The following is a 57,671-nucleotide window of genomic DNA, read 5'->3' as shown; positions in this document are numbered from 1 at the left end:
CCAGCGTCTTGCCGATGGTTTCGCTCAGTTCGATACCCGGTGTCCAGTCGATCAGGCGACGGGCATTGTCGATGCTTGGCTTGCGGTGGCTGACGTCCTGATAACCCTTGCCGTAGAACGATTGGCTTTCCACTTCACGGAAACCGGCGAACGGCGGGAAATTGCCGCGCAGCGGGTGGGCTTCGAATTGGCGCAGCAACTCTTCGCCCAACTGACGGATGCTCGCTTCGTTGTCCGGGTTGCCGATATTGATGATCTGGCCGTTGCAGGCGTCGCCACGGTTTTCGATGATCCGTGCCAGTGCTTCGATGCCATCAACCACGTCGGTGAAACAGCGCTTTTGCGCGCCGCCGTCGACCAGACGAATCGGCGTGCCTTCCACCAGGTGCAGGATCAACTGGGTAATGGCTCGCGAGCTGCCGATACGCGCCGAGTCCAGACGGTCCAGGCGCGGCCCCATCCAGTTGAACGGACGGAACAGGGTGAATTTCAGGCCTTTCTGGCCGTAGGCCCAGATGACCCGATCCAGCAACTGCTTGGATACCGAGTAGATCCAGCGCTGTTTGTTGATCGGCCCGACCACCAGATTGGAGGTGTCTTCGTCGAAGCTCGGGTCCTGGCACATGCCGTAGACTTCCGAGGTCGACGGGAAAATCACGCGCTTGTTGTACTTGACGCAGTAGCGGACGATTTTCAGGTTTTCTTCGAAATCGAGCTCGAAGACTCGCAGCGGATTGCGCGTGTATTCGATGGGCGTGGCGATGGCCACCAGAGGCAGGATCACGTCGCACTTCTTGATGTGATACTCGATCCACTCGGTGTGGATGCTGATATCGCCTTCGATGAAGTGGAAGTTCGGATTGCTGCGCAGGCGTTCGATGGCATCGGAACCGATGTCCATGCCATAGACTTCGTAGCGGTCGTCCTGCAGCAGGCGCTCGGACAAGTGATTGCCGATGAAACCGTTGACGCCGAGGATCAGAACCCGGGTACGACGCACAGGCTTGACGCTGTCGTTGCTGACCAAGCGTGAGCCGGCCACCAGGCCGAATTCACGGGCCAGTTGCGGGCCGCTCAAGTACAGGCCATCGTCGCCACGCTGGCCGGCACTGATCACCAGCGAGCCTTCGCCGCAGGCAATGCGCAACGGGTCGCAGCTGATCACGGTGCCAGGTGCCAGACCGTTATTGTCGGCGTGGGCCTTGGCGCTCCAGACGATCAACTTGTGCTCTCCGGCCAGATAAAACGCGCCGGGGTAGGGCTGGGTCACGGCCCGTACCAGGTTGTGCAGGGTGGTGGCGGGCAGATGCCAATCCATACGCCCATCGGCCGGGGCGCGGCGACCGAAATAGCTGGCCCGGGATTCGTCCTGAGCGGTGCCGTTGAGCTGACCGCGACCCAGCACGGGCAGGGTTTCCGACAGCAGATCGGCAGCGGCCTGACGCAATTTTCCGTGCAGGCTCAGGGCGTCGTCGCTGATATCGATGCTGACCCGCTGCTGAGCCAGAATGTCGCCGGCATCGGCACGCTTGACCATTTTGTGCAGGGTGACGCCGGTTTCGCTTTCGCCATTGACCAGCACCCAGTTGGCCGGAGCCCGGCCGCGATAGCGTGGCAGCAGCGAGCCGTGCAGGTTGAAACCGCCATTTTTCGCCTGAGCCAATAGCGTGTCGCTGAGCAGATGGCGATAGTAGAACGAGAAGATGAAATCAGGTGCCAGCTTGCCGACGCGCTCGATCCACAGCGGGTGGTTGACGTCTTCCGGAGCATGCACAGGGATATCGTGGCGGGCACAGAGCTGGGCGACAGAGGCGAAGAAAGTTTTCTCCTTCGGGTCATCGGCATGGGTGAATACCGCGCTGATCTCATAACCGGCATCCAGCAGGGACTGGATACCGACGCAACCGATATCGTGATAGGCGAAGACAACAGCTTTCAGGCTCATGGCGCAACCTTGCTCAAAGAAGAATGGTGAGTCGACGAATCAATGGTGGTGGTCGAAGGCGTAGCCGGTGCGGCGCGCACGACTTTTTCGATGAAGAAGCGCGGGCGGGCGCGGACATCGCTGTACATGCGGCCCAGGTATTCGCCCAGCAGGCCCATGCCGATGAACTGCCCGCCGGTGAAGACGAACAGCACGGCGAACAGCACGAAGCTGCCGTTACCGGCCCAGGGCGCGCCGAAGATCAGGCGCAGTACGATCAGGGCCAGAGCAAACAGGCCGCCGAGCAGCGCCATGCTGAAACCAATGATGCTCAGCAGGCGAAGTGGGGTGGTGGTCATGCAGGTGACCAGATCGAACATCAGATTGATCAGGCGCATCGGGCTGTATTTCGAATCACCGTGCTCGCGCTCGGCGTGCTCGACCAATACTTCGGTGGTGTGGCGGGCGAAACTGTTGGCCAGAATCGGGATGAAGGTGCTGCGTTCACGACAGGCCAGCATCGCGTCGACGATGGTCCGGCGATAGGCGCGCAGCATGCAGCCGTAGTCGCTCATGGCGACCCCGGTGGAGCGTTGCACGGCCAGGTTGATCAGGCGCGACGGCCAGCGACGCCAGGCCGAATCCTGGCGGTTGTTGCGCACCGTACCGACTACGTCATAGCCCTGTGCGGCAAACTTGACCAGGCGCGGGATTTCTTCGGGCGGGTTCTGCAGGTCGGCATCCAGGGTGATCACGACGTCGCCTGTACACTGCTCGAAACCGGCCATGATCGCCGCGTGCTGGCCGTAGTTGCGATTGAGGATCACGGCGACGAACGGGCTGCCTTCACGGGCGGCGGCGTCTTGCAGGATGTCGGCGGAATCATCGCGGCTGCCGTCGTCGACCAGTACGATTTCGTAAGCATGGTCCAATTGCGCGCAGGCCGCAGCGGTGCGACGCAACAGCTCCGGCAGGCTCTCATGCTCGTTGTAGACCGGTATGACTATGGATACACGGTTGATCGGGTAAGGTCTCACAGGCGTTATTCCACAATCGATTCAATGACACTGACGACTCGCTCGACATCGTCGAGGGACATCTCGGGGAACAGCGGGATCGAGCAGATACGCGATGAGTTCCATTCCGTATTGGGCAGGTGTACGTCCGGATAGCGCTGGCGATACCAGGTGTGCAGGTGAGTAGCGATAAAGTGAATGCCGCTGCCAATGTCCTGTTCTTGCAGGGCCTTCATGAAGGCGTCGCGGTCCAGGCCACAGCGCTCGGGGTCGATGCGCAGGATGAACAGGTGCCAGGCGTGGTGCTGGTCGTAGTGCGGCTGAGCCAGGGGTAGTACGGGTGAACTGGCCAAACGCTTGAGGTAATGCTCGGCGAGCAACTGGCGCTTGGCATTGATGGCTTCCAGGCGCTCCAGCTGCACCAGAGCAATGGCGGCGTTCATGTCGGCCAGGTTGTACTTGAAACCCGGCTCGATCACCTGGGCCTGAGGCTTGCGGCCGTGGGTCATGCGGTCATAGGCATCCACGCCCAGCCCGTGGAACTTGAGCATGCGCACGCGATTGGCCAGTTGCTCGTCGTCGCTGACGAACATCGCGCCTTCGGCACAGGTCATGTTCTTGATGGCATGGAAGGAGAAGATCGCCGTGCCGTGGGCACCTACCGGGCGGCCCTTGTAGCGGGTCCCTGCGGCGTGGGCTGCGTCCTCGATGACCCGGATGCCATGGCGTTCGGCCAGGGCGTAAAGCGGATCGAGATCGAACGCCGCACCGGCGTAATGCACCGGAATGATTGCCTTGGTGCGGGGAGTGATTGCCTGTTCGATGGCGTCGATATCGCTCATCAGGGTATGCCGGTCGACATCGACGAATACCGGGGTGGCGCCGAGGAGGCAGATCATGTTGGCCGTGGAGACCCAGGTCTGGGACGGGGTGATCACCTCATCGCCCGGGCCGATGCCCAAGGCCAGCAAGGTGACGTGCATCGCGCCAGTGGCCGAGGACAAGGCAATCGCGTGGGCAGCGCCGGTACGCTCGGCAAATTGCTGCTCCAGCTTCTGGCATTCCGGTCCGGTGGTGATCCAGCCGGAGCGCAATACCCGGCTCACCGCTGCGATTTCTTCATCGCCTATGTCCGGGCGAGAAAAGGGAAGGAAACGCTGACTCATAGTTGTCCTCTGCCAGGCAATAGTCTGCGGGCAGGCCGCAATCAGGCCCGCCCGCTTTATAGGCGATGAGTGACGCCGTTAAATAAATGGCGTGCAATATCCTCGGAATAACCGATTAAAATTAAACAACACTACTGCTCAGCTGCGTATATACAGATGTTCCTGCAGGGCTTGCTCCTGAAGGGGTTTGATGTTTTCAGCTTACGAGATTAATTATGAAAATTACGTTGATGGTCCGTGAGTTTTTCATGGGGAGTCTATTTTTATTGGTGTTGAGCATTCGTGCTGTAATGCTTTATGACTTGTAACTGTCATGTTTTGTAATGAAGTTGAAATTTATCAAGGGGCCGCTAGTTGTGCTTTATAAACCTGATCATTTCCACTGACTAGTGCAATTCAGGTTTTAAACAGCCAGCGTTCAGGAAACGAGCGCGTGGGGTAGGTGACATTGAGGAGTGACCGCTCGATGGAGCCGCGCTTGCTCACGTCGCCCGGTTCGCGAGCAAGCCTCGCTCCAACGGGCATGGGGGATCAAGAAATCCATGGGTAGTCAGATGTTTTGTTATAATGTAACAATTCAGTCCCGATCGTTTTTCATCCCGCCAAAATGGACGCCTCACCATGATCCGCAAGAACCCCTCAGGCCACCTCCCGGTTATCGCTGAGTCGGCCTATGTCGACAAGACGGCAATTGTCTGCGGCAAGGTCATCATCCATGACAATGTGTTCGTCGGTCCTTACGCGGTTATCCGCGCCGATGAGGTCAATGCCGACGGCGACATGGACCCGATCGTCATCGGTGCCAACTCCAATATTCAGGATGGCGTGGTGATTCACTCCAAGTCCGGAGCCGCCGTGACCATCGGCGAGTTCACCTCCATTGCTCATCGCTCCATCGTGCATGGCCCCTGCACCGTGGGAGACCGGGTGTTTATCGGCTTCAACAGCGTGCTGTTCAACTGTCGTGTCGGTCAGGGCAGCGTGGTGCGACATAACTCGGTGGTTGATGGTCGCGATCTGCCGGACAACTTCTACGTGCCCTCGACCACGCGCATCGGTCCCAATACCGATCTGTCCGAGTTTCCCCCGGTGAGCGTGTCGGCCTCGGAGTTCTCCGAAGATGTGGCCCACACCAATATCGATCTGGTGCGCGGCTACAAAGCCCTGCAGAACGAGTTCTGAGCATGGGCCAGACCTTGAAGACACGGCTGCATTCCATCGATGCCCTGCGCGGGTTGATCATTCTGTTCATGCTGCTGGACCATGTGCGCGAGACCTTTTTCCTGCATCGCCAGGTCACTGACCCGATGGACGTGGCTGTTACCGAGCCAGCACTGTTTTTCAGTCGCACTCTGGCGCATCTGTGTGCGCCTTTGTTCGTCTTTCTGACCGGCTTGAGTGCCTTTCTGTATGGGGAAAAGAACGGCGGCGGGGCGGCGGTATCAGTGTTCCTGTTCAAGCGTGGGCTGTTCTTGATCGTGCTGGAAATCACCCTGGTCAATTTCGCCTGGACCTTTCAGTTCCCGCCCACGGTGGTCTACCTGCAAGTGATCTGGGCCATCGGTCTGAGCATGTTGGCTCTCGCGGCGTTGCGCCTGTTGCCGCGGCCTGTGCTGGTGGCCTTGGGTTTGCTGATCATTGCCGGGCATAACCTGCTCGATGCCGTGCATTTTCCGGTTGAGTCCTTGCTGCACGGGCCTTGGGCGGTGCTGCACGATCGCGGCTGGCTGGAGCCGTGGGCGGGTCTGCGCCTGCGCACTTCGTATCCGGTTTTGCCCTGGATCGGCGTCATTGCTCTGGGCTATGCGGCCGGGCCTTGGTTTGCTGCAGGTTTCGATCAGGGCTGGCGGCAGGCGCGGCTGATCGGATGCGGCGTTGTTGCGCTGGCGCTGTTCATCGGCCTGCGCCTGAACAACGGTTATGGCGAAAAGCCCTGGCAGAGCGGCGTCGATGACCTGCACAGCCTCATGAGCTTTTTCAACATCACCAAGTACCCACCCTCGCTGCTGTTCATCTGCCTGACCCTGGGGATTGGCCTGTTGTTGCTGGCTGCATTGGAGCGCTTGCAGTCACGCAAGTGGATTGCACCGCTGGTGGTATTCGGCGCGGCACCCATGTTCTTCTACCTGCTGCACCTGTATGTGCTCAAGGTGCTGTATCTGGCGGCGCTGGGCAGTTGGGGCACCAATCAGGGCAGCTATTTCGGCTTCGACTCGGTGGTATCTGTGTGGCTGTGCGCGGCACTCCTGGCGCTCGTGTTGTTTCCGGCGGTGCGCTGGTTTGCCGGGGTCAAGGCACGGCGTCGGGATCTGGCGTGGCTGAAGTATCTGTAAGGCTTTGCAGGAACATCGCCAGTGCCACTTCTTCAAGGCGCAGGCCCTTGCGCTGACGAGTACGTGGCAACCTGGCGAGTTCACCTTGCAGAAAACCTTCGAGCACGGCGGGGTGGATATAGCATTTGCGGCAGATCGCCGGGGTATTGCCCAGCTGTCGGGCCACCGCCTTGACCATCTCGACGATATGTTTCTTGGCATCGGCCTCCGGCTCCCAATCCAGCTTGCGCAGGGTCGCCAGGGCCAGTGCGCTGCCGGCCCAGGTGCGATAGTCCTTGGCGGTGAAGTCGGCACCGGTCAGTTCGTGCAGGTAGGCGTTGATATCCGCCGAGCTGACGCTGTGGCGCTCGCCCTGATCATCCAGGTACTGGAACAGATTCTGCCCGGGCAACTCCATGCAACGCTTGATCACCCGCGCCAGGCGGCGGTCGGTGATGCTGATCTGATGCTCCACGCCGCTCTTGCCGCGAAACTGGAAGAGGATATCGGCGCCGTGGACCTCGACGTGTTTATTGCGCAGGGTGGTCAGACCGTAGGAGCGATTGTCCCGGGCGTACTGGCTGTTGCCGATGCGGATCAAGGTGGCGTCGAGCAATGACACCACCGTGGCCATGACCTTGTTGCGGCCCATCCCCGGCTCGGCCAATTGCGCCTCGATCTGCTTGCGAACCTTGGGCAAGGCGAGGCCGAACTCGATCATGCGCGAGTACTTGTCCTGATCACGAATCTCGCGCCAGCGCGGATGGTAGCGGTATTGCTTGCGGCCGCGGGCGTCGCGGCCGGTGGCCTGCAGATGACCGCGCGGGTCCGGGCAGATCCATACATCGGTGTAGGCGGGTGGGATCACCAGATTGTTAATCCGCTGAATCTCATCGGCATCACGAATTCGCTCGCCCTGGGTATCGAAATAAACAAACTTGCCGCGCAAAATCCTGCGGCTGAACCCGGCCTGGGTGTCTTCGACGTAGTGCAGGTCAGGGGGCAGTTCAAGGGCTTCGATCGAGTCAGGCATGGCAGGCAATCCGTAGTTCATTACTGGATTGACCGCGCCATCCGGCAAGGGTGCCGAGGATTTTCACGGCAGAAACCGGTTTACCTTGGGTGATGACATGGAGTGATAATGCCGCACTTTTTCTCACCAGAAGCCAGAGCATGATCACCTTCAAACAGCTGGAAGCCATCTACTGGATTGTCGAGTTGGGCAGTTTTGAGGCCGCGTCCCTGAAGCTGAACATGTCGCAGTCGGCCATCTCCAAGCGGGTTCAGGAGTTGGAAGAGGCGTTCGATGTACCGATTTTCGACCGCAGCAAACGCAGCGCGCGATTGACCGAGAAGGGCACCGAGCTGTTCGAGTACGCCAGCGAAATGCTCAGGCAGCGCGATTATCTGTTGGAACGTATCAGCTCCAAAGAGGTGCTGGTGCGGCGCTTTCGCCTGGGTGTAACCGAGTTGACCGCCCTGACCTGGCTGCCGGCGCTGGTCGAGCAGATTCGCATTGCTTATCCCCGGGTCGTGCTGGAACCTTCGGTGGAGCTGAGCTCGGAGTTGTTCAAGAAGCTGGAAAACGACCAACTGGACCTGATCATTGTTCCCGATGTGTTCGACGACGCGCGCTTTGTCGCCACGCCGTTGCGCACCGTGGAAAACGCCTGGATGTGTGCGCCCGGCCTGTTCGGCGAGCCCGGCCCCATCGATTTGCAGGCGCTGTCGGCGTTCACCGTGCTGACCCAGGGCGGCAGCTCCGGCACGGGCCTGCTTTACGACCGCTGGCTTGCGCGCCACGACCTGCGTTTCAACGCCAGCCTGAGTTGCAACTATCTGGTGGCGCAGATTGGCCTGACCATTTCCGGCCTCGGCATCAGCTATCTGCCCCGGCAATGCATGGCGCCCTTTGTCGAACAGGGCCGCCTGCGAATGATCGAGACCCGCCCGGCGCTGCCGTCGATTCCCTATGCGGCAGTGCATCGTGTCGATCGCCAGCAGGGCCTGAGTGTGGCCGTGGCGCGGCTGGCAGAGCAGTGTTGTGATTTCAGTCGGCTGATTCTGCAGCAGCAGGTCATGCAATAGCGCGCCCTTGCCGTAGCGACTCCTGCCTGCTCTGTCGCTTTCAGGCGCTATAAATGAAAAACATGATAAAAATCGATGTTTTGATATAAATAAATATCGCTAAAAGTATTGCCTTGCGTTTTCTAAGATCGAGACCTTCTTTGGTTCACGGAGGTCATCATGTCACTGCCCGGCTCACGCATTCTCACCTCGCCAGCTCTGGCGTCCCCGGCCCTGATCGAGGCATTTCAGACGGTCGTCACGCCGCACATCAGCGACAATCTCGGTCGGCATATCGGCGCCCGCGGCCTGACCCGCTACAACCACACCGGTAAGCTGGTCGGCACCGCCCTGACCGTCAAGACACGGCCCGGCGACAACCTGTTCATCTACAAGGCCCTGACCCTGCTCGAGCCTGGCCATGTGCTGGTGATCGATGCCCAGGGCGACACCATCAACGCCGTGGTCGGCGAGTTGATCAAGCTGTATGCCCAGCAGCGTGGTTGTGTCGGTTTTATCGTCGACGGCGCGATCCGCGATGTCGCCAGTTTTGCCGACACCCCCTGTTATGCCCGCGGCGTGGTGCATTGCGGGCCCTACAAAAGCGGTCCGGGAGAAATCAACGTGCCGGTTTCAATCGGCGGCATGTTGATCAATCCGGGGGACATCATTGTCGGTGACGAAGACGGTTTTGTGGCCTTTGCCCAGGAAGACGCCGAGCAGATCCTGGCCAAGGCGCGTGAGCACGAAGCCCATGAAGAAGAGGTGAAAGCCGAAATCGCTTCGGGTGCCGTCGATCAGTCGTGGCTGGACAGAGTCCTGGAAAAAGCCGGTCTGGCGAACTGAGGCATGAGCATGAGCGAACAGTTTCTGTCCCGCCGGTTGTTGGCGATTCAACCGTCGCCGAGCATTGCCGCCAATGCCTTGGTAACGCAGTTGCGCGCCGAAGGCCGCGATATTGTCAATTTCACCGTCGGTGAGCCTGACCTGGATACGCCGACGCATATCCTCGATGCCGCCCGGGACGCCATGTATGGCGGCCAAACCCATTACACCGGCACCCCAGGCACGCCAGCGCTGCTCGATGCCATCGTCGTCAAGCTGCTGCGCGACAACGGCCTGGCGTATACCAGAGAGCAGGTGATTGCCGGCTGCGGCGGCAAGCATGTGATCTATCATGCCCTGGCCGCGACTCTCAATCCGGGCGATGAAGTGATAGTGCACACGCCGTACTGGGTGTCATACCCGGACATTGCCCGGCTCAATGATGCGACACCGGTCATCATCGCGGGCAATCAGGACAACGGCTTCAAGCTCAGCCCTGACGAGCTGGAACACGCCATTACCCCGCTCACCAAGTGGGTCATCCTCAACACGCCGAACAATCCCACCGGAGCGGTCTACAGCCATGCCCGGTTGCAGGCGCTGGCCGAGGTGCTGCGCAGGCATCCCCATGTGCTGATCATGTCCGACGAAATTTACGAGCACTTCGTCTACGACACGCAGCGCCATGTGTCCTTTGCCGAAGCGGCGCCGGATCTGATGGCGCGCACGCTGCTGATCAATGGCGCTTCCAAGGGCTATGCCATGACCGGCTGGCGCCTGGGTTTTGCCGCAGGTCCCCAGTGGCTGATCAGCGCCATTGGCAAGCTGCTGTCCCAGACCACCACCTGCCCCAGTTCCGTGAGCCAGGCGGCGGCGGTCGCTGCATTTGCCGGCGATCAGGCGCCGATTGCCCGGATGCGCGAGATCTACAGTCAACGCCGCGCGCGCATGCTCGAGCTGCTGGCCGATATCCCTGGCATCGGTTGCACGCCACCCGAGGGGGCTTTTTATGTGTTCGCCAGCATCGGCGATCTGCTGGGCAAGGCCACGCCCCAAGGCGCGCGCCTGAACAGTGAGGCGGATTTCGTCGAATACCTGTTGCGCGAAGCCGGAGTCGCCGTTGTGGGGGGCAGCGCCTATGGCATGTCACCCTATATTCGCCTGTCCTTCGCCAGCGCCATGGAGGTGATCGAAGAGGGTGCCGCACGCCTTGCCAGGGCCTGCGCAGCCTTGCGCTGATCGACCGAAGAGTCGACAGCGGCTTGTCAAAACAACACTGCCCGAAACATTCATGACACTTTCAGAGGCACTCCATGCACAAGCCACGTCTATCCCTGATGTTGCAGATTCTTATCGGCCTGTTGGCCGGCATTCTGGTCGGGGCGTTGTTGAACCATTATCCCGAGGCCCGGCCCTGGCTGATCAACAACCTGTTGCAGCCGGCGGGGGACATCTTCATCAAACTGATGAAGATGATCGTCGTGCCGATTGTCTTCGCCTGCATGGTCGTCGGTATCGCCGGCAACGATGACAGCAAATCCCTGGGGCGTATCGGCGTGCGCACGCTGTTGTACTTTTTTGCGGTCACCACCACTGCCATCGTCATTGGCCTGGTATTGGGCAACCTGCTGCAACCCGGAGCCGGGACCGATCTGGCCAGCCTCAAGGCAACCACCGTCAACGTCACGCCGCTGGCGTCGGCCAATCATGGTCTCGGCCAGATAGTGCTCACTATCATCCCGGACAACATTGTCGACGCCATGGCCAAGGGTAGCCTGCTACCGGTGCTGTTCTTCGCTGTCATGTTCGGTCTCGGGGCTGCGGGTTTGAGCGAGGAGCGTCGCAAGCCGCTGATCGATACGTTGCGCGGGGTTTCGGAGGGGATGTTCCGCATGACGTCGATGATCATGGCGTACTCGCCCATTGGTATCTTCGGCATGATTGCAGTGACGGTCGCCAATTTCGGCTTCGCTTCGCTGCTGCCGCTGATCAAGTTGATCGTGGTGTGCTACCTGTCGATTGCCATCTTCGCGATAGTGGTGCTGGGCAGCATTGCTCGCCTGGTCGGGGTGTCGTTGTTCGGTCTGATCCGGCACATCAAAGATGAATTGATTCTGGCCTTTTCCAGCGCCAGCTCCGCAGCGGTGATGCCACAGCTGATGGCCAAGCTGGAAAGTTTTGGCGTGCCACGCTCGCTGGTCAGTTTCGTGGTGCCGGTGGGGTACTCGTTCAATCTGGACGGCGCCTCGCTGTTTCTCGGCATCGGCACGTTGTTCGTAGCGCAGCTTTACGGGATTGACTTGAGCCTGACGCAGCAAGCGCTGCTGGTGGTAACGATGGTCCTGACATCCAAGGGGGCTGCGGGTGTGCCGGGCTTCATGTTCGTCATCCTTTCGGCAACCCTGGCCAGCGCCGGGCTGCCGCTGGAGGGTATCGCCTTCATTGCGGGTGTCTACCGCCTGATGGATATGCCGACCACGGCGCTCAATGTGCTGGGCAATGCCTTGGCGCCATTGGTCATCGCCCGTTGGGAGCAGCGTACGACGGAGCGCCAGGCGCGTCTCAACGGCACGCCCCTGGCGTGATTGCCATCTAGTACTGCTGTTGAAATGAAAAAGCCCGGGGCGTATGGCGCGTCCCGGGCTTTTTACTTAACGGCCGCGCTTATTTACGATCCAGCCACACCGTCTGGGCATTGCAGAACTCGCGCACGCCGAAGTGCGACAGCTCACGACCGAAGCCGCTTTTCTTCACGCCTCCGAAGGTGACGCGGGGGTCGCTGGCGAAATAGCCATTGATAAATACGCCACCGGCTTCCATCTGCGCCGCCAGCTCTTCGGCCAGGGCGACATTGCGCGTGTAGATGGTCGAGGCCAGGCCGAACTCGCTGTCGTTGGCCAGTTCCAGGGCGTGGCGGGCGTCCCGGGCGGTGATGATCGAGGCTACCGGGCCGAACAGCTCCTGACGGAACGAAGTCATCTGGTCAGTGACATCGCCCAGCACCGTGACATCGTAGAAGTTGCCGCTGCCTGGCGTCTTGCCGCCGCCCAGCAGCAGGGTTGCGCCTTGCTCCAGGGTGCTTTGCACTTGCAGGTCGAGTTCATCGCGCAGATCGAAGCGGGCCATGGGGCCGATATAGGTCTCGCGCTGCAACGGATCGCCTACCGCCAGCTTGCGGGTCGCTTCGACGAATTTGCGGGTAAAGGTCTCGACCACGCCCTGTTCGACGATGATCCGTTTGGACGACGCGCAGACCTGGCCAGTGTTCTGATAGCGGCCGATAACCGCCGCGTTGACCGCCTCATCAATATCGGCATCGTCGAGCACGATAAACGGATCGGAGCCACCCAGCTCCAGCACGCATTTCTTCAGTGCGGCACCGGCCTGGGCACCAATGGCTGACCCGGCGCGTACGCTACCGGTGACGGTGACAGCAGCAATACGGTCATCCTTGATGGCAGTGGAAACACCCTCGGGCGTGACGTTGATGACTTCGAAAACCCCTTCAGGGAAACCGGCATCCTGAAAGGCCTTGAGCAGCAGATAGGCACTGCCCATAACGTTCGGCGCGTGCTTGAGCACATAGGTATTGCCGCCAATCAGCGCCGGAACCGCGCCGCGCAGCACCTGCCAGATCGGGAAGTTCCACGGCATGATCGCCAGTATCGCGCCGAGCGGGCGGTACTCGATGCGTGCCTTGTTGTCGGGAACTTCAGTGGTTTCGGCGCTGAGCATCGCCGGGCCGTGGGCGGCATACCACTCGCACAGGTTGGCGCATTTTTCGATTTCGCCTTCGGCCTGGGCAATCGGCTTGCCCATTTCCACGGTGATCATCTGCGCCATCGGCCCGGCGGCTGCACGCAGGGCCTTGGCCAGAGCGATAAGGGCCTGGGCCCGTTGCTCGACCGGGGTGCGTTTCCAGGTTGCAAAACCCCTGGCGGCACGACCGAGGGCGGCATCCAGTTCGACGACGGACTCGAAGGGATAATGCGCGACCTGTTCACCCGTGGCCGGATTGATCGAAATCGCGTGAGTGTGAGGCGTGATCGTGGTCATGGCAGCGTTTCTTGGAAGATGAAGTGGGGCCAGACTAGCGTTCACCGCTGCGCGATTAAAACTGAATAATTATGATGGATTCATTCTCTTTTTGAGAATGAACGCCGAATTTGCCTCTACACAAATGCCAAGGACTGATTGGTCGCTCACATTTTCCAGTGAGATCGGTGCCTGATGGCGGGTTGCTACGACGACCACTCGTGCCATGGGCTATTAATTTATTTGAATCATTGCGCCGCTCAGCACTCATTGACTGTGAGTGCGAGAGCTCCCCCGGCGGTCTGTACGTCGCTGTCTCCTGCCGGGGTTATTTATTTATGAGTCCAGAGCGGTGCCTCTGGATAGAGCAGTTCACCGAGGTGCCGTCATGGCGAAGTCAGAGCAAGTGCGCTTCTTATCTGCCGATGTCGCTGAGGCGGCTTCGAATGCGTTGGAGCGAATTCAGTGCGCAGGCGCTACTTTGGCGGTGGTCGAAGCCGGGGTTTACTCTGCCGCTTTGGTCCAGGCCCTGCGGCTGTCGGGCAATTGCGGGGGGGCTGAACTGGATCGTTTGCTGCTGATATTCGAAGCGGCGGTCGACGCCCGGCTCAGGGCGGTGAAACAGAGTCGCCGCGAAACAGAGTGCGAGTGCCGATAGATATGGGCGATGACAGTTCGGGCCTTTTTACAATAATTGCGTCTGGACTTGTAATCTGAGCGCCGACTGTTGAATATCCCCGTCTTTCACCAACGGCAACGAGAAAATCGCAATGAGTACAGGACTGACTGAGGAAGAGATGCGCCAGGCGCTGTTCGGCTCCTCGACCCCACCGGCCCCCAAACCGCCGGCCCCTGAGCCTGAAATAGTTATCGTCCCGCCGGCCAAACCCAAAGCCGCCAGCAAACCCCGCGCGAAACCGCTGTCTCCCAAGTTGCGCGTGACGATGAATGTGACAAAAGAGTTCGAAGGCGCGCTGGAAGTGTTTGTGTACGACGCCAACACCCTCAGCACGCTGACCGCCGAGCTGGACGCCAAGAACGAGGCGAAAAAGAAGAAGTACAAATACTTCGAAGTGGTCTCGATCAAGCCGATTGGTTAAAGCTTTATCGTTCGGTAAAGCAGCAACCCGTAGGACCGGCTTGAGCCGGGAGGGTGCTATCGCGGCTCAAGCCGCGCCTACGGGTTGACGCGTGATCCTGCTTTTATAGCTGAAACTGCCGCAACGACACATTCAGATCATTGGCCAGCCCTGCCAGTGACTGGCTGGCGCTACTGGTCTGGTCGGCCCGCACGGCGGTCTGGGCCGAAAGATCGCGGATCCGCACCAGATTGCGATCCACCTCACGGGCTACCTCGGCCTGCTGCTCGGAGGCCGCGGCAATCAGGGTGTTGCGGTCGGTGATGCTCAATACCGAGTCGGCGATCAATGCCAGTGCATCATTGGCAGCTTCGGCCTGAGTCTGGGTCAGCAGCGCCTGCTGGGAGCTGACGGCCAGGGCCGAAACGGTATTCTGAGTGCCTTCCTGGATCGACTCGATCATGTCCTCGATTTCCTTGGTCGACTCGCTGGTGCGGTGCGCCAGAGCCCTGACTTCGTCGGCGACCACGGCAAAACCGCGTCCGGCTTCACCAGCCCTGGCGGCCTCGATGGCTGCGTTGAGTGCCAGCAGGTTGGTCTGCTCGGAAATCGAGCGAATGACTTCCAGTACCCGGGTGATCTCGCGGATTTTCAGCGACAGCAACTGCGCCTGATCAGATGCGCGGGTGACGTTCTGCGCCAGTTCCAGCACCGACCCCACCGTCTGTTTCAGCTCGGCCTGGCCGCGACGTGCGGTGCTCGAGGACTCCTGGGACTCAGCCGACGTCGACACCGCGTTGCGCGCCACTTCTTCGACCGCCTGGCTCATCTCGGTGACCGCCGTGGCCGCCATCTCTATTTCGCCATTCTGCACCGTCAGGTCGGCGGTGCTGTCGCGCATCACCGCGCCCATTTCCTCGGCGGCGCTGGACAGCTGCTTGGAGGCATCGCTGACCTGGGTCAGGGTCGATTGCAGATTGGCGCGCATCTGCTCCATCGATTGCAGCAGGCGCGCGGGCTCGTCGGTTCCCCGGGTATCCAGAGTACCGGCACGCAGGTCACCGGCAGCGATGGCCCGGGATACGCTCAACGCCTCGGCGATGGGGCCGGCCAGGCTGCGGGTCAACTGCCAGGCTAGCAGCAGGGTAAAGGCGGTCAACAGGACGATCACCGCGTAGGTCACCTGACGGGTGCTGTCGTAAACGCGGCTGGCCGTGCCCGACGCCTGGTCCTTGGCGTCGTCATTGGTTTTTTCCAGTTTCTTCAACTGACTGTTTATGCCCATGGCCAGATTGGTCATGTTTCCGGCAATTTGACTCCGGGCTTCGTCACGCTGATTGGTTTTCAACAGTTGGTGGACGTTATCGGCGGCCGCGCCATATTGCCTGTACAGGTTGGTCAGCTCGCTAATGATGTCCTTTTCCGTCGATGTGTTGATCAGCGGGGCATACAGCTTGATCGCATCGTCAAATGCCCCTGCTCGAGCACGGTATTCGTCGTAACTGGTTTGCAGGGCGGCATCGTCGGCGGCCGCAAGCATCTTCATGATCGCCACGCGGGTATTGGCGAAACTCAAGGCAATGTCATCGCCCAGGGCAATACCCGGCAGGGCGCTGTTTTCGATGATCAAGCCTTCGTTGCGCACGCTTTCAAGTTTGGCCAGGCTGAAGATGCCCAGACCAATGACACACAGAATCATGACGGCAAACGAAGCGACAGTGCGTTTGGCAATAGAGAGCTTTCTCAGATACATGTATCAATGTCCGCAGGCAAGTAGAGGTGAGGGGAGGCAGTAAAGTTAGGCATCGATATCCCTGTCTGATTCATCAAGTTACGTTCGCTCACGTCAAGCAGTGCCGCAGTTCCAATGACAGCGGGCAGAGGTTAACCAGGGTTATTTTTTTAAATTAGTTAATTGCAGTAATGGCGATGTGGAATCAATCTATTCTCACGCGTTCCTCGCCAAACGTATAGTGTCCTGAGAAGCCTTTCGAATGTCCCAGGATACTCTGCGTCTTGACGGATAGGCATTGTATGTAAGTTGGTGCTTGGCAGAGGGGGACGACCCTGTTATTGAATCCATGGAAGTTTATATGCCAACGATCATCAACTCCTGTTTGCAATCAATATGTGAAGCGTTGATGGAGAACGGTATCGATATCTATCGGCTGCCCGGCTATGGACGGGATTGGGACTTGAACGGGACGGGTGATCAGCGCGTTGATCTGAAGGTCATTCATAGTCTGCTTGCTGCGGCTGCCGACCAGGGCAATCGCCAGGACATTGGCCTGCTGGCCTACGACCATGCCCATCCCGGCAATTTGAATACCCATGGCTATGCCATCATGTCCAGTGCCACCCTCGGTGAGGCCCTCGATCGCTTCGCCCGTTATCATCCATTGACCACCGACGGCTCGCGTATTTTTATTCGGCGCTCCCGCGGCGTGGTCAAAGTCATGGCCTATGAAATAAGTGTCAATCCCGCCGAGTCACGGTATTTGATTGATGCCGGCATGGCCATGTTGCTGGGCCTGATTCACTGGTTGGTGCCGGGCAAGAAACTGCTGCCAATGGGCGCTGAATTCAGTTACGCGAAACCGGCCGACCTGACTCGGTTGAACGAGTTATTTGGCACGAACCTGAGCTTTTCATCACCCTATAATTCCTTGTTGTTTAGCGCGGAAGTGGACAAGTGTGGGGTATTCACTGCGAATGCGCTGCTCAGTACCATTCACTGCCAATACTGTGATTCTCTGCTCCAGGAGTTGGAAGACAAGAGCATCATCATGGATGTTAGAAGAGTCCTGGCCGAAGGCCTGATGAAGGGCGAACTCTTGACCCTGGCCGAGGTTGCCGCAGTTTTGCATGTCAGTGCGCGCAGTGTGCAGAATCATCTGTTAATGGCATCGACCAACTTCTCGATGTTGCAGGAGAACTGTCGACGCGAACTGGCAAACTATTTATTGTCGCATACCCAAAAGAGTTTCAAATATATCTCAGCCACCCTGGGCTATCGCGATCCCAGCAGTTTTCACAAGGCTTGTCAGCGTTGGTTCGGCAAGACGCCGGGGGCTTTTCGCGAGTCGGCAGCGGCGGAATCGTAATCGCTGGTCGCAGGCGGCGATAAACAGGGCGATTAAAATCAGCACCGCCGCTCAATCATGGGCGCTTCGGGCCGATAACCGGGGTGAGGAAATAACTATAAAACTGTCCTTGCCCGGGAATCGCTGATCATGAAGTGGAAAATTCGCAATAAAGTGCTGTTGCTCTCGATTATTCCTACCCTGTTATTGGCGCTGATCATTCAGTCGTTGGCCTCTTTCGAACAGCAGGCGCTGGGCGAGAAGAGCCTTGAGGATACCCGCCAGACGCTGATGAAAATCCGCAAGGATGAGCTGGTGCATTACCTGGATATCGCCTACAGCACGATCAAGCCGCTGTATGAGGGCGCAGATGCCATGACCCCGGCGGTCCAGGAGGAAGCCAAGCGTCGCTTGCGCGACCTGCGATACGGTCAGGACGGTTACTACTTCGGCTATAAGGACAACGGTGACCGGGTATTTCTGGCTGGCAAGGACGAAGGGAAAAACTTCTGGGACCTCAAGGACCCCAACGGCGTTTATCTGATTCGCGATCTGATCGCTGTGGTCAAAAAGGGCGGGGGCTTCGTCTCCTACGTCTATCCGCGCCCTGGCAACGACAGCACTGCCTACCCCAAGCTGTCGCGCAGTATTTACCTGGATAAATGGAACTGGACCATAGGTGCCGGCTTTTATATCGACGATATGGACACCGCGCTGGCCGAACAGGCTGCTCATCAGCAGGACGCCATGCAGGCGCTGCGCATGAAGCAGTGGGGCACCATGCTGGTCCTCCTGTTGTTGCTTGGTTTCGTCGCCGCTTACGTCGCGCGCTCCATCGTCAAACCGATCAACCTGCTGACCCGCAATCTGCAATCGCTGGCTTCGGAAAACGGTGACCTTTCCCATCAGTTGCCCGTGGATGGCAACGAAGAGACTGCGCTGTTGGCGACGGCCTTCAATGGTTTTGTCGGCAAGATCCGCGACATGGTAGTGGACCTGGCCAGTTGCGCCCAACGCTTGCAGGCGCGTAACGACCAGCTGAAACAGAGTGCGCAGCAGGCGGCCGATGCCCTGGTCCGTCAGACCGAGGATGCCGATCAGGTTACCCACGCCATGGCGCAGATGGCCCTGGCCACCCATAACGTCGCCGAGTCGGCGCAGAGCGCGGCCCAGGTCACCCGCAATACCGATAGCCAGGCCCAGGCCATGCACAGCAACGTCGACCAGACCATTCAGGCCATTGGCGGTCTGGCGCGGGACATCGACAAGGCGGCGCAGGATATCCAGACCCTGGGCAGCGATGTCGAATCCATCGGCTCGATTCTCGATGTAATCCGCGGCATCGCCGAGCAGACCAACCTGTTAGCCCTCAACGCTGCCATCGAAGCCGCCCGTGCCGGCGAGCAGGGTAGGGGCTTTGCCGTGGTTGCCGACGAAGTTCGTTCCCTGGCTCAGCGCACCCAGCAGAGCACACAGGAAATCCAGGCCAAGATCAGCCAGCTGCAAACAGGCGCCAGGACCGCTGTTGCCACCATGCAGGGCAGCCTCTCTGGCAGTGAGTTGGCGGTGGCCAAGGCCAACGGCACCGGCGAGATGCTGGCCGGGGTGAGTGATGCGGTGTCGCAGATCAACGGCATGAACAACCAGATCGCCACTGCTGCCGAGCAACAGTCGAGTATCGGGGCAGAGGTCAATCAGAGCCTGGCGCAAATCAGTCGGCATATCAGCGAAACCCAGGCCATTACCTCGCGCAATAACCAGCTATGTTTCGAACTGGATCAACTGTCCCAGGAGCTGACGCTGTTGCTCAAGGGGTTCAAGGTCTGAGCGCAGGCAATGCACATCCTCCATAGGACCAGCTTTAGCCGGGAGGGCACTCTCCCGCCTGAGTCCGTTCCATCAGCAGGCGGATCAGCATATTCACCGGTTCGCTGAGCGTGCCGGGCGCCCGGTGCACCAGGCCGACGTCACGGTGGAAGGTATGGCTGCCCAGATCCAGCACCCGCACGCTCTCGGGCCAGCCCCGTTGCGCGGTGGTCTCGGGCACCAGGGCTACGCCTACGCCATTGGCGACGAGCTGGACCAGTGCTTCCAGTTCATCGAGTTCGCAGACCTCGCGCAGGCTGAAATGCATGCGCCGCAGAAAGCGATCGACCTGACGGCCACCGAACGAAGAGCGGTCGTAGCGCACCAGAGGCTGAGTGGACAGCAGTTGTGCCCAGTCATCGCCCGGCAGGTCTGCCGGTACGATCAGGCGATAAGGCTCCTGGGCCAGGGTGGTCCAGCGCAGGTCGCTCTGCAGGGCAAAGGGCGGGCGGATGATCGCCGCCAGATCGATATCCCCGGCGTCCGCCAGATTCAGCAGCTCCATCGAAACGCCCGGCATGATCCGGCTGCGACAGCCCGGCCACTCACGATGGAAACGGGCCAGGGCGTCGGGCAGCAAGGCCCGTTGCACCGAGGCGATGGCGCCGATACTGACCAGTACATTGGCGGTCTCACCGCTGTCGGTGGAACCTAGATTGTCGTACAGGCGAATCAACTCCTGGGCCTGCAAGAGCGTGTGATGACCCTTGCGATTGAGCTGTGCCGCGCGGCCCTTGCGCTCGAACAACGGATACCCCAGTTCAGCTTCCAGGCGCTGCATCTGGGCACTGACGGCCGCTTGGGTCAGGCCGATGCGGTTGCCGGCGGCGGCAAAAGTACCTTCACGGGCGACGGCTACCAGGGTTTTCAATTCGCGGATCATTCATAGATTTCCTTTGTGTATCCGAGAAAAATATATTGATTTTATTGTTTGGTCACGCGCCTTAGCATGGGCCTGTACTTCATACCTAAAACAGATCCTGGAGCACCCTGATGAGCCTTTCGCCCTTTCACCTGGCAATTCCCGTCTACGACCTGGCCGCTGCGCGTTCCTTCTATGGCCAAACCTTCGGCCTGGAAGAGGGCCGTTCCAGCGAGCAGTGGGTTGACTTCAATTTCTACGGCCATCAGTTGGTCATCCATGAGCACCCGCGTACCTCGTCCCAGGAACACGCCCACAGCAATGCAGTGGACGGCCACGATGTGCCGGTGCCGCATTTCGGCATCGTATTGCAATGGGAACAGTGGGAGGCCCTGGCCGAGCGCCTGCGCTCGTTCGACACCAAATTCGTGATCGAACCTTACATTCGCTTCAAGGGCCAGGTCGGCGAACAGGCCACCATGTTCCTCTTCGACCCGTGCGGCAATGCCCTGGAGTTCAAGGCATTCAAGGATATCGGGCAGCTTTTCGCCAAGTAAGCACTGGCAGAGCGCAATACCTCTGTGGGACCGGCTTAGCCGGGAAGGCGTAGGTGAGATCGATATATCTCTATCGTTTGTTACATCGTCTTCCCGGCTAAAGCCGGTCCCACAAGCCTGCGGCCAAGCTCCCGAAACCATTCCCCAGGGAACTTGTCCGCCCACTTTCCCGTCTCACACCCCAGGAGCCGCTGCCGCCTCGCGCCAGCGGATAGACCGCATCGATTCAAAACGTGCTGCTTCTTTCTCAAAGGCATTGCCCTGAAGGGGGGTAAATCGCGATCATCGGCGCAATCTGCCTGAAGGGGACTTCCATGCGCGTTATCTCATCCGTTGTGCATCTCACCGCGCTGTCGTTGGGCCTGGTGTTTGCCACTTCAGTCCTGGCCAGTGAAGAAACGCAGCTGATTGACTCGATCAATGCCTACCGTGGGCAGTTGCATCAGTGCGGCGGGCAGGTATCCCACGAGCTGCCGCCCCTGACCAGCGACCCGCGCCTGGTGCTCTCGGCCGGTAATATCGGCGACCTGCAACAGGCCCTGGCCCGCGCCACCTATCCCATGGTCAATGTCCAGGCCATCAGCCTTTCCGGCCCACGTGATGCCCAGGCGGCAATGAAGGCCGTGGAAGAGACTTTTTGCCAGGTCGTACTGGACCCTCAATTCGTCGATATCGGTGTCAGCCGCGAAGACCGCGAGTGGCGCATCGTTCTGGCTCGGCCAATGCTGACGGCGCGCCTGGGCGATGGTCAGGGTGAAGGGCAGAAGATGCTGGCCATGATCAATGGCGCCCGGGCAACGCCGCACAATTGCGGGCCCGAGTCATTCTCTGCCGCAGCACCGATGACCTGGAACGCCATCCTGGCGAGCGCGGCCGAGGCGCACAGTCGTGATATGGCCAACCATAACTACTTCGACCACACTGACAGCGACGGCCATACCCCCGGTGATCGTGCCGAACTGGCGGGTTACGGCGGCACTCAGGTAGACGAAAATATCGCTGCCGGCCAGGACTCCACCCGCAAAGTGGTGGAAGGCTGGCTGAGCAGTCCGGAACAGTGCGCCAACCTGATGAATCCGCAGATCAATGAACTGGGCGCGGCTTACGCGACCGATCCGAAGAGTGATGCGGGGATTTATTGGACGGTGATGTTTGGGGCTAAATAACCCCTGTCAATCAAGGTCAATGCATCAGGTTGCATGGGCCTTGATTAAGTGTTTCTTTATTAAAACACAGCCTGCTGTTTTATTGTCTCAATAATGATTATTCCAACTCGTTGTTTCAGCGGCTTATCAAGTTAAATACCGCTCATCGACTCTTCCGCGCTGGCGCTCTATTGACTGCCACACTGCGTTACAACCAACCCATGTAAAAACTATCTGACCGGTTCGGCATTCAGTGGCGGTAGCTATTGAGCCGCTATACAACAGGCAAGAGCGTTGCAGGACCGGCTTCAGCCGGGAGAGCGTCCACCATCATCAAGATAATCCTGCGGATACACGGGGCCCCTCCGGGCTAAAGCCGGTCCTGCGGATCTCAGCACTGGAGACGTATATTAACGTGAACCCTCATCATGTCCCGGGGGCCGGTCCCCTTCATCTCGTTCGCACCCTCTGGCATTACCGGCAATTGATCAGTGTGATGATCGTCCGTGAAATAAGCGGGCGTTATCGAGGCTCAATCATGGGCCTGGCCTGGTCGTTCTTTAATCCGGTCTTGATGCTGGCCGTTTATACCTTTGTCTTTTCCGAAGTGTTCCAGTCGCGTTGGCCGGGACAGGATAACGGCAAGGGTGGTTTTGCCATTCTGTTGTTCACCGGGATGATAGTGCACGGCCTGTTTGCCGAGTGTGCCAATCGTGCTCCCTCCTTGATTGTCAGTAATGGCAACTACGTCAAGAAAGTGGTCTTCCCTCTGGAAGTACTGACGGTGGTGACGGTAGGGGCAGCGCTCTTTCACAGCTTTATCAGCCTGATGGTGTTGCTGGCGGCGCAGTTGATTCTGACCCAGCAACTGCATTGGTCGGCGGTCTTCCTGCCTTTGGTGTTGCTGCCGTTGCTGATCGCCACCCTGGGCTTCAGCTGGCTGCTGGCGGCCCTGGGTGTCTACCTGCGGGACATCGGCCAGGTCATTACGGTACTGACCACCGTTCTGTTGTTTCTCTCGCCAGTGCTCTATCCGGTGGCGGCGCTGCCGCAGGCCTATCAATCGTGGCTCAAGCTCAACCCGCTGACCTACATCATCGAAGAAAGCCGCAACGTTCTGTTGTTCGGCCAGCCGCCGCAATGGGGCAGCCTTGGTCTGGCGTTGCTGGTTGCCTTGCTGATTGCGACGGCGGGTTTTTGGTTCTTCCAAAAAACACGCAAGGGGTTCGCCGATGTCATCTGAAGACATTGCCATCAGCGTGCGCGACATCTCCAAGTGCTTCTACAGCTACGACAAACCCTTCGATCGCCTCAAACATTCGCTGATCCCCCGTCTGCAACGTCGCCTTGGCATGGAACAGACGAGCTATGGCCGGGAGTTCTGGGCGTTGCGTAATATCGATTTCGAGGTCATGCGCGGCGAGACCGTGGGGATTGTCGGGCGCAACGGTTCGGGGAAGTCGACCCTGCTGCAGATCATCTGCGGCACTCTGATGCCGAGCGGTGGAACGGTGCAGACGCAGGGGCGGGTAGCGGCGCTGCTGGAGCTGGGCTCGGGGTTTAACCCCGAGTTCACCGGGCGCGAGAATGTCTACCTGAACGCCTCGGTGCTGGGCTTGAGCCGTGAGGAGGTCGATGAGCGTTTTGACGCGATTGCCGGTTTTGCCGATATCGGCGATTTCATCGAGCAGCCGGTCAAGGCCTACTCCAGCGGTATGGTGGTACGTCTGGCCTTTGCCGTGCAGGCGCAGATAGACCCGCAAATCCTGATCGTCGACGAAGCGCTATCCGTAGGCGATGCGCGCTTCCAGGCCAAGTGCTTCGAGCGGCTGCGCCAGTTGAAGGAGAACGGCACCAGCATCCTGCTGGTCACCCATGCCAGTGAGCAAGTGGTGACCCATTGCAATCGCGCCATCCTGTTGGAACAGAGCCGGGTGGCCATGGTCGGGCCGTCACGCGCGGTGATCAATCGCTATCTGGATCTGCTGTTTGGCCGGGAAAAGCCTGCGGATATATCTGCTTGCCCGCAGGCACCCGGCAAGCCTGAGCCAGACGCAGCGCAAGACGGCAAAGCCTGGCTGAGTTTCGACAACGAGGCCTTTGCCACCCGGGCCGGTTTCAACCCCCATGAATATCGCTGGGGCGATGGCGCTGCCAACCTGCTGGATTTCCGCCTGACCTGCGGCGGCCGCGAGTTCAGCGCCGCTATCGATTCCGGCGCCGACGTCATGCTGTACCTGGCCATCCGCTTTAACCGCACGATCATCAACCCGATCCTGGGATTCACCCTCAAGACCAAAGAGGGCGTCACGGTCTACGGCACCAACTCCGTGCTGCTCGAAAGCCAAGTCACTCAGGCATTGGGTACGGCGGGCAGTACTGCCAGAGCCAGCCTGCGCTTCGTCAACCGCCTGGCCAGTGGTGATTACTTCATTTCCGTCGGCATTGCCTCCCGACATGGCAACGACATCGTGCCCCATGACCGGCGTTACGACGCCATTCATTTTGTCGTGCCCACCACACCGCAGTTACTCGGCCTCATAGATCTGGCCGTCACCATGGAAATCGATCAGGTGCTTAATGACGCGCATGCTTGAAGGGATGCCTTATGACTTTGACCCGCAATTGGGACTGTGGCTGCGACCCGGCTACCAGGGCCTTGCCTACAGCGATGGCGATGAAAGTGAAGAGCGCATCGCGCGGATCATCGAGCAGGCCAGAGACTTGTCGGTGCTCTCCAGCGAGCTGAGCCGACACTGCACCGACTGGGCATCGCTGTATCACCTGGGCACGGCAAGAGGCAATATCCTGCGGCCATTCGAGCACTGCCTGTCGGGGCGGGTCCTGGAGATCGGCGCAGGCTGCGGCGCCATCAGCCGCTACCTCGGCGAGTGCGGCGGTCAGGTGTTGAGCCTGGAAGGCAGTGTGCGACGGGCGCGGATTGCTGCCAGCCGCACCCGTGACCTGGACAATGTCACGGTGCTGGCCGAGCGCTTCGACGCTTTTGACACTGAGCAGCGCTTCGACGTCATCACCCTGATCGGCGTGCTGGAATACGCCAGCATGTTCAGTCGGGACAGCGACGCAGCCCTGAGCATGCTCAAGCGGGTTCACCAACTGCTTGAGCCCGACGGCAAACTCTTTATCGCCATCGAGAACCAGTTGGGCCTGAAGTATTTCGCCGGGGCGCCTGAGGATCACCTCTGTGTGCCCATGTATGGCATCGAAGGCCGCTACATCAAGGGTCAACCGCAAACCTTCGGCCGCCGCCGACTGGTCGAGCTGATCACCGCAGCGGGCTTTGAACAGACGCAGTTTCTGTATCCGGCCCCGGATTACAAGCTGCCCCATTCCATCACCACCGAGCGTGGCTTTGCCGTACGCTCGTTCGATGCGGCGGCACTGGCCTGGCAGAACGTCAAGAAAGACCCGCAGCTGCCGGGCGCCACCGGCTTCAATCTGGAACGGGCCTGGCCGGTGGTGATCGACAATGGCCTGGGCATGGAACTGGCCAACTCATTCCTGATCGCCGCTTCGCGTAACGCCGAGCCGGTCGTGGCGCCGGACATTCTGGCGTTTCACTACAACACCAGTCGTCAGCCCGCGTTCTGCAAGGCCTCTCGGTTCGTCGAGACGGCAACCGGCATCGAGGTGCAGCACCAGGCTTTGCGTGCCGAGGTGAAGCCCGACAATGAAGGGGGAGTGCGCCATCAACTGAGCGAGGTCGACATCTATGTCAGCGGCAAGCCCCTGAGTCAGCGTTTTATCAATATCGCCACGACTCCCGACTGGGGTATTCAGGATTTCTCCCTGTTTATCCGCCAGTACCTGCATACCTTGCGCAGCCTGCTCGCGGAACGCGGTCATGCGTGCGAACTGCGCGATGTCAATGAGTGGCTACCGGGTATCTTCATTGATGCCGTGCCCCATAACATCATCATGGGCGGCGATGGCTCTGCGACCCTGATCGATATCGAATGGGAAGCCAGCGCAGGCGTGGAGCTGGGCCATCTGCTGTTGCGTTCGTTGCTGTTGTTGATCGCCAATGCCACACCGTTCCATCCCAGCGTCATCCCCCCCACGCGCAGGCAGTTCATCGTGGAAAGCCTGCGCGCGGCCGAACTGCCGGTGACGGACGCAGATTTGGGCCGCTATATTGCCCGCGAAGCGCTGTTTCAGGCCTTTGTCACGGACCGCGAAGCCGTTGAGTTTCTGGACTGGAAGCCCGACCAGCCAATCAACCAGAAAGTCGTGCCCGTCCTGCCACCATTGCGGGCCAAAGTGTATTACAGCAACGGCGACGGCGAATTCAGGGAGGACGCCAGTCTTGCTCTGGCGTTGGAACCGGGGGCGCAACGGCTGGAGTTTGCCTTCTCTACGGTACAGCCCGGTGCCAGGCGCTTGCGTCTCGATCCGGTGGATCGGCGTGTCTCCTTCTCCCTGGCCAATATCCGTCTGTACAGCGCGGCAGGGGAGGTTTGGCGATGGGACCGGCAGCTCGACAGCCTGACCGCCACTTCCGGACTGATGAAAGTCGAGAAATCCGGGGCTGCGGTGTTCTTCATGAGCCTTGATGACGATCCCCACCTGGTGCTGCCCCTGGATCTGGCGACGCAGGTGGATGTGCAAGGGCTGACCCTGGCACTGGACCTGGTGGTCTACACCGATGAAGTCATGGCGCGCCTGATCAGCCTGGAACTCAATGCCGTCAGCGAATACCAGCAGACCCTGCAGGATGCTTTGCAGCCCCTGGCTCGTCAGCTTCAGGCGATGACCGAGCAGATGAGTGAGCTGGATAAGGTCACCCATACTCTGGCCGATAGTGTCATTGAGTCTGAGCACGAAACCATTGAGACCGTCGAGCGCCTGCTCACCGACCATAATCAGGTAACCCGTGACCGTCAGGCATTGATCGTCGAACTGGAAGAGACACTGAGCAAGTTACGGCGGGAAAAAGAACTGGCCATCGCCGAGCGCGATCAAGCACTGAGTATTCAGGGGGCGGAAAAAGATACCCATATTCACCACCTGAATCTGCGGATCAGGGCGTTGGAGTCCTCATATAGTCGGCGCCTGGGCGCGCCGGTCCGCGCATCGATCGTCACCGCACGGCGGCTCAAGCGCGCCTCGGTTCTGTTGCCGGGCGTGATTCGCCGCGGCGGCGGGTTGCAGGCGACTGTACGCAAGTCGATAGCGATCTTGCGCCAAGAGGGGATCGAGGGTTTGCGTGCCCGTTGGCGCTGGTTCAGTCGTAGCGTATCGCAAGTCTCTGCAGAGGCGAGCAAGCCCGCGACAGTGCCCGATCGTAATGATTACGCCGCGTGGATCGAGCGCTATGACACTCTTGATGATTCGGCTCGTCGCAAGATCAGCGAAGAAATAGGCAGCTGGAGCAAGCCGCCGCTGATCTCCATCATCATGCCGGTCTACGACCCGCCCCTTGACCTGCTGCGTCAAGCCATCGCCAGCGTCCGTGCCCAGTTGTATCCGAACTGGCAGCTTTGCATCGCTGACGACGCTTCCACCAACCCGCAAGTGCGAACGCTATTGGAAGACTTGCAGGCCCAGGAGCCACGAATCAGCCTGGTTTTTCGCAAACAGAACGGTCATATCAGTGCCGCCAGCAACTCGGCCATTGCCATCGCCGAGGGCCACTACCTGGCCCTGATGGACAACGACGACCTGATTCCCGAACACGCCTTGTATTGGGTGGCGCGGACCATTATCGAGCATCCGCAGGCCGGATTGATCTACTCGGACGAAGACAAAATCGATACCCAGGGGCGGCGTAGCGCGGCGTATTTCAAGCCGGACTGGAACGAGTTTTTGTTTCGGTCGCAGAATGTATTTTCTCATTTTGGAATCTATCGAAGCGACCTGATCAATCAGGCAGGCGGCTTTCGTAGCGGCTTTGAAGGCGCCCAGGACTACGATCTGGTCATGCGCTGCATCGAGCGCCTTGCGCCCGGGCAAATCGTCCATATCCCTCGTGTGCTCTACCACTGGCGAGTGCATCCCGGTAGCACGGCCATGGCCACCGGTGAAAAACCTTACGCTGTGCATGCCGGTGTTAAAGCCCTGGATGAGCATCTGCAGCGTTTGGGGGTCGCGGCTCGGACCGAATTATTGCCGATTGGCATGTATCGGGTGCGTTATGAGCTTCCCGGGCATCGTCCCCTGGTAAGCCTGATCATCCCTACCCGTAATGCCCATGTATTGGTCAGACAGTGCATCGACAGTATTCGAGATCTGACGACCTACCAACGCTACGAGCTGATTCTGATCGATAACGGTTCAGATGAGCCTGAGTCGCTGGAGTACTTCGCCCGACTTGAGCAGGAGTCGAACGTCACGGTGCTTCGCGACGACGGACCCTTTAATTATTCAGCGTTGAACAATCGCGCTGTGAAGCTGGCAAGGGGCGAAGTGGTGGGGTTGATCAATAACGATATTGAAGTCATCACACCTGAGTGGCTGGAGGAAATGGTCTCCATCGCCTTGCAGCCAGGCGTCGGCGCGGTGGGCGCACGGCTGTGGTTTGCCGATGATCGCCTGCAGCACGGCGGGGTGATATTGGGGGTCGGGGGGATTGCCAATCACTCCCATAAGTTTTTGCCCAGGGGTGAACATGGTTACTTCGGTCGTGCCGGCCTGATTCAGTCGCTGTCCGCTGTGACTGCCGCCTGCCTGGTCATTCGCAAATCCATCTATGAAGAAGTTGGCGGCCTCGATGAGGTGCACTTGAAGATCGCTTTCAATGACGTCGACTTCTGCCTGCGCGTGCAGGAAGCCGGTTACACCAACGTCTGGACCCCCTTTGCCGAACTCTATCACCATGAGTCCGCTACCCGAGGCTTGGAAGATACCCCGGAGAAACAGGCTCGCTTCACTCAGGAGGTCGAATATATGCAGCGGCGTTGGCCCGATATTGAAAATGACGGTGCCTATAACCCGAACCTGACGCTGGAACATCATGATTTTGGCCTGGCGTGGCCGCCGCGTACTTCAGTTGCCCAAAAAAAGGAGGGCACGCATGAGCAGAACAAACGTTGAGTCAAGTGGAGATAGCCCACCCTATCAAGGGGCCTATTGCATTGATCGTTATTCAATATTTCAGAGTGCGCTGCGATTGAGCGGGTGGATATACAGTCCCACTCTGCAAATCGCCAGGCTGGTATTGCGGGTTCCTGATGGCGGAGACTATGCAATTGTATTCGGCGATAAAAGTCCGGATCTGGTTCCGGTCTTTGGCCCATTGGCCGATCACTCACGCTTCGATCGCAGCCTGGTATTTGCGGACAGTCGGGCCGCAATGATTGCCGCCAGCTTGCTGATTTTTTTCAAGGACGGCACATCTGCGTCTATCTCGCGTTTGGGCAGTCCCAGAGACAGCCTGATGGGTGTGTTCAGTCAGCAATTGCGTGACAGAGAAAATTCTGACCCCGGCCAACCTCCGTACTTGTTGGAAATCGGCTCGCGGGCGCGTTCCGGGATCGTACGTAAAGGCTTAGTGCCAGAAGGTTGGTGTTATAGCGGTTTCGATGTACTGAATGGGCCGAATGTCGATGTTGTAGGGGATGCCCATCAATTGAGCAGGTCCTACCCTGCTAATCACTTCGATGGTGTAATGGCCTTTTCTGTCCTGGAACATTTGCTCATGCCGTGGAAGGTCATGATCGAACTCAATCGCGTCATGAAACTGGGCGCCATTGGGCTGTTCACTACGCATCAATGTTGGCCGTTGCATGATCAACCCTGGGATTTCTGGCGATTTTCGGAGGACTCGTGGAAAGCGTTGCTGAACGAGCCTCTGGGTTTTGAAATATTGGAAACCCGTATGGATGAGCCTGCTTATATTGTCGCGGCCCGCTGCCACCCCGTGACCGCATTTGCCGAACAACCGGAAAGCTTTCTGGCGTCATCCGTTATTTTTCGCAAAACCGGCAACACCTCGCTGGAGTGGCCGGTTGAGCTGGAAGATATCATCAGCACTCAATATCCGGATATGACGACAACCTTGGAATAGATGTTTTTATCAATACAACGGTCATCAGTATTTCAGTAGGGGGTACAGTTTTAACGACTAAACCGCTCCGCAAGACTATGCAGATACTGCGCCATCTCCTCCAGTTCCCGACTGATCTTCGAGCCTTGCTCGGCCTGCCCGGCGCTCTGATCGCAGAGTTGGGCGATACGGGTGATCTGTTGGCTGATATTTTCCGCGACGTGGCTTTGTTCTTCCGACGCCGAGGCCATTTGCTGGCTCATGCCGGTGATCAGGGTGATCGCCTTGCTGATGCCGTCCAGGGCCTGTTGTACGGCCTCGACGCTGGCCACGCTTTCCTGGGAAATCTGCCCACCCTTGCTGGCGGTGGCCACGGCCCGTTCGGCGCCTTCGCGCAGTTGCGTGATGATCTGTTGGATCTGCCCGGTTGAGGCCTGGGTGCGGGAGGCCAGGGAGCGGACCTCGTCGGCGACCACGGCAAAGCCGCGGCCTTGCTCCCCGGCGCGGGCGGCCTCGATGGCGGCGTTGAGGGCCAGCAGGTTGGTCTGTTCGGCAATCGACGTAATCACATCGACCACACTGCCGATGGACTGGGTAGCGCTGGCCAGTTCATTGACGGCCTCGGCGATCTCGGTGACGGAGTTGGCCATATGCCGGATGGCCAGCAGACTGTCGTCAGCCAGACCACGGCCTTCCTGAGCCAGGCGGTCGGCGTCTTCGGCGGCATGGGCAGTGTTCTGCACGTTGTGGGCGACTTCCTGAATAGTCGCGGCCATCTGGTTGATGGCGGTGGCGGACTGGTCGGTTTCATTGCGCTGCTGATCGAGGGAACGAGCTTGCTGGGCAGACAGGCTGGCGGATTGCCCGGCGCGCTGCTTGACGCTTTCTCCGGCGTCGACCAGGCGAGTCAGAGCCGTTTGCAGGCGCGCTTCTTCGCTGTAAATGGCCAGGTCCAATTGCCCTTGCGGCCCGCGCTTGTCGCTGTAGGTCAGGGCCACCAGCGGGCTGCTGAAGGCCTTGGGGTGTTCGGCCAGGGTTTGTTTCAGGCTATTGCGCTGACGCAGCTCGATATAGGTGCCGAGAATGATCACTACCAGAAGCGTCAGGCCGACCGAACCGGTGTCGCCCAGCATCAGGGTTCCCGCTGTAAGCACAATGGCGCTGATAATGATGGGCAGTTGTCGCAGCAGGTGATGGCTGACTGAACTCAGTGCCGAGACCGCAGGTTTACCCGCACGCAGCCGGGCGTAGAGGGCATCAGCACGCCTGACCTGATCACGAGTCGGCAGGGAGCGTACCGATTCATAGCCGACCAACTGGCTGTTCTCATAGACCGCAGTGACATACGCGCTGACCCAATAGAAGTCGCCCTGCTTGGAGCGATTCTTGACCACACCCATCCAGGGTTTGCCCTGCTTGATGGTCTCCCACATATGGGCGAACACTGACGACGGCATGTCCGGGTGGCGCACCAGATTATGTGGCTGGCCGATCAATTCTTCCCGGGTAAAGCCACTGAGCGCTACGAAAGCATCATTGCAATAGGTGATGCGACTATTAAGATCCGTCGTGGAAATCAACCGCTCGGATTCGGGAAACGTTCTTTCTGTTTGTGTGATCGGCATATTCAAGCGCATTGATCAAACCTCTCCCTGAGAGAACGACTTTATAAATCCCGCAGTGTCTGAAAGGTGTAGCACAGATTTCCCCGAGGTAACTCATGACTACAAAACCGCCGTGAATATTTCTGTGCCGCAGGTCCCTCATCCATAAACGACGCCGCTGGATGATTATTCAAATAGTTCTGCGCGCCGCGCGTTGAGAATACCGGAGTTACACGTTATCAGCTTTGATCATCGGCTCGATCCTATACATGGGTATGGGCGTTGGGCAGGCATCCCTACGTGAGAATGCTGATGCAGGTATGATGCGCACTTTGCACCTGTCGTGACGAACAATGATCGTTGGAACACGTTCAGTCTGACAAGCGCCGCGCCACCCAGATAGTCACGAATGAGTCCGTACCCAATGTTCACCCTGAGTCATTTCACCAGTCCGCCCCCCGAGTCGATCAAGAACCAGATCATGCAGTTGGTGATCGACAACGTTACCGATATCAGTGCCGTCGCCATTGCGCCGAGCAATCCGTTATACCGCTTGTATCAATATGGGCTCGGGCTTGAGGTCAACCTGTATCAGGAGGCCATGGACGGATCGAAAGGGATTGCAGTGGAGTTGATCGTAGCGCTGGATGAGCAGGAACCAGCGACGGTAGTGGGTTTTCTGCTGTATCTGCCTGCCCAGGATGATCCCCAGGCCTGCGCAGTGGCCTACATGGCGGTCCAGACATCGCGCCGCCGCCAGGGTATCGCCCGGGCGATGGTGACGGACATGCTCACACGGTATCCCCATGCAGAACTGGCATGCTTCGTCGCCAAGGTGCCGTATTTTGCCGCGATGGGTTTTCAGGTGTTGGGCGCGCGGGGGCCGCAGGTGGTGATGAATACTCGCGATCATGCCACTGACGGGCTCGTCGCTGTGCTGGATACCGCGCCTATCTATCGCACCCTGGAAGTGCGGCAGATTCACACCTACTTGCTTCAGCAACTGGGCAAGCGAGCGATGATTGACGCTGAGAAACAGCGTGACCGCAATCTGGATATCCTGACCCGTCAGGCCAGAGTGTTTGTCGAAGGGCTCTCTGGCTGACTGCGCAGGCAAATTGTGGGAGCGAATTCATTCGCGAATAAATTCGCTCCCACAAAAGCAAATTATGCCTCTATTGCTTAGAACTTGAACGCCTGACGACCGATCAGCAGCCAGTGGCCTTTCTGTTTCTGCCAGACCTGGAAGTTTTCGATCTCAGTCGGTACCACTTTGCCGCTGTTTACCGCTTCGGCGGAGAAGTGGTTGCGCACCAGGGCGGTGTCACCGTTCATGAAAATCTTCTGGTTGAGCATTTGCAGGGTATTGAAGCCGCTGCGACCGGTCTCGATGTCGGCAACGAATTCTTCCTTGTTCTGGACCTTGCCGCTGGAGTGACCGTAACTGACGTTGTCTGACGTCAGGGTCTTCAGCTTGGCGACGTCCTTGTGCAGCATGGCCTGGGTCATGCTGTCGACGGCGGCAGCAACGTCTTTTTCATCAGAAGCGGGGGAAGCGGCGGCGTAGCCAGCGAACAGGCAGAGAAAACCGGCGGCCAGGGTGAGCTTTTTCATGGGTGATCCTTTTATTTTTGTGGTTGGGACGAATTGACAAGAGATGGTATGTCCGTCGTCGTACAACTTAAACTATTTTTTTGATCAAGCAAGAGCGGAATGTGCGGTTTGAAAGCAAAGGCGAGCGTCATCAGCCCTCAGAGTGGGGCCGGTGTAGCGAGAGCGAATGCTGTGGAAGCGAATTCATTCGCGAAAAGGTCGGCACTTCAAACCAATCTTCGGAGGCTGGAAAACCGCTTTCGCGAATGAATTCGCTCCCACAATCGCAGCCACCGGGCTAATGACTGTCCTTTCAGCCCAACTGATTGCGATACGGCAAGTCCGGCCCGGTACGCGTACAGGTCACGGCTGCGGCGCTGATGGCGAAGCGGGCCATTTCATCGAGCTGATCTCGGCTCAGGGAGGTGAGGCCCTGGGGCGTATCCAACTGGTGTTCGGTGAGATAGGTGATCAGCGCCGCCTGAAAGGTGTCGCCCGCGCCGACGGTATCCGCTACTTCGACCTTCTGCGCCGGAATATTCCAGTTGCCGTGCTGACGACTGAACAAGCTCGCGCCTTCGCCGCCGCGGGTGAGGATCACCAGTTGGCAGCGTTGGTTCAGCCAACTGGCCGCCACGGCTTGCGGCGCCTGCTCGGGATAGAGCAGGTGCAGGTCTTCGTCGCTGACCTTGATCAGGTGCGCATGGGCGGCAAAGGCGCTGATCTGCTCGCGCCATTGCTGGATATCCGGCGCCGGGTTGAGGCGTACGTTGGGGTCGAGGCTGATCAGGCGCTGGCTGCTCTCACGGGCGACCAGAGCCAGCAGGGTATCGGCTATGGGTTGCACGACCAGGGAGAATGAGCCGACATGAATGCCGCGCACGCTGTCATCCAGTTTGGGCAGATGATGCAGGCGAAGTTGCCGGTCGGCGCAACCTTCACCACGGAAACTGTAGACCGGCGAGCCATCGGCGCCCACGGCCACCATGGCCAGGGTGGTCGGTGCGTCAAAATCCAGCAGGAAATCATCGCGCACGCCTTCCTTGTCGAGGACGTTACGCAGGCGCCGGCCCAGGTAGTCAGTCGACAGCCCGGCAAAAAAGGCCGAATCGACGCCAAGCCTGCGCAGGCCGACCGCAACGTTAAACGGCGAGCCGCCGGCAATGGCCTTGAAGTCCAGGGCGTTGGCCGGACCGCCGTTGTCCGGCAGGGTGAAAAAGTCAAACAGGGCTTCGCCACACACGAGAAACATAAAGGCTCCCTTGGGAATTAGAGATCGCGCAACTGGTTGCGATAGCGTTCGTAGACCTCTTGATAGGCCGCTACATGCCCGGCAATGGGCCGGGTTTCGCTGGCCGCGTCAAGTCGCACGCAACGTTCACACAGGGCTTGCAGGCTGTCGTCAGGCTGATGCATGGACGACCAGCACCAGGCTGCCTGGATCGCCGCGCCCAAAGCCGCCGCCTCGCCATATTCGGCGCAGATCACCGGGGTGTCCATGATGTCGGCGACTATCTGCCGCCACACCGCGCTTTTTGCGCCGCCACCGATCAGGCGGATTTTCTCGCTCTTGATGCCGCTGTCGCGCAGCAGGTCCAGGCCGTAGCGCAGGCCGAAGGTGGTGCCTTCGACCACGGCGCGGCAGAGGTTTTCGCGGCTGAGGTTGGTACTGTCCAGGCCAAGGATGCTGCCCGTGGCGTGGGGCAGGGCGGGTACACGCTCACCGTTGAGGAACGGCAGCATCGACACGCCCGCAGCCCCGATGGGCGCGGCGGCAATGGCGCGGTTGAAGGCGTCGATGTCCATCTCGAACAGCTCGCGGATGGCACTGGTGGCGTTGGTCAGGTTCATGGTGCAGATCAGCGGCAGCCAGCCGCCGGAAGACGAGCAGAAGGTCGCCACCGACGCCTGTTCACTGACCCTGGCTTCGTCGCTGTAGGCGTAGACAGTGCCGGACGAGCCCAGGCTCATGGTGATGGCGCCGGGCTGGATATTGCCGGTGCCTATAGCGCCCATCATGTTGTCGCCGCCGCCGCTGGACACGATGGCATCGGTATTGATGCCCAGGCGCTGAGCGATGGCCGGGAGGATCCGGCCGACGCTCTGCCGCGCTTCCACCAGCTCCGGCAGGGCGCGGTTGAGGCGTCCGCTGGGGTCGATATGCATCAGCAGCGGGATTTCCCAACTGCGGCTGCGCACGTCGAAATAGCCGGTGCCCGAGGCATCGCCAAACTCCGTACAGCTACGTCCGGTCAGCCAGTAATTGAGGTAGTCGTGGGGCAGCAGGATCTTGTCGATTTGCGCGAACAGGTCCGGATGCTTCTCGAGGGTCCAGAGCAGCTTGGACACCGTATAGCCCGGCGCAATGGCCACGCCCAGACGCTCCAGGGAACCTTGCGCGCCACCGAGGTAGTCCAGCAGACGCTGGTTTTCGTCACTGGTTTCGGTGTCGCACCACAGCTTGGCCGGGCGCAATACCTGGCCCTGGGCATCCAGCAGCACCAGGCCGTGCTGCTGACCGGAGACGCCGATGCCCTGAATCTGCAGCCCGGATACCCCGGCCTGGGTCAGGGCCGCGCGGGTCGCCTGCTCGAGGGCGTCCAGCCATTGCTGCACATCCTGTTCGCGACGGCCGTTGGCGCCGCTGATCAAGTCATGGGGCGCACCGCCTTCACCCAGGACTTTACCGGTGGCAGAGTCGAGGATGATGGCTTTGGTGCCCTGGGTGCCGCAGTCGATTCCGAGAAACATGCTCACCTCAAGCGGTTTGGCCCAGCAGCTGTTTCAGGGTCTCATCGACGCCCAGCTGTTTCAGGCTGTTCAGGTTTTTTTCGAACGAAGCGATGAAGGCAGCCGACTGTGGGATGGCTGCGCCGAAGATCTCTTCTACACCGAGCAGACGCTGAGTAAGCAGCGCTTGATCGGCGACCAGGCCTTTGCAGAAGTCGGCACGGGGATCGACGATTTTATACTCGACACCGTTTTCACCCTTGCTGCCTTGCAGGTACAGAGCCCAGGCGGCGACCACCAGAGACGCACGGTCCAGATTGGCCTGGTCGAGGATCAGACGGTTGATGGTCGGTACGGTGAACTTGGGAAATTTCGACGAGCCATCGGAGCAGACGCGCTCCAACTGGTCGGCAATCGCCTGATTGGAAAAGCGATCGATCAAGGTCTGTTTGTAGTCGGTCAGGTCGATCCCCGGCACCGGCGCCAGTTGCGGCGTGACATCCAGGTCCATATAGGTACGCATGTACTCGACAAACAGCGGGTCGTTCATGGTCTCGTGAACGAAGCGATAGCCTTTCAGGGCGCCCAGATAAGTCAGCGCCAGATGACTGCCATTGAGCAGCTTGATCTTCATTTCTTCGTAGGGGGTGACGTCGTCGGTGAACTGCACGCCGACCTTTTCCCAGGCCGGGCGACCGTTGACGAATTTGTCTTCCAGTACCCATTGCACGAAGGGCTCGCAAACCACCGGCCATTCATCGTCTATGCCTTTTTCGTCGTGCAGTTGCAGACGGTGGGCGCTGCTGGTCATGGGCGTGATGCGGTCGACCATGGCGTTGGGAAAGCTGACGTTGGCGGCGATCCAGTCGTGCAGGTCGCGGTCACGCAGGGCGGCAAACGCCAGCAGCGCCTTGCGGGTGACCGCGCCGTTGTGTGGCAGGTTATCGCAGGACATCAACGTAAAGGCCGGGGTGCCTTCGGCCCGGCGCTTGGCCAGGGCGGCGCAGAGAAAGCCGAATACGGTCTTCGGCGTGGCCGGGTGATCCAGATCGTGCTGGATCTGCGGCAGGTGGCTCATGAATTCGCCAGTGCTGTCGTCGATGCAGTAGCCGCCTTCGGTGATGGTCAGGGAGACGATGCGGATGTCCGGGCTGGCCAGTTTGTCGATCAGGGCCAGGTCACCATCATTGGACATGAGCATGTCGCTCATGGCGCCGATGATGCGGGTCTCGGTGTCCGGGGTGTCGCCCAGTTCGAACAGGGTGTAGAGGAAGTCCTGATCTTTCAGGGCCTGATAGTTCTTGCGGTCTTCCTCGCGCAGGCTCACCCCGCAAATGGCCCACTCCAGGCCCTCGCCTGTGTTCATCAGGGAGTCGGTATAGAACGCCTGGTGGGCACGATGGAAACCACCGACGCCGATATGGGCGATGCCCTGGCGGCGATCGCCAAGGGCGTAGGCCGGCACGGCAACACCAGGGCCCAGGTTCGACAGGTTTTGTTTATTGAGTTTCATCACAACACTCTCTAAGGCTTCGAATTCGGTGGCTCAGGCGGCGGCCTGCAGGGCCTTGGCAATCACCAGGCCCTGGGCGTCGAACAGGTGACAATGGTTGCTGTCCAGGTGCAGGTTCAGGGTCTCGCCGTATTGGCTGGCCATGTCGCCGCGGATACGCAGGGTCAGCGCCTCGCCGGAGCGGGTATTGACGTGGCAGAAGGTATCGCTGCCCAGGCGTTCACTGACGTCAGCGATCACTTGCAGCTGACAATCACCCGGCTTTGCCAGGTCCAGGTGCTCCGGGCGAATGCCCAGGGTCACGCTGTCGCCGACGCTCTGCTGCGCGTTGGTAAAAGGCAGCTTGATGGTCGTACCCGCGTCGAGGGTGACTTCGCAGCCACCGGCATGCACGCCACTGATCTTGCCCGTGAGGAAGCCCATTTTCGGCGTGCCGAGAAAGCCCGCAACGAACAGGTTGGCCGGGTGGTGGTACAGCTCCAGGGGCGAGCCGACCTGTTCTACCTTGCCGCCATTGAGAACCACGACCTTGTCGGCCAGGGTCATGGCTTCGACCTGGTCGTGGGTCACATAGATCATGGTGGCCTGCAGTTCTTTATGCAGGCGCGACAGCTCCAGGCGAGTCTGCACCCGCAGGGCGGCATCGAGGTTGGACAGGGGTTCGTCGAACAGGAAGATCTTCGGGTTGCGCACGATGGCGCGGCCGATGGCAACGCGCTGGCGCTGGCCGCCGGACAGTTGCTTGGGCTTGCGCTCCAGCAGCGGGCCGAGTTCGAGGATGCGCGCGGCTTCATCGACCTTGCGCTTGACCTCGTCCTTGGGTACGCCCGCCAGATCGAGGGCGAAGGACAGATTCTTGCCCACGGTCATGTGCGGATACAGCGCGTACGTCTGGAACACCATGGCCAGGTCGCGCTTGGCCGGGGTGACCTGGGTGATGTCGCGGCCATCGAGCTCGATGGTCCCGGAGGTGACTTCTTCCAGACCCGCGATCAGGCGCAGCAGGGTGGATTTGCCGCAGCCGGACGGGCCGACGAAGACCACGAACTCGCGGTCGCGCACGTCCAGGTCGATGCCCTTGATGATCTGATGGCCGTCAAAGCCCTTTTGCAGGTTACGAATGATGAGGTTAGCCATTTGGGGCTCCTTTTTATTATCTGAGGGCTATTTGACTGCGCCGAAGGACAGGCCGCGAACCAGTTGTTTCTGGCTGATCCAGCCGAAAATCAGGATCGGTGCACAGGCCAGGGTCGAGACGGCCGAGAGCTTGGCCCAGAACAAGCCTTCCGGGCTTGAGTAGGACGCGATCAGGGCGGTCAGCGGCGCGGCGCTGGAGGAGGTCAGGTTCAGTGACCAGAACGCTTCGTTCCAGCACAGGATCAGCGACAGCAGCGCCGTGGAAGCCAGGCCGCCCTTGCAGATCGGCATCAGCACGCGAAAGATTTCCTGGCGCGTGGTGGCGCCGTCCAGGCGCGAGGCCTCGAGGATTTCCGGCGGGATGTCCTTGAAGTAGGTGTAAATCATCCACACCACGATAGGCAGGTTGATCAGGGTGTAGATCACGATCAGGGCCAGACGCGAATCCAGCAGGCCGAAGGTCTTGGCCAGCAGATAGATCGGCATCAGCACACCCACCGGCGGCAGCATCTTGGTCGAGAGCATCCACAGCAGGGTGCTCTTGGTCCGCTTGGTCTCGAAGAAGGCCATGGAGTACGCCGCCGGCACCGAGATCAGGATGCACAGGATGGTCGCGCTGAAGGAGATCAGGATCGAGTTCCAGGCGAAGTGGAAATAATCACTGCGCTCCTGGATGTGCAGATAGTTTTCCAGGGTCGGGGTGAAGAACAGTTGCGGCGGTGTGGCGAAGGCGTCCAGTTCGGTCTTGAAGCTGGTCAGGACCATCCAGAAGATCGGGAAGAAAATCAGGGCCGCGATCAGCCACGACAGGGTGCCGAGCAGCAGGCTTTGCAGGCGGCGGGATTGCTTGAGCGTCATCATCGGTTGGGCCCTCATGACTTGTCGGTGAGGTTTTTGCCGATCATCCGGATCAGGATGATGGCGGCAATATTGGCGATGACCACGGCAATCAGGCCACCGGCCGAAGCCATGCCGACGTCGAACTGCAGCAGCGCCTGGTTGTAGATCAGATACGCCAGGTTGGTCGAGGCGAAGCCCGGACCGCCGTTGGTGGTGGTGAAGATTTCGGCGAACACCGACAGCAGGAAGATGGTTTCGATCATGACCACCACGGCAATCGGCCGGGCCAGGTGCGGCAGGGTCAGGTGCCAGAAGATCGCGATGGGGCCGGCACCGTCCAGGCGTGCGGCTTCTTTCTGTTCCTGGTCCAGGGACTGCATGGCGGTCATCAGGATCAGTATGGCGAACGGCAGCCACTGCCACGACACGATGATGATGATTGCCAGCATCGGGTAGTTGGCGAACCAGTCGATGGGCTGGGCGCCGAACAGCTTCCATACCCAGGCGAGGATGCCCGACACCGGATGGAAAATCAGGTTCTTCCAGATCAGCGCGCTGACCGTGGGCATGATGAAAAAAGGCGAGATCAGCAGCACGCGCACGATGCTGCGGCCGAAGAACTCACTGGCTTCGAGCAGGGCGGAAATCAACACGCCGAGGATCACGCTGATGGCCAGCACACTGCCAACCAGCAGCAGCGTGTTCAGGGCACCGGGGATAAAGCCGCTGTCGGTAACGAAGAACTCGAAGTTCTCAAGACCGATGAATTCGTTTTCGCCGGGGTTGAGCAGGTTGTAGCGAATCAGTGAGAAATAGATGGTCATGCCCAGTGGCACGATCATCCATACCAGCAGCAACAGGACCGAGGGGCTGACCAGGAACCAGCCGGGTTTGCTCAGGCGGCCTTTGCCCGGCGGTGTGGCGCTGGCGGACTGCTTGGCGGGGGAGAGGGTCGAGGTATTCATGGGTGACTCCGGGGTGATGCAGGAACGGTCAGGACGCGCAGGCGCGTCCTGACATCAAAGGACTGTCAGGGCTGACTAGTTCTTTTTCGGGTAACCGGCCCGCTTCATATCGCGCTCGGTAGCCGTTTGCGCGGCGGCCAGGGCGGCATCGACCGTGCTCTGACCGGTCAGGGCCGCAGCGAACTGTTGGCCGACTGCAGTGCCGATGGACTGGAACTCAGGGATGGTCACCAACTGGATGCCGACATAAGGAACCGGCTTGAGGGTCGGTGCTTTAGGCGTCACTGCTTTGAGCGATTCCAGGGTAATGGTGGAGAACGGCGCTGCCTTGGCATAAGCATCGTTATAGGTCGATGCGCGAGTGCCTGGCGGTACGTTGGCGACGCCGTCTTTCTCGGCAACCAGCGCTGCGTACTCTTTTGATGTCGCCCACTCGGTGAACGCCTGGGCGTCTTTGCTGTTCTTCGCGCTCGCCGGAATGCCCAGGGCCCACGAGTACAACCAGGCCGAGCCTTTGTCGGTGACTTCGTGCGGAGCGTAGGTGAAGCCGACGTTATCGGCGACCTTGCTCTGGGATTTGTCGGTCACGAAGGAACCGGCCACAGAGGCGTCGACCCACATGGCGCACTTGCCGCTGTTGAACAGCGCCAGGTTTTCGTTGAAGCCGTTGCTGGAGGCGCCCGGCGGGCCGTTTTTCTTCATGGCGTTGACGTAGAAGTTCAGCGCGTTTTTCCACTCAGGCTGGTCGAACTGGGCTTTCCAGTTTTCGTCGAACCAGCGGGCGCCGAAGGCATTGGCCACGGTGGTGATCAGCGCCATGTTCTCACCCCAGCCCGGCTTGCCGCGCAGGCACAGGCCGTACTGTTCCTTGGACTTGTCGGTGAGCTTGTCGGCGAATTCGCCGATCTGGGTCCAGGTCGGGCGCTCCGGCATGGTCAGGCCGGCGGCCTTGAACAGGTCCTTGCGATAGTAAGTGATCGAGCTTTCGGCGTAGAACGGCAGAGCGAACAGTTTGCCGTCGACGGACAGACCGTCACGCACGGAAGGGAAGACGTCATCCAGCGCATAATTGGCTGGCAGGTCCTTCATTTCCTTCAGCCAGCCCTTGGCGCCCCACAGCGATGCTTCGTACATGCCGATGGTCAGCACGTCGAACTGGCCGCCCTTGGTGGCAATATCGGTGGTGACGCGCTGGCGCAGAACGTTCTCTTCCAGGACCACCCACTTGAGCTTGATGTCCGGGTGCTGCTCTTCGAAAGTCTTCGAGAGCTTCTGCATGCGGATCATGTCGCTGTTGTTGACGGTGGCGATGGTGACGTCGCCCGCAGAGGCGATGGCGCTGATGGACAGACAGGTACCGGCAAGTAGCAGTTTTGCTGAGGTCTTCATCGATCACTCCTCTTCTGCGCCAGGGGGCTACAGAAGCTCGGTTATTGTTTTTGTATCTTCCGGAGGGCAGGAAGATGAGTACTGATTACAGCGGTCCGGCGCCGCCAAGACAAATCCTGCGGCACACTGCAACCGATACTATTTTGCACTGCTGAAGAAGTGCCTGATACGAGACAACTGCGCTCGAACAAGGTTCGGCGCAGATTCAGCGTAGTTCAGCAGGATGAGAGAGGAGAGAATCAGTACAGGTTTTGTTCGGTCAGGCGCTGAACGGCCAGGCGCCGATAGTGCGAAGGCGTCATGCCCTTGAGCTGCTGGAAGCGGCGGTTGAAGTTGGAAATATTGTTGAAGCCCGACTCAAAGCACACGTCGGTAACCGGTCGGTCGCCGTCGGCCAGCAGCTCACAGGACTTGCTGACCCGCAGGCGATTGACGAACTCGACGAAGCTGCGCCCGGTGGCCTGTTTGAATACGCGAGAGAAATAGGTCGGCTTCATGCCCAGGTAGCTGGCTACTTCTTCGAGAGGCAGTTCCCGGGCGTAGTGGGTAAAGATGTAATCCACCGCGCGGTTGGTGCGGTCGATGCTGTGCTCGTCGGCCATCTGCGGCGCCTTGGTGCCGGACAGCAGCTGATAGTCATCGCTGGCGGCGAGCAACTCCAGCAGGATCAGGAAATGCCCCAGGCGCGTAATGCCCTTGGTATCGGCAATCTTCTGCATCAGCCGGGCGGCCTGGGCAATGGTGCGCGGGCAGCGGAACTCGACACCGTATTGCGCCCGCTCCAGCAGCGGCGCCAGGGTGCGCAGCTCGGTAAAGACCTGAATGCCGCTTTCCAGCAGCTCATCGGTGAAGTTCACCAGCATGTCGCGCTTGGGCACGACTTCGTCTTCCTCGACCTGGCTGATCCAGTTATGAGGCAGATTGGGGCCGGTAAGAAACAGGGTCTGGGGGTAGAAGTTGCCGATGTAGTCGCCGACAAACACTTTGCCGGAACTGGCGACGATCAGGTGCAGCTCATACTCCTTGTGGAAGTGCCAGCGCACCAGCGGGCAGGGGAAACCGTGCTCGCGGTAAATGATCGACAGGCCGTTGTGGTCGTCCATCAATTCATAGGATGGGTCGGTGACTCTTGTTGTTTTTGTCATGGCGTGACCGGGTAGTCGGAATGGTCAAGGCGCTTAATGTGCATGATTTTTTCTGCGCAGGCATCAATTTGCTTCAAATGACTGGCTCGTTGGAGCGAGGCTTGCCCGCGAAAGGGGGATGGAGTGAATCAGACACGCCGGGCTGCGGCCTTCGCGGCCAAGCCCGGCTCCAACAAGGTATGCGCAGGTTCAGGCTAACCGATTCTTCGCCTCGATCCACTGCGCCATGTACTGGGTACTTTTGTGCTGGTGGTGGCGCAGCATGCTGCCGATGAAGTTGGCCGTGCGTCGTTGCGTCAGGTGCTGGCGGCAGTCGGCGATACGCTCGATCAGGCTGGCGCAGTGCTGACGGTACCGGTAGCGCGCAGCCAGGACCTGCCAGCCGTTGGCCTGGGCCTGATTCCACAGGGCTTCATCCTGATACAGGCGTACGGCAGCGTCGGCAATGCCCTGGGCGCTATTGGCGATCAGGCCGGGCCAGGGCAGGTCGCCGTTCATGGCTTCGGCACCGATGTTGGTCGTGACATTGGGCGTGCCGCAGGTCATGGCGTCGACGATCTTGCCCTTTATCCCCGCACCGAAGCGCAGCGGCGCCAGGCAGACCCGCGCGGCCGCCATGACCTGCAAGGCATCTTCGGCCCAGTTCTTGATATGAAAACCCTGGCTGGCGTTATGCAGCGCCGTGGCCTTGGGCGGGGTATAGGCGCCGTAGATATGTAACTGGGCGCCGGGCAGTTGCTGGCGGATCAGCGGCCAGATGGCGCTCTTGAGCCAGAGCACGGCGTCCCAGTTCGGCGCATGGCGAAAGTTGCCGATGCTGAGGAAATTTGCCCGCTCGGTAAAAGACCGGGGATTTCCCGGGTGGACGTCCGCCAGCATCAGCGGACACCAGTGCAGAAGCTGATCCGGCAGGCCGAAGCGCTCCTTGAGCAGGCGTATCTCGACGTCGGAGGTCATCAGGTTGAGATCGCAGCGGTACAACGCGGCGATCTCCCGCTGTGCCAGGTCGCCGTCAGCCATGGCCTCGAAGATACCGGTCTCGGATTGTGCGAAGAATGCGTCGAGTTCATCACCCTGGCCCTGATTGTTCAGGTAATCCTTGAGCTGCTGATGACGGCCGTGGCGCAGGCTCTGCAAGTCCGATGTTTCAAGGATGCGCAACGCCTGGGGGCAATGTTTTTCCACTCGCCAGCCGAATTGCTCCTCGATCATGAACTGGTCGAACAGGACGATATCGGGCTGCAGTTTGCCGATAAATACGTCGAAACTGCTGTTATTGAGTTCGATATGGGTTTCGCGGATACCCAGTCCGGCGAGATCAGCGCGATGCTCGCCTTCGGTGGCCGGGCTGGCGAAGGTGATGTCCCAGCCCTGTTCCAGGAAGCACTGGATCAATTGCATGACATGGCCGCTGGCAGCCGACGAGCGCGGCTCGGGCCAGACGTAACCGATGATCAGGAGCTTGGTCTGCGCAGCTGAAACGGGGTGCGGCGATTGATCGTTAGCCAAGAATTTCTTTCACTTTGTCGCGCAGTTGATCGATGGAGAACGGCTTGCCCAGAGAATGGGCGCTCGGGTGCATATCGATAATATTATTGCCGTAGCCGCTGGCAATCAGTACGTGCAGGCCGGGGCGCAATTCCAGGGCTTTGCTGGCCAGTTCGCTGCCCGTCATGCCGGGCAGGCCATGATCAGTCATCAACAGATGGATAGCCTGTTCCGGCTTCTCCAGTTGAGCCAGGGCGGCATCACTGTCCTCTGCTTCCAGCACTTGATATTCCAGCTCTTCGAGGACGTCGACGATCAGCATGCGAACGATGGCGTCGTCTTCGACCACTAGGATCGTGCTGGCGGTGGCAGGCATGGGGAACTCCCTTGAGCAAAACAGTGATGGGGTAAAGATGCGACAGACTCGATTCAGTGAGGTAAATCCCGAAGAAAGTTCCGGATCATCGAAACGACAGATCTAAATGAAAGGCTTTTTCGCCTTGAAACAGCAAAAGACGCTTGCTTATCTGCGAAACCGCGAATTTTATGTCTGAAATTTCAATCTGATGTGTCAGAAATCAGAGCCTTATTCTAGAGTTTACGGCAAACTCCATCGCCTTGATGTAATCGCCTGGGAATTCTCATGATTCAACCGTCGATTGTCGATGAACAACGCTTTCGCAAACTCCTGAGTCGCAACGTTGGCCTGCCCTTGGCAGTCGGCGTGCTCAGCGGCGTGTTTTTCGTTGTCCTGATCACTTACCTGCTTTCGGTGATCCAGTGGGTCGAGCATACCGACCGGGTGATCAATAACGTCAATCGGTCGCTGAAGCTGTCCGTGGACATGGAAACCGGCATGCGCGGCTTCCTGCTCACCGGCGATGAGCACTTCCTTGATCCTTACGAAGTCGCCAAGCCCGGCGTGCGTGCCGTGCTCAAGGGCCTGCAGGACCTGGTTGCGGATAACCCGACCCAGTCCGATCGCTTCCGTCGCATTCTTGCCCTGCAGAACGACTGGAACGATTTCGCCCAGGAAATGATCACCCTGCGTCGCCAGAACGGTGATTATGCTTCGGCGATTCAGGCCGGGCGCGGCAAGCGCCTGACGGATGAAATCCGCACCGAATACGACGATGCGGTGGCCATGGAGCAGCAGCTGCGCCTGAATCGCAACGCCGACGTGACGCGCACGACTATCTTTCTTGTCACCCTGTACCTGGTTTTCGTGCTCAGCGTCAGCGGCATCCTGGCTTGGGTCGGTCGCCGCGATATGCTGCAATTGTCCACCACCTACGGCGAAAACCTGCGTCGTCAGGAGCTCGACGGCGAGCGCCTGCAAAAAGTGGCGTGGCTGCGCAATGGGCAGAGCGAGCTGGCCGAGCAGATGCTCGGCCAGCTGACCCTGAACAATGTCGGGCGTAATGTTCTGCAATTCTTTGCCAGCTACCTGGGTACCGTAGTCGCAGCGGTCTATGTGCGCCAGGAACACGGCGGCCTCAAGCGCATCGCGTCCTACGGCTTCTCGCGCGAGCAGGAGCAGCAGGATCAGTCGCTGTTTGGCGACGAAGGCATCGTCGGCCAGGTGGCGCAGCAGAACAAGACCATTACCTTGGCGGATGTGCCGAGCAACTATTTCAAGGTCAGCTCCGGCCTCGGCGAGGGTGTGCCGCGTAATGTGGTCGTGGTGCCGACCCACAATGACGATCAGGTCAACGGCGTGATCGAACTGGGTTTCCTGCGCGACCTGACCGAGCGAGATATCGAGTTCCTCGAGATCATTGCCAATAACGTCGGTACCTCCCTGGAAGCCGCGCGTTATCGCCAGCGCCTGCAGGAAGTGCTGGCCGAGACCCAACAGCTCAACGAAGAGTTGCAGGTCCAGCAGGAAGAGCTGCGTACTGCCAACGAAGAACTGGAAGAACAGTCGCGGATTCTCAAGGAGTCCCAGGTCCACCTGGAAACCCAGCAGGCCGAGCTGGAGACCACCAATGAGCAATTGGCCGAACAGGGCCAGGCTCTTGCCGATCAGCGCGATGCCCTGGACCGTAACAACGAAGAGTTGCACATTGCCCAGATCGAGCTGGAAGCCCGCGCCGAAGAGTTGCAGCGTTCGAGCAAGTACAAGTCCGAATTCCTCGCGAACATGTCCCACGAGTTGCGTACGCCGCTCAACAGCTCGCTGATTCTGGCCAAGCTGTTGGCGGAAAACCCGACGGAAAACCTCACCGCAGAACAGGTGAAGTTTGCCGAGTCGATCTATTCGGCGGGCAACGATCTGCTGCACCTGATCAACGACATTCTCGACATTTCCAAGGTCGAAGCCGGCAAGCTGGAGATGCGCCCGGAAAACAGCAGCGTCATGCGGTTGGTCGAGGGGCTGCGCAATATGTTCCAGCCTCTGGCGACCGAGAAGAAGCTGGACTTCCAGGTGGAGGTGCAGGCTGGTGCGCCGACCATGCTGTACACCGACCGCCAGCGCCTGGAGCAGATCCTCAAGAACCTGCTGTCCAATGCGGTCAAGTTCACCGAAAGCGGCGCCGTGAGCATGACCGTGTCGCGTCAGCCTAACGCCGGCATCGCCTTTATCGTGCGCGATTCGGGTATCGGTATCGCCGAGGATCAGCAGCAAAGCATCTTCGAAGCCTTCCGCCAGGCTGACGGCACCACCAACCGCCGTTACGGCGGCACCGGTCTGGGCCTGTCGATCTCCCGGGATCTGGCCGGTCTGTTGGGCGGCTCCATCAGCGTCACCAGTGCGCCGGGGCAGGGCAGTATCTTCACCCTGGTCCTGCCGGAGCAGTACGTCGAGCCGGTACCTCAGGTGGCAGGGCAGGAAGGGGTCGTGGTCGCTTCGCCCGTTACGCCATTGCCTCAAGCCTTTGCCATGCCTGTTCAGCCCGCGCCTGTAGCACCGCCTCCCCAACTGGTGGTGCCGACCTTTATCGATGACCGGGACAAGGCGCCGTTCAACAAGCGCTGCATTCTGGTGATCGAAGATGAGCCCGGTTTTGCGCGGATCCTCTTCGATCTGGCCCATGAGCTGGGTTACTACTGCCTGGTCGCCCACGCGGCGGACCACGGCTTTGATTTGGCCGCACAGTTTGTGCCCGATGCCATCCTGCTGGACATGCGCCTGCCTGATCACTCCGGCCTGACTGTGCTGCAGCGTCTCAAGGAGTACGCGCCGACCCGGCACATCCCGGTGCACGTGATCTCGGTGGAAGACCGTCAGGAAGCAGCGATGCATATGGGCGCCGTGGGTTATGCGGTCAAGCCGACCACTCGTGAAGAGCTCAAGGATGTCTTTGCCAAGCTGGAAGCCAAGCTGACCCAGAAGGTCAAGCGCGTTCTGTTGGTGGAAGATGACGCTTTGCAGCGCGACAGCATTGCCCGCCTGATCGGCGACGATGACATCGAAATCACCGCCGTAGGCTTTGCCCAGGATGCTCTGGACCTGCTGCGTGACAACATCTACGACTGCATGATCATCGACCTGAAGTTGCCGGACATGCTCGGCAATGACCTGCTCAAGCGCATGTCCACCGAGGACATCTGCTCGTTCCCGCCGGTCATCGTCTACACCGGGCGCAATCTGACCCGCGACGAAGAAGCCGAGCTGCTCAAGTACTCGCGCTCGATCATCATCAAGGGCGCACGTTCTCCGGAGCGGCTGCTCGATGAGGTGACGCTGTTCCTGCACAAGGTCGAGTCGCAACTGTCCAACGAGCGGCAAAAGATGCTCAAGACTGCGCGCAGCCGCGACAAGGTCTTCGAGGGTCGCAAGATCCTCGTGGTGGACGACGACGTGCGCAATATCTTCGCCCTGACCAGCGCCCTGGAGCATAAGGGCGCAGTGATCGAGATTGCGCGCAACGGTATCGAAGCCATCGCCAAGCTCAATGAAGTCGAAGACGTCGACCTGGTGCTGATGGATGTAATGATGCCGGAGATGGATGGCTACGAAGCGACCATCGAAATCCGCAAGGATCCACGCTGGCGCAAACTGCCGATTATCGCGGTCACGGCCAAAGCCATGAAGGACGACCAGGAGCGCTGCCTGCAGGCCGGTTCCAACGATTACCTGGCCAAGCCCATCGACCTTGACCGACTGTTCTCGCTGATTCGCGTGTGGTTGCCGAAAATGGAACGTATTTGAATGGGTGTGGCCAAAGGCCTCACTGACGTATATCCATGAAGCGAGATGTAGGCGCTACCGAAGGCTGCGAAGCAGGGTGAATCTGATCGCAGCCTTCGGCAGCTCCTACAAGCGCAGGTTTTAGTTGTGTTGCAGTCATCACCAGGTTTACCCATGCACCCTGAGCGAAACATCGATATCGAATTGCGTCTGTTGATCGAGGCCATCTACCTCAAATACAGCTACGATTTTCGCGATTATTCCGGCGCCTCGATCAAACGCCGGGTCAATCATGCGCTGCGCCAGTTCGACTGCAACACGGTTTCCGCGTTGCAGGAGCGGGTTCTGCATGACCCTGCGGCGTTTCTGCAACTTTTGCAGTTCCTGACCATCCCGGTCAGCGAGATGTTTCGTGATCCTTCGCATTTCCTGGCAATCCGTCGGGAAGTGGTGCCGGTACTCAGGACCTATCCGTCGCTGAAGATCTGGATTGCCGGCTGCAGCACGGGGGAGGAGGTGTACTCCATGGCCATCCTGCTGCGCGAAGAAGGCCTGCTCGACCGGACCATCATCTACGCCACCGATATCAATCCGACCTCCCTGGACAAGGCCAAACAAGGCATTTTTTCCATGGAGAGCGTGCGCGCGTATACCGAGAACTATCAAAAGGCCGGTGGTCAGCGTTCATTTTCCGACTACTACACATCCGCCTATGAATATGCGATTTTCGACAAGACCCTGCGCGAGAACGTGACCTTCGCCGATCACAGCCTGGCCACGGACAGCGTGTTCTCTGAAACACAATTGATTTCCTGCCGTAACGTTCTGATTTATTTCAATAAAAAGCTTCAGGATCGGGCTTTCGGGTTGTTTCACGAGTCGCTGTGTCATCGCGGCTTCCTGGTCCTGGGCAGCAAGGAAACTCTCGACTTCTCCGGTTACAGTGGCGATTTCGAGCCGTTGGTCAAACAGGAACGGATCTACCGCAAGTCATGAACACCTCCGTGACCGAGTTGCCCAACCTGCCCGTGGTCGACGCCATCGTCGTTGGCGCGTCGGCCGGTGGCGTGGAGGCATTGCTGAAAATCTTCGCTGTCATCGGCGCTGATTTTCGCCTGCCGATCATCACTGTCCTGCACCTCTCGGATGAGCGCCGCAGCCAGCTGGCTCACGTCTTTCAATCGCGCCTGCCGATCACGGTCAAGGAAGCTGACGACAAGGAAATCATCGCGCCCGGCACCCTGTATTTCGCCGCGCCCGGTTATCACCTGTCCGTGGAAACGGACCTTAGCCTGTCGTTCAGCCAGGAGGAGCGGGTGTTTCATTCGCGCCCTAGTATCGACATTCTGTTTGCCTCTGCCGCCGACGCCTATGGCCCGCGTCTGGCCGGCATATTGCTCACCGGTGCCAACAATGACGGCGCTCGGGGCCTGCTTCAGATCAAGCTTGCCGGCGGCCTGACTGTGGTCCAGGACCCGGCCGAGGCTCAGTCGCGGACCATGCCCGAAGCGGCGTTGGCCCTGCACACACCGAACTATCTTTTGCCGCTGCACGACATCGGTCAATTGCTGATCGATCTGGAACGAACCGCATGTTGAGACATATAAAAGCCAAGCTGCTGATCGTCGACGATCTGCCGGAAAACCTGCTGGCCCTGGAAGCCCTGATCAAGCGCGAGGACCGTGCCGTGTTCAAGGCGCTGTCGGCGGACGAGGCCTTGTCGCTGCTGCTCGAACACGAGTTCGCCCTGGCCATTCTCGATGTGCAGATGCCCGGCATGAACGGCTTCGAGCTGGCGGAGATGATGCGCGGCACGGAGAAGACCAAGAGCATCCCCATCGTCTTTGTCAGCGCGGCGGGACGCGAGCTCAATTACGCCTTCAAAGGCTACGAGAGCGGGGCCGTGGACTTCCTGCACAAGCCTCTGGATATCCATGCGGTCAAGAGCAAGGTCAATGTCTTCGTCGACCTCTATCGCCAGCGCAAGGCCATGCGTATGCAGGTCGAGGCCCTGGAGCAGAGCCGTCAGGAGCAGGAAGCGCTGCTCAAGCAGTTGCAGGCGACCCAGAACGAGCTGGAGCGTGCCGTGCGCATGCGCGATGACTTCATGTCCATCGTTTCCCATGAGGTGCGTACGCCGCTCAACGGCCTGATTCTCGAGACCCAGCTGCGCAAACTGCACCTGGCCAAGGACAACGCCGATGCCTTCACCATGGACAAGCTGCGCGGCATGGTCGATCGCGATGAGCGTCAGATCCAGAGCCTGATCCGCCTGATTGAAGATATGCTCGACGTCTCGCGTATCCGCACCGGCAAGCTGTCGATCCGCCCCGGCCCGTTCGATCTCAGCGAACTGGTCAGCAACCTGATTGAAGGTTTTGCCGCGCAGATCACCGCGGCGCAATCGACCATCAGCCTGCATGCCGACGAGCCGGTAATCGGTGTCTGGGACGAGTTCCGTATCGAGCAGGTGGTGGCCAACCTGCTGACCAATGCGCTGCGCTATGGCGCGCGCAAGCCCATTGAAGTGAAGGTTTACTGTCAGGACGGCGAGGCCAGGGTCGAGGTGCGCGACCAGGGTATCGGGATCAGTGCGCAGAACCAGAAACGGATCTTCCAGCAGTTCGAGCGGGTCGCTTCCAACCATGCGATTGCCGGGCTGGGGCTGGGGCTGTTTATCTCCGAGCAGATCGTCGCGGCCCATGGCGGACAGATCAGCGTGCAGAGCGAAGAGGGCGAAGGTTCGATGTTCCGTGTCAGCCTGCCGTTATAAAAATGCCCTTTTGCAGAATTATCTGACAGTTAACGCAACCTCCAGAACCGCCCATGGTCGTAATGGCAGCTATTTGAAGAGAAGACCGTTCCATGAGCGCTGATGCTGAAAATGTCGTACTGATCGTTGAAGACGAGCCGCTGATTCTGATGCTGCTCAGCGATTATTTGTCGGGTGAAGGTTATCGGGTCCTGCAGGCGGAAAACGGCGAGCAGGCTTTCGAAATCCTGGCCACCAAGCCCCATCTGGACCTGATGATCACTGACTATCGCCTGCCGGGCGGGGTGTCCGGGGTGATGATTGCCGAGCCCGCAGTGAAGCTGCGTCCGGAGCTCAAGGTGATCTTTATCAGCGGTTATCCGGCGGAAATCCTCGAGTCCGGCAGCCCCATCGCGCGCAAGGCGCCGATCCTGGCCAAGCCGTTCACCATGGAAACCTTGCACACCAAGATTCAGGCGCTGTTGGCCTGAAATCGGCATTATTGCTACGAAGATAAAGGCCCGCCGACAAAGCTGTATCGGTCATGCCGGCCTCTTCGCGGGCAAGCCGCGCTCCCACAGACTGTGCCGTTCGTGGGAGCGCGGCTTGCCCGCGAAAGCGATATCTCAGACGCGCAAGACATATTGATTAGCCTGCGGCCCTCAAGTGCCAATCATCTCCCGCACCTTGGCCGTCAAATGGTCGAAGGCAAAGGGCTTGGTGATCATCTGCATGCCCGGATCGAGAAAACCGGCGCGTACGGCGGCATGTTCGGCATAGCCGGTGATAAACAGCACTTTCAGTTCCGGACGCAGTTGGCGGGCGATTTCCGCCAGTTGTCTTCCGTTCATGCCGGGCAAGCCCACATCACTGATCAGCAGGTCGATACGCTGGCCTGATTCGATGATCGGCAAAGCGTTGTCGGCGTCGCCAGCCTGGACGAAGCCGTAACCCAATTCCCCCAGCACCTCACTGACCAGGGCCCGCACCGCCGGGTCGTCTTCGACGATCAGCACCGTTTCGCCATCCCGAGCGCGAGTTGCCTGATTGGGCAGGGTCTGTTCATCCTCACTCTGCGCGCCTTGATAGCGCGGCAGGAACAACTGCACCGTGGTGCCCTGGCCGACATCGCTCTTGATCGTTACATGGCCATGGGACTGCTTGCTGAAGCCATAGATCATCGACAGCCCAAGGCCTGTGCCCTGGCCGATGGGCTTGGTGGTGAAAAACGGGTCGAACGCGCGGCTGATCACGCTTTCCGGCATGCCGCAGCCGGTGTCGCTGACGCTGAGCACCACATAGTCGCCGGGCAGCAGGTTTTCATGATCGTTGGTGTAATCGCGGTCCAGGCGCTGGTTGCTGGTTTCGATCAGCAACAGGCCGCCGTCCGGCATCGCATCCCGAGCATTGAGCACCAGATTGAGCAGGGCGCTTTCCAGCTGATTGGGGTCGGCTTCGGCGGTCCAGAGCTTTTCGTTGAGAACCATTTCCAGACGGATGCTTTCGTTGATGCTGCGGTGCAGCAGTTCGCCCATGGAGTTGACCAGCTGATTCATCTCCACCGGCTTGGAATCCAGTGACTGGCGGCGCGAAAAGGCCAGAAGGCGGTGGGTGAGGGCGGCGGCGCGATTGGCGGAGGTGACACCCAGATCGATGAGACCATCGAGATCCTCGGTACGACCACGGGACAGTCGTCGTCGCAACAGCTCCAGGCTGCCGATGATGCCGGTCAGCATATTGTTGAAGTCATGGGCGATACCGCCGGTCAACTGGCCGACGGCTTCCATTTTCTGCGACTGGCGCAGCACTTCTTCGTTGTGCCGCAGTTGCGAGGTGCGTTCCTCGACCTGCTGCTCCAGGGTTTCGTTGAGGCGTCGCAACTGGGCTTCGGCCAATTTGCGCTCGGTGATGTCCGAGGTCACGCCGACCAGCGAGACCACCCGGCCGTTGCGCGCGCGAATCGCCCTGGCCCGCACCTCGACCCAGTTCAGTGAGCCGTCCGGCCAGATATTGCGGAATTCGATGACAAAGTCATGGCCCATGTCCAGGCTCAATTGCAGGGCCGACTGCATGCGCGGCTGGTCCTGCGGGTAGACCGTTTCCAGCCAGTCCTGGTAGGTAAAGGACTGGTCTTCGTCGCGGCCATAGTGGGACTTGCTCATGGCCGAGCACTTGAGTTCGAGGAATTGCGCTTCCAGTTGCCAGGAACCCAGGCGCCCGGCCTTGAGCGCATGTTGCAGGCGCTGCTCGCTTTCCAGCATATCCTCCATGCGGCTGCGCGCTTCATACTGACGACGCCTGCTGCGCACGGCGGTGGTCACCAGACTGACCAGGGTCGCCGGGTGAAACGGTCGCTCGAGAAAGGTCACGTTGCCCAGTTGCCTGCCCAGGTGAGCCGAAGGATTGCGCTCCGGCCCGCCATGGTGAGTCAGCAATACGATGGGCAGGTCCGACCAGGCCGGTTGCCCGGCCAACAGGCTCAGCAGCGGGTTGATATCAGCACCGCGCAGGGCTTCATCGGCGATGATTGCCAAGCCTGCGCCCAGGCTCAGTTCCCTGTGCAACTCATTCAAATCGTGGGCAATCAAGGCCGGAAAACCGGCCTGCTGCAAAACCATCAGGGCAATCTGACTGTCCCGGCCCAATGGCGCGAGAATGACGGCGCGTTCCGACAACAACCCTGGCGTGCTCACGTATCCTCGTCCTGCAATAACGGCATGCTTTCGCCAAAGTAATGGGGGACGCCCCGCAGGACGCCCTGGAAATCGTGCAGCGGTGCACCGATTTTAAGGCCGGTGGAGTTGATGCGGTATTCACGAATGGTTGACTCGTGAGTGCCTGTGCGTTTCTTGATGATGGAAATGGCCCGACGCACCTTGCCCAAGGCCTCGAAATAACGCAACAGGATCACGGTGTCGGCCAGGTACGTGATGTCGACCGGCGCGCGCATGTCGCCGACCAGGCCGTGCTGGGCCACCGTCATGAAGGTTGAGGCGCCCTGGCGGTTCAAGTACAGCAGCAGTTCGTGCATATGCAAGACCAGTGCGTTCTCTTCCGGCATGGCCGCCTGATAGCCGTTGAGGCTATCGATAACCACAGTCTTGATCTGCTTCTTGTCCACGTAGTGGCGCACCCGGTGGGAAAATTCCCCCGGCGACAGTTCCGCGGCGTCGACCTGTTCGATCAACAGGTTGCCGGTTGCCTTCAGGGCTTGCAGGTCGATGCCGATCTTGCGCATGCGTGAATGCAGCAGGCCCAGCTCTTCATCGAAGATAAACAGGCCGACGCGTTCGCCACGGGTCACCGCAGCAGCGGCGAAGATCAGCGAGATCAGAGATTTACCGGTACCGGCCGGGCCGAGGATCAGCGTGCTGGAGCCGCTGTCGATACCGCCACCGAGCAGATCGTCGAGTTCCTGGATGCTGCTGCTCAGCTGCTGGCTGTCGTTGCGGTTACGGTGTTCGGCCGCCACCAGCCGCGGAAAGACATGGATGCCGTCGGCGAGAATGGTGAAGTCGTGCCAGCCGCCGCGGTATTTCTGCCCGCGATACTTGACCACTCGCAGGCGTCGGCGCTCGGCCCCGTAGTTGGGGTTGAGTTCTTCCAGGCGAATGACGCCATGGGCGACGCTATGGACAGTCTTGTCCAGGGATTCGGTCGTCAGGTCGTCCAGCAGCAATACCGTGGCGTCGTAGCGCGCGAAGTAATGCTTGATGGCCAGAATCTGTCGCCGGTAGCGCAACGAGCTTTGTGCCAGCAGACGGATTTCCGAAAGACTGTCGATCACCACGCGGGTAGGGCGCACACGCTCCACCGCATCAAAGATCTGCCGGGTCGCTTCGCCCAGTTCCAGATCGGACGAGTACAACAGGCTTTGCTGATGTTCAGGGTCGAGCAGGCTCTCCGGCGGGGTCAGTTCGAAAATGTCGATGCTTTCATCGAAGGTCCAGCCGTGGGAGAGCGCACCGTCGCGCAATTCCTTGTCCGTTTCGGACAGAGTGATATAGAGCGAGCGTTCGCCCGCTTGTGCACCGGCCAGCAGAAACTGCAGGGCTACGGTGGTTTTGCCAGTACCGGGTTCGCCTTCGAGCAGAAAAACGTGGCTGCGCGAAAGGCCGCCCACCAGGATATCGTCGAGGCCGGCAATGCCGGTTGCTGCTTTGGATGTGTTCAAAAGTCACCCTCATGTGACTGGGGTAGTATCCCTTTACTGGACCGCACTGGATGTGGACCGTTCCGAGTATCTGCGAAAATAATGGCTTTTTGCCTTGTAAAACAAACGTCCGAGTCCGGGAAATGGCACAACCACGCCCTGCGACGGCGCCATCAGCATTGTTATAGTCCAAGACCTTTCCCCTCGTTCGATAAGGACTGTCGCCGTGCCTGACTATCAAGCCTTTCTGGTTGAACTGACCGATAACATTGCCCACGTGCAGATCAACCGGCCCGAGAAGATCAACGCCATGAACACCGCGTTCTGGTCGGAAATCATCGAGATTTTTCAGTGGGCCGACGACACCGACGAAGTGCGGGTCGTGGTCCTCAGCGGCGCAGGCAAGCACTTTTCTTCCGGCATCGACCTGATGATGCTGGCCTCGGTGGCCAACGAGCTGGGCAAGGATGCGGGCCGTAATGCGCGCATTCTGCAGCGCAAGATTCGCCGGTTGCAGGCATCGTTCACTGCCGTGGACAAGTGCCGCAAGCCGGTTCTGGCGGCCATCCAGGGTTATTGCATCGGCGGCGCCATCGACCTGATCTCGGCGTGTGACATGCGTTATGCCGCTGAGGATGCGCAGTTCTCCATCCGTGAGATCGATATGGGCATGGCCGCCGACGTCGGCACCCTGCAGCGCCTGCCGCGTATCATTGGCGACGGCATGATGCGTGAGCTGGCCTACACCGGGCGCAACGTCGGTGCCGAGGAAGCCCAGCGCATCGGCCTGGTCAATCGCACCTTTGCCGATCAGCCGGCGCTGCTCGACGGCGTCTTTGCCATTGCCCGGGAAATCGCCGCCAAATCGCCGATCGCCATTGCCGGGACCAAGGAAATGATCACCTATATGCGTGATCACACGATCGCAGACGGTCTCGAACACGTTGCCATCTGGAACTCCGCCATGCTGCAATCGGCAGACCTCAAGCTGGCGATGGCCGCCCACATGGCCAAGCAAAAGCCCCGCTTTGAGGACTGAGTCCGTGTAAGGTAGCGAGATATATCGCGACCCTTTAAAGCAGAGGAGTTTTTTCATGACCCGCCCGAAGCGTTGGACAACTGCCGTACTGGATATCGAAGTTCCGGGCGGTTGGGCGGTCGTCCACAGTGACCAGGGGTTCCTGCTGGACGGCAACGGTGTGATGTTTCCCCGTGAATGGCTCAAGCGTCAGGAACTGGCGGTGATCAGCGAGCATGGTATCGGTCATTTCGATGGCGAACCGGTATACCTGCTGGTGGTCAGCCAGGCCGAGGAGGTCGAGGGCTGCAACTGGCAGGGCCTGCGCCAGTTCATGTTGCAGGGTGACTTCGATGTCTACCAGAAACTCGGCTACGCCGCGCAGATCAGCACCTGGGCCCGGGAGCATCGCTTTTGCGGGGCTTGCGGTCGGCCCACCACGCAGATCCCCGGCGAGCGCGCCATGTACTGCGAGCATGACAACCTGCGCTTCTATCCGCGAATCTCGCCGAGCATGATCGTGCTGATCACCCGAGGCGACGAGATCCTGCTGGCTCGCTCGCCACGTTTCGTTACCGGGGTCTACAGCACCCTGGCCGGGTTTGCCGAGCCGGGCGAGTCGGTCGAAGACTGCGTGCACCGCGAGGTGATGGAAGAGGTGCAGGTCAAGGTCAGGAATATTCAGTACATGGGCAGCCAGTGCTGGCCGTTCCCGCATTCGATGATGCTGGGTTTCCATGCCGAGTATGAAAGCGGCGAGATCGTGCCACAGGCCGATGAAATCGAAGACGCACAATGGTTTTCGGTTCACGATCTGCCGCCGCTGCCGGCCGGGCGCTCCATCGCCCGTTACCTGATCGACAGCTACGTGGCGCGCCGCTTAGGCACCGACGTACCAGTGCTGCCAGGCCAGGCGTAAGGTCAGGCCCAGAACCACAGTGATAAATACCGGGCGGATGAATTTGGCACCGCCCTTGATCGCCGTGCGGGCGCCAAGGAAGGCGCCGACCATCAGCGCCGAGCCCATGGTCAGGCCAAGCAGCCAGTTGACCTGGCCAGTGAAGATAAACACCGACAAGGCTGCGGCATTGCTGACGAAGTTCATGCTGCGCGCCACGCCGCTGGCCTTGACCAGGTCGAGCGGGTAGATCAGCAGGCTGCTGACCGTCCAGAACGCCCCCGTGCCCGGCCCGGCAACACCGTCATAGAAACCCAGGCCAAGACCTTGGGGCAGTTGCCACTTCTTCTTGATCGGCGCATCGCTGTC

Annotated in this window: 47 protein-coding genes and 1 pseudogene (2 of these 48 only partly in view); 25 read left to right on the top strand and 23 right to left on the bottom strand. The window is 59.5% G+C overall.

Annotation, left to right across the window (positions count from 1 at the left end; all coding sequences use genetic code 11):
• The 3 genes in view from arnA to arnB are tightly spaced (at most 5 nt apart) and all read right to left on the bottom strand, a layout consistent with a single transcriptional unit that may run on beyond the window.
• Positions 1–1,945: the 5' portion of a bifunctional UDP-4-amino-4-deoxy-L-arabinose formyltransferase/UDP-glucuronic acid oxidase ArnA gene (arnA, locus tag M2401_RS19735; RefSeq protein ID WP_259105298.1), read on the bottom strand. It extends 47 nt beyond the left edge of the window; 1,945 of the gene's 1,992 nt are visible here — the first part of the coding sequence; its start codon is at positions 1,943–1,945; its stop codon lies beyond the left edge, outside the window.
• Complete coding sequence (arnC, locus tag M2401_RS19730) at positions 1,942–2,961, bottom strand: undecaprenyl-phosphate 4-deoxy-4-formamido-L-arabinose transferase (RefSeq protein ID WP_259105296.1); 1,020 nt, start codon at positions 2,959–2,961, stop codon at positions 1,942–1,944. Before arnC ends, arnA begins: the two co-directional genes overlap by 4 nt.
• Positions 2,962–2,966: 5 nt before the next feature.
• Positions 2,967–4,106 carry a UDP-4-amino-4-deoxy-L-arabinose aminotransferase gene (arnB, locus tag M2401_RS19725; protein WP_259105294.1) on the bottom strand — a complete coding sequence of 380 codons (1,140 nt, stop codon included), beginning with the start codon at positions 4,104–4,106 and terminating at the stop codon, positions 2,967–2,969.
• A gap of 621 nt (positions 4,107–4,727) precedes the next feature.
• Between arnB and M2401_RS19720 the strand changes: the two genes are divergently transcribed.
• Positions 4,728–5,288, top strand: a complete 561-nt coding sequence (locus tag M2401_RS19720) for a carbonate dehydratase (protein ID WP_259105293.1) — start codon at positions 4,728–4,730, stop codon at positions 5,286–5,288.
• 2 nt (positions 5,289–5,290) lie between these two features.
• Complete coding sequence (locus tag M2401_RS19715; RefSeq protein WP_259105292.1) at positions 5,291–6,439, top strand: DUF1624 domain-containing protein; 1,149 nt, start codon at positions 5,291–5,293, stop codon at positions 6,437–6,439.
• Here the strand turns inward: M2401_RS19715 and M2401_RS19710 are convergent.
• Together M2401_RS19710 and M2401_RS19705 are read right to left on the bottom strand one after the other, a co-directional pair.
• Entirely contained in the window at positions 6,396–7,451 is a 1,056-nt protein-coding gene (locus tag M2401_RS19710; RefSeq protein ID WP_259105291.1) for a DNA topoisomerase IB, read from the bottom strand. The two genes, M2401_RS19715 and M2401_RS19710, sit on opposite strands and share 44 nt — an antisense overlap.
• Positions 7,444–7,593 (bottom strand): hypothetical protein, encoded by a 150-nt coding sequence (locus tag M2401_RS19705; RefSeq protein ID WP_259105290.1) that lies wholly within the window; start codon positions 7,591–7,593, stop codon positions 7,444–7,446. The genes M2401_RS19710 and M2401_RS19705 overlap by 8 nt, the downstream gene beginning before the upstream one ends.
• Here M2401_RS19705 and M2401_RS19700 point away from each other — a divergent pair.
• The 4 genes from M2401_RS19700 (at position 7,592) to M2401_RS19685 (ending at position 11,895) form a co-directional block, all read left to right on the top strand.
• The gene (locus tag M2401_RS19700) at positions 7,592–8,506 is read left to right on the top strand and encodes a LysR family transcriptional regulator (RefSeq protein WP_259105289.1); all 915 of its coding nucleotides are present in this window, start codon (positions 7,592–7,594) and stop codon (positions 8,504–8,506) included. The genes M2401_RS19705 and M2401_RS19700 overlap by 2 nt on opposite strands.
• 159 nt (positions 8,507–8,665) lie before the next feature.
• Positions 8,666–9,331, top strand: coding sequence for an RraA family protein (locus M2401_RS19695; protein ID WP_259105288.1), 666 nt, complete (start codon positions 8,666–8,668; stop codon positions 9,329–9,331).
• Between the two features lie 9 nt (positions 9,332–9,340).
• Positions 9,341–10,549 carry a pyridoxal phosphate-dependent aminotransferase gene (locus M2401_RS19690; protein WP_259105287.1) on the top strand — a complete coding sequence of 403 codons (1,209 nt, stop codon included), beginning with the start codon at positions 9,341–9,343 and terminating at the stop codon, positions 10,547–10,549.
• 74 nt (positions 10,550–10,623) lie between these two features.
• Positions 10,624–11,895 (top strand): cation:dicarboxylate symporter family transporter, encoded by a 1,272-nt coding sequence (locus M2401_RS19685; RefSeq protein WP_259105286.1) that lies wholly within the window; start codon positions 10,624–10,626, stop codon positions 11,893–11,895.
• A gap of 79 nt (positions 11,896–11,974) precedes the next feature.
• Here the strand turns inward: M2401_RS19685 and M2401_RS19680 are convergent, their stop codons facing one another.
• On the bottom strand, positions 11,975–13,366 hold the full coding sequence (locus M2401_RS19680) for an aldehyde dehydrogenase family protein (protein ID WP_259105284.1): 1,392 nt from the start codon (positions 13,364–13,366) through the stop codon (positions 11,975–11,977).
• 367 nt (positions 13,367–13,733) lie between these two features.
• Between M2401_RS19680 and M2401_RS19675 the strand changes: the two genes are divergently transcribed.
• Positions 13,734–14,003 (top strand): hypothetical protein, encoded by a 270-nt coding sequence (locus M2401_RS19675; protein ID WP_259105281.1) that lies wholly within the window; start codon positions 13,734–13,736, stop codon positions 14,001–14,003.
• A gap of 112 nt (positions 14,004–14,115) precedes the next feature.
• The gene (locus M2401_RS19670) at positions 14,116–14,445 is read left to right on the top strand and encodes a hypothetical protein (protein WP_259105279.1); all 330 of its coding nucleotides are present in this window, start codon (positions 14,116–14,118) and stop codon (positions 14,443–14,445) included.
• A gap of 103 nt (positions 14,446–14,548) precedes the next feature.
• On the opposite strand, the gene M2401_RS19665 is transcribed toward M2401_RS19670, so the two are convergent.
• Positions 14,549–16,177 (bottom strand): methyl-accepting chemotaxis protein, encoded by a 1,629-nt coding sequence (locus tag M2401_RS19665; protein ID WP_259105277.1) that lies wholly within the window; start codon positions 16,175–16,177, stop codon positions 14,549–14,551.
• 340 nt (positions 16,178–16,517) lie between these two features.
• On the opposite strand from M2401_RS19665, the gene M2401_RS19660 reads away from it, so the two are divergent.
• The 3 genes and pseudogenes from M2401_RS19660 (at position 16,518) to M2401_RS34620 (ending at position 19,334) form a co-directional block, all read left to right on the top strand.
• Complete coding sequence (locus tag M2401_RS19660) at positions 16,518–17,528, top strand: AraC family transcriptional regulator (RefSeq protein ID WP_259105276.1); 1,011 nt, start codon at positions 16,518–16,520, stop codon at positions 17,526–17,528.
• A 129-nt stretch (positions 17,529–17,657) separates the two neighbouring features.
• A pseudogene (locus tag M2401_RS34625) lies at positions 17,658–18,479 on the top strand (cache domain-containing protein); the annotation flags it as partial.
• 12 nt (positions 18,480–18,491) lie between these two features.
• Complete coding sequence (locus M2401_RS34620) at positions 18,492–19,334, top strand: methyl-accepting chemotaxis protein (protein ID WP_409033957.1); 843 nt, start codon at positions 18,492–18,494, stop codon at positions 19,332–19,334.
• A 34-nt stretch (positions 19,335–19,368) separates the two neighbouring features.
• Here the strand turns inward: M2401_RS34620 and M2401_RS19650 are convergent, their stop codons facing one another.
• A complete protein-coding gene (locus M2401_RS19650; protein WP_259105273.1) occupies positions 19,369–20,256 on the bottom strand; it encodes a LysR family transcriptional regulator in 888 nt (295 codons plus the stop codon).
• Positions 20,257–20,366: 110 nt separating this feature from the next.
• On the opposite strand from M2401_RS19650, the gene M2401_RS19645 reads away from it, so the two are divergent.
• The 6 genes from M2401_RS19645 (at position 20,367) to M2401_RS19620 (ending at position 29,963) form a co-directional block, all read left to right on the top strand.
• Positions 20,367–20,792 (top strand): VOC family protein, encoded by a 426-nt coding sequence (locus M2401_RS19645; RefSeq protein WP_259105272.1) that lies wholly within the window; start codon positions 20,367–20,369, stop codon positions 20,790–20,792.
• 314 nt (positions 20,793–21,106) lie between these two features.
• Positions 21,107–21,958 carry a CAP domain-containing protein gene (locus tag M2401_RS19640; protein WP_259105271.1) on the top strand — a complete coding sequence of 284 codons (852 nt, stop codon included), beginning with the start codon at positions 21,107–21,109 and terminating at the stop codon, positions 21,956–21,958.
• Positions 21,959–22,352: 394 nt separating this feature from the next.
• Positions 22,353–23,180: an ABC transporter permease gene (locus M2401_RS19635; RefSeq protein WP_259105270.1), complete on the top strand. Its 828-nt coding sequence runs from the start codon at positions 22,353–22,355 to the stop codon at positions 23,178–23,180.
• Positions 23,170–24,534 carry an ABC transporter ATP-binding protein gene (locus M2401_RS19630; RefSeq protein WP_259105268.1) on the top strand — a complete coding sequence of 455 codons (1,365 nt, stop codon included), beginning with the start codon at positions 23,170–23,172 and terminating at the stop codon, positions 24,532–24,534. Before M2401_RS19635 ends, M2401_RS19630 begins: the two co-directional genes overlap by 11 nt.
• Complete coding sequence (locus M2401_RS19625; protein ID WP_259105265.1) at positions 24,518–28,990, top strand: glycosyltransferase; 4,473 nt, start codon at positions 24,518–24,520, stop codon at positions 28,988–28,990. The genes M2401_RS19630 and M2401_RS19625 overlap by 17 nt, the downstream gene beginning before the upstream one ends.
• Entirely contained in the window at positions 28,971–29,963 is a 993-nt protein-coding gene (locus tag M2401_RS19620) for a class I SAM-dependent methyltransferase (RefSeq protein ID WP_259105263.1), read from the top strand. The genes M2401_RS19625 and M2401_RS19620 overlap by 20 nt, the downstream gene beginning before the upstream one ends.
• A 50-nt stretch (positions 29,964–30,013) precedes the next feature.
• Here the strand turns inward: M2401_RS19620 and M2401_RS19615 are convergent, their stop codons facing one another.
• Positions 30,014–31,567, bottom strand: coding sequence for a methyl-accepting chemotaxis protein (locus M2401_RS19615; RefSeq protein ID WP_409033954.1), 1,554 nt, complete (start codon positions 31,565–31,567; stop codon positions 30,014–30,016).
• Between the two features lie 403 nt (positions 31,568–31,970).
• Here M2401_RS19615 and M2401_RS19610 point away from each other — a divergent pair, with 403 nt between their 5' ends.
• Complete coding sequence (locus tag M2401_RS19610; RefSeq protein WP_259105328.1) at positions 31,971–32,651, top strand: GNAT family N-acetyltransferase; 681 nt, start codon at positions 31,971–31,973, stop codon at positions 32,649–32,651.
• A gap of 77 nt (positions 32,652–32,728) precedes the next feature.
• Here M2401_RS19610 and M2401_RS19605 read toward each other — a convergent pair whose 3' ends face one another.
• The 11 genes from M2401_RS19605 to M2401_RS19555 all read right to left on the bottom strand — a co-directional run bounded on the left by M2401_RS19605 (position 32,729) and on the right by M2401_RS19555 (position 44,722).
• Positions 32,729–33,160, bottom strand: coding sequence for a nuclear transport factor 2 family protein (locus tag M2401_RS19605; protein ID WP_259105260.1), 432 nt, complete (start codon positions 33,158–33,160; stop codon positions 32,729–32,731).
• Positions 33,161–33,452: 292 nt separating this feature from the next.
• The gene (locus M2401_RS19600) at positions 33,453–34,391 is read right to left on the bottom strand and encodes a carbohydrate kinase (RefSeq protein ID WP_259105258.1); all 939 of its coding nucleotides are present in this window, start codon (positions 34,389–34,391) and stop codon (positions 33,453–33,455) included.
• Between the two features lie 17 nt (positions 34,392–34,408).
• Positions 34,409–35,890 (bottom strand): xylulokinase, encoded by a 1,482-nt coding sequence (xylB, locus tag M2401_RS19595; RefSeq protein WP_259105256.1) that lies wholly within the window; start codon positions 35,888–35,890, stop codon positions 34,409–34,411.
• Between the two features lie 7 nt (positions 35,891–35,897).
• A complete protein-coding gene (locus tag M2401_RS19590; protein ID WP_259105254.1) occupies positions 35,898–37,382 on the bottom strand; it encodes a mannitol dehydrogenase family protein in 1,485 nt (494 codons plus the stop codon).
• A 33-nt stretch (positions 37,383–37,415) separates the two neighbouring features.
• On the bottom strand, positions 37,416–38,519 hold the full coding sequence (locus M2401_RS19585) for an ABC transporter ATP-binding protein (protein WP_259105252.1): 1,104 nt from the start codon (positions 38,517–38,519) through the stop codon (positions 37,416–37,418).
• 27 nt (positions 38,520–38,546) lie between these two features.
• The gene (locus tag M2401_RS19580; RefSeq protein WP_259105250.1) at positions 38,547–39,380 is read right to left on the bottom strand and encodes a carbohydrate ABC transporter permease; all 834 of its coding nucleotides are present in this window, start codon (positions 39,378–39,380) and stop codon (positions 38,547–38,549) included.
• Between the two features lie 11 nt (positions 39,381–39,391).
• Positions 39,392–40,324: a carbohydrate ABC transporter permease gene (locus tag M2401_RS19575; protein ID WP_259105249.1), complete on the bottom strand. Its 933-nt coding sequence runs from the start codon at positions 40,322–40,324 to the stop codon at positions 39,392–39,394.
• A 75-nt stretch (positions 40,325–40,399) separates the two neighbouring features.
• Positions 40,400–41,713, bottom strand: a complete 1,314-nt coding sequence (locus M2401_RS19570) for a sugar ABC transporter substrate-binding protein (protein WP_259105247.1) — start codon at positions 41,711–41,713, stop codon at positions 40,400–40,402.
• A 239-nt stretch (positions 41,714–41,952) separates the two neighbouring features.
• A complete protein-coding gene (locus M2401_RS19565; RefSeq protein ID WP_259105245.1) occupies positions 41,953–42,858 on the bottom strand; it encodes an AraC family transcriptional regulator in 906 nt (301 codons plus the stop codon).
• 189 nt (positions 42,859–43,047) lie between these two features.
• On the bottom strand, positions 43,048–44,367 hold the full coding sequence (locus tag M2401_RS19560) for a glycosyltransferase family 4 protein (protein ID WP_259105244.1): 1,320 nt from the start codon (positions 44,365–44,367) through the stop codon (positions 43,048–43,050).
• The gene (locus M2401_RS19555) at positions 44,360–44,722 is read right to left on the bottom strand and encodes a response regulator (RefSeq protein WP_259105242.1); all 363 of its coding nucleotides are present in this window, start codon (positions 44,720–44,722) and stop codon (positions 44,360–44,362) included. The genes M2401_RS19560 and M2401_RS19555 overlap by 8 nt, the downstream gene beginning before the upstream one ends.
• A gap of 267 nt (positions 44,723–44,989) precedes the next feature.
• On the opposite strand from M2401_RS19555, the gene M2401_RS19550 reads away from it, so the two are divergent.
• The 5 genes from M2401_RS19550 to M2401_RS19530 all read left to right on the top strand — a co-directional run bounded on the left by M2401_RS19550 (position 44,990) and on the right by M2401_RS19530 (position 51,724).
• Positions 44,990–48,502, top strand: a complete 3,513-nt coding sequence (locus M2401_RS19550) for a response regulator (protein ID WP_259105241.1) — start codon at positions 44,990–44,992, stop codon at positions 48,500–48,502.
• A gap of 153 nt (positions 48,503–48,655) precedes the next feature.
• On the top strand, positions 48,656–49,477 hold the full coding sequence (locus M2401_RS19545; RefSeq protein WP_259105240.1) for a protein-glutamate O-methyltransferase CheR: 822 nt from the start codon (positions 48,656–48,658) through the stop codon (positions 49,475–49,477).
• A complete protein-coding gene (locus M2401_RS19540; RefSeq protein ID WP_259105239.1) occupies positions 49,474–50,079 on the top strand; it encodes a chemotaxis protein CheB in 606 nt (201 codons plus the stop codon). Before M2401_RS19545 ends, M2401_RS19540 begins: the two co-directional genes overlap by 4 nt.
• On the top strand, positions 50,073–51,254 hold the full coding sequence (locus M2401_RS19535; protein WP_259105238.1) for a hybrid sensor histidine kinase/response regulator: 1,182 nt from the start codon (positions 50,073–50,075) through the stop codon (positions 51,252–51,254). The genes M2401_RS19540 and M2401_RS19535 overlap by 7 nt, the downstream gene beginning before the upstream one ends.
• Before the next feature lie 92 nt (positions 51,255–51,346).
• Positions 51,347–51,724: a response regulator gene (locus M2401_RS19530; RefSeq protein WP_259105237.1), complete on the top strand. Its 378-nt coding sequence runs from the start codon at positions 51,347–51,349 to the stop codon at positions 51,722–51,724.
• A gap of 171 nt (positions 51,725–51,895) precedes the next feature.
• On the opposite strand, the gene M2401_RS19525 is transcribed toward M2401_RS19530, so the two are convergent.
• Positions 51,896–53,926 (bottom strand): response regulator, encoded by a 2,031-nt coding sequence (locus M2401_RS19525; RefSeq protein WP_259105236.1) that lies wholly within the window; start codon positions 53,924–53,926, stop codon positions 51,896–51,898.
• Positions 53,923–55,407: an ATPase domain-containing protein gene (locus M2401_RS19520; RefSeq protein ID WP_259105235.1), complete on the bottom strand. Its 1,485-nt coding sequence runs from the start codon at positions 55,405–55,407 to the stop codon at positions 53,923–53,925. Before M2401_RS19520 ends, M2401_RS19525 begins: the two co-directional genes overlap by 4 nt.
• 205 nt (positions 55,408–55,612) lie before the next feature.
• Here M2401_RS19520 and M2401_RS19515 point away from each other — a divergent pair, with 205 nt between their 5' ends.
• Both M2401_RS19515 and nudC read left to right on the top strand, forming a co-directional pair.
• Entirely contained in the window at positions 55,613–56,425 is an 813-nt protein-coding gene (locus M2401_RS19515) for a crotonase/enoyl-CoA hydratase family protein (protein ID WP_259105234.1), read from the top strand.
• Between the two features lie 55 nt (positions 56,426–56,480).
• The gene (nudC, locus tag M2401_RS19510) at positions 56,481–57,323 is read left to right on the top strand and encodes an NAD(+) diphosphatase (protein ID WP_259105232.1); all 843 of its coding nucleotides are present in this window, start codon (positions 56,481–56,483) and stop codon (positions 57,321–57,323) included.
• On the opposite strand, the gene M2401_RS19505 is transcribed toward nudC, so the two are convergent.
• Positions 57,285–57,671, bottom strand: partial view of a TSUP family transporter gene (locus M2401_RS19505; RefSeq protein ID WP_259105230.1) — the end only. The gene runs 393 nt beyond the window's last position; the window shows 387 of its 780 coding nt (coding positions 394–780); its start codon lies off the right edge, out of view — the gene reads right to left on this strand; it ends in the stop codon at positions 57,285–57,287. The two genes, nudC and M2401_RS19505, sit on opposite strands and share 39 nt — an antisense overlap.

Origin of the sequence: Pseudomonas sp. JUb42 (assembly GCF_024807945.1) — a bacterium.
In the GTDB taxonomy this organism is placed as follows: domain Bacteria; phylum Pseudomonadota; class Gammaproteobacteria; order Pseudomonadales; family Pseudomonadaceae; genus Aquipseudomonas.
This window is presented reverse-complemented; position numbering and strand designations above follow the sequence as displayed.

What these genes read in the sequence shown, in the direction of transcription:
- M2401_RS19715 (WP_259105292.1), top strand. Translation starts at nt 5,291, where the DNA reads ATGGGCCAGACCTTGAAGACACGGCTGCATTCCATCGATGCCCTGCGC.
- M2401_RS19685 (WP_259105286.1), top strand. Translation starts at nt 10,624, where the DNA reads ATGCACAAGCCACGTCTATCCCTGATGTTGCAGATTCTTATCGGCCTG.
- M2401_RS19580 (WP_259105250.1), bottom strand. Translation starts at nt 39,380, where the DNA reads ATGATGACGCTCAAGCAATCCCGCCGCCTGCAAAGCCTGCTGCTCGGC.
- M2401_RS19710 (WP_259105291.1), bottom strand. Translation starts at nt 7,451, where the DNA reads ATGCCTGACTCGATCGAAGCCCTTGAACTGCCCCCTGACCTGCACTAC.
- M2401_RS19555 (WP_259105242.1), bottom strand. Translation starts at nt 44,722, where the DNA reads ATGCCTGCCACCGCCAGCACGATCCTAGTGGTCGAAGACGACGCCATC.
- M2401_RS19545 (WP_259105240.1), top strand. Translation starts at nt 48,656, where the DNA reads ATGCACCCTGAGCGAAACATCGATATCGAATTGCGTCTGTTGATCGAG.
- M2401_RS19640 (WP_259105271.1), top strand. Translation starts at nt 21,107, where the DNA reads ATGCGCGTTATCTCATCCGTTGTGCATCTCACCGCGCTGTCGTTGGGC.
- M2401_RS19535 (WP_259105238.1), top strand. Translation starts at nt 50,073, where the DNA reads ATGTTGAGACATATAAAAGCCAAGCTGCTGATCGTCGACGATCTGCCG.
- M2401_RS19720 (WP_259105293.1), top strand. Translation starts at nt 4,728, where the DNA reads ATGATCCGCAAGAACCCCTCAGGCCACCTCCCGGTTATCGCTGAGTCG.
- M2401_RS19620 (WP_259105263.1), top strand. Translation starts at nt 28,971, where the DNA reads ATGAGCAGAACAAACGTTGAGTCAAGTGGAGATAGCCCACCCTATCAA.
- M2401_RS34620 (WP_409033957.1), top strand. Translation starts at nt 18,492, where the DNA reads ATGGTAGTGGACCTGGCCAGTTGCGCCCAACGCTTGCAGGCGCGTAAC.
- M2401_RS19630 (WP_259105268.1), top strand. Translation starts at nt 23,170, where the DNA reads ATGTCATCTGAAGACATTGCCATCAGCGTGCGCGACATCTCCAAGTGC.
- M2401_RS19540 (WP_259105239.1), top strand. Translation starts at nt 49,474, where the DNA reads ATGAACACCTCCGTGACCGAGTTGCCCAACCTGCCCGTGGTCGACGCC.
- M2401_RS19550 (WP_259105241.1), top strand. Translation starts at nt 44,990, where the DNA reads ATGATTCAACCGTCGATTGTCGATGAACAACGCTTTCGCAAACTCCTG.
- M2401_RS19680 (WP_259105284.1), bottom strand. Translation starts at nt 13,366, where the DNA reads ATGACCACGATCACGCCTCACACTCACGCGATTTCGATCAATCCGGCC.
- M2401_RS19575 (WP_259105249.1), bottom strand. Translation starts at nt 40,324, where the DNA reads ATGAATACCTCGACCCTCTCCCCCGCCAAGCAGTCCGCCAGCGCCACA.
- xylB (WP_259105256.1), bottom strand. Translation starts at nt 35,890, where the DNA reads ATGTTTCTCGGAATCGACTGCGGCACCCAGGGCACCAAAGCCATCATC.
- M2401_RS19695 (WP_259105288.1), top strand. Translation starts at nt 8,666, where the DNA reads ATGTCACTGCCCGGCTCACGCATTCTCACCTCGCCAGCTCTGGCGTCC.
- M2401_RS19650 (WP_259105273.1), bottom strand. Translation starts at nt 20,256, where the DNA reads ATGATCCGCGAATTGAAAACCCTGGTAGCCGTCGCCCGTGAAGGTACT.
- M2401_RS19605 (WP_259105260.1), bottom strand. Translation starts at nt 33,160, where the DNA reads ATGAAAAAGCTCACCCTGGCCGCCGGTTTTCTCTGCCTGTTCGCTGGC.
- M2401_RS19670 (WP_259105279.1), top strand. Translation starts at nt 14,116, where the DNA reads ATGAGTACAGGACTGACTGAGGAAGAGATGCGCCAGGCGCTGTTCGGC.
- M2401_RS19610 (WP_259105328.1), top strand. Translation starts at nt 31,971, where the DNA reads ATGTTCACCCTGAGTCATTTCACCAGTCCGCCCCCCGAGTCGATCAAG.
- M2401_RS19625 (WP_259105265.1), top strand. Translation starts at nt 24,518, where the DNA reads ATGACGCGCATGCTTGAAGGGATGCCTTATGACTTTGACCCGCAATTG.
- M2401_RS19590 (WP_259105254.1), bottom strand. Translation starts at nt 37,382, where the DNA reads ATGAAACTCAATAAACAAAACCTGTCGAACCTGGGCCCTGGTGTTGCC.
- M2401_RS19705 (WP_259105290.1), bottom strand. Translation starts at nt 7,593, where the DNA reads ATGCTCTGGCTTCTGGTGAGAAAAAGTGCGGCATTATCACTCCATGTC.
- M2401_RS19615 (WP_409033954.1), bottom strand. Translation starts at nt 31,567, where the DNA reads ATGCCGATCACACAAACAGAAAGAACGTTTCCCGAATCCGAGCGGTTG.
- M2401_RS19565 (WP_259105245.1), bottom strand. Translation starts at nt 42,858, where the DNA reads ATGACAAAAACAACAAGAGTCACCGACCCATCCTATGAATTGATGGAC.
- M2401_RS19690 (WP_259105287.1), top strand. Translation starts at nt 9,341, where the DNA reads ATGAGCGAACAGTTTCTGTCCCGCCGGTTGTTGGCGATTCAACCGTCG.
- nudC (WP_259105232.1), top strand. Translation starts at nt 56,481, where the DNA reads ATGACCCGCCCGAAGCGTTGGACAACTGCCGTACTGGATATCGAAGTT.
- M2401_RS19660 (WP_259105276.1), top strand. Translation starts at nt 16,518, where the DNA reads ATGCCAACGATCATCAACTCCTGTTTGCAATCAATATGTGAAGCGTTG.
- M2401_RS19645 (WP_259105272.1), top strand. Translation starts at nt 20,367, where the DNA reads ATGAGCCTTTCGCCCTTTCACCTGGCAATTCCCGTCTACGACCTGGCC.
- M2401_RS19530 (WP_259105237.1), top strand. Translation starts at nt 51,347, where the DNA reads ATGAGCGCTGATGCTGAAAATGTCGTACTGATCGTTGAAGACGAGCCG.
- M2401_RS19675 (WP_259105281.1), top strand. Translation starts at nt 13,734, where the DNA reads ATGGCGAAGTCAGAGCAAGTGCGCTTCTTATCTGCCGATGTCGCTGAG.
- M2401_RS19585 (WP_259105252.1), bottom strand. Translation starts at nt 38,519, where the DNA reads ATGGCTAACCTCATCATTCGTAACCTGCAAAAGGGCTTTGACGGCCAT.
- M2401_RS19700 (WP_259105289.1), top strand. Translation starts at nt 7,592, where the DNA reads ATGATCACCTTCAAACAGCTGGAAGCCATCTACTGGATTGTCGAGTTG.
- M2401_RS19665 (WP_259105277.1), bottom strand. Translation starts at nt 16,177, where the DNA reads ATGTATCTGAGAAAGCTCTCTATTGCCAAACGCACTGTCGCTTCGTTT.
- M2401_RS19600 (WP_259105258.1), bottom strand. Translation starts at nt 34,391, where the DNA reads ATGTTTCTCGTGTGTGGCGAAGCCCTGTTTGACTTTTTCACCCTGCCG.
- M2401_RS19570 (WP_259105247.1), bottom strand. Translation starts at nt 41,713, where the DNA reads ATGAAGACCTCAGCAAAACTGCTACTTGCCGGTACCTGTCTGTCCATC.
- arnB (WP_259105294.1), bottom strand. Translation starts at nt 4,106, where the DNA reads ATGAGTCAGCGTTTCCTTCCCTTTTCTCGCCCGGACATAGGCGATGAA.